The following is a 57671-nucleotide window of genomic DNA, read 5'->3' on the forward strand; positions in this document are numbered from 1 at the left end:
AGCTCAGCGGGTACGTGGCCCGCAGCCCGTCGAGGTAGGCCCACCACTCGGACAGGTCCGGAGCAGGCGTCGCGGTGCGCTCCTCGCGGATGGCGCGCAGCAGCTCGATGATCACCTCGCGGCAGTCGCCGACGATGGGGACGTCCGCATGCCGGTTCTTGCCGATCTCCGCCGGGTCGATGTCCGCGTGGACCACCGTCGCAAACGGCGCGAACGAGTCGAGCTTGCCGGTGACGCGGTCGTCGAACCGCGCCCCCAGCGTGACGAGCAGGTCCGCGCGCTGCAGCGCCGCGACCGCGGACACGGCCCCGTGCATGCCCGGCATGCCGCAATGCTGGGGGTGGCTGTCCGGGAAGGCGCCGCGCGCCATGAGCGTGGTGACCACCGGTATGCCGGTGAGTTCGGCCAGCTCCAGCAGCTCCGCCGAGGCCTCAGCCTTGATGATGCCGCCGCCCACGTAGAGGACGGGCGCCTTGGCGGCCGCGATGAGCCGCGCCGCCTCGCGCACCTGCTTGACGTGCGGCTTGGTGACCGGCCGGTACCCGGGCAGGTTCATCTCCGGCGGCCAGATGAACGTGGTCTGCGCCTGCAGCACGTCCTTGGGGATGTCCACCAGCACCGCGCCCGGGCGGCCGGAGGAGGCGATGTGGAAGGCCTCGGCGATCACCCGCGGAATGTCCGCCGCGTCGCCGATCAGGAAGTTGTGCTTGGTCACGGGCATGGTGATGCCCGCGATGTCCGCCTCCTGGAACCCGTCGCTGCCGATGAGGTTCCGCGCCACCTGCCCGGTGATCGCGACGATCGGCACCGAGTCCATCTGCGCGTCCGCCAGCGGGGTGACCAGGTTGGTCGCACCCGGGCCGGACGTCGCCATGCACACGCCGACGCGGCCGGTGGCCTGCGCGTACCCGGTGGCGGCGTGGCCCGCCCCCTGCTCGTGCCGGACGAGGACGTGCCGCACGCGCTGCGAGTCGAACAGCGGGTCGTAGACCGGCAGGATCGCACCGCCCGGGATGCCGAATACCGTGTCGGCGCCGAGCTCCTCGAGCGACCGGACCACCGACTGCGCGCCGGTGACGGACTCCGGGGGCAGGCTGCGGCGGCCGGAGAGCGCCGCAGTCGCATCGGGGCCGGCGACGAGCGTGCCGTCGGTTGCCGATTCATCGGCACTGGTGGACGTGGCCTTCCGCGGCTGCGGCTGCGGCCGCGCGGTGGGTGCGCTCACTGCTTGCTTCCTCTGATCGGGCCCGCCGGGCACGGCGTACGTGTGCGGGGGCGGTGGGTGGTGGGGACAACAAAAAACCCCCGCCAGCAGAAGCTGCTGTACGAGGGTGGCGCGTCGAAGCGGGAACGGCTCAGGCGACTGGTCGGTTCACGCTTGGACGCGCCAGCCGATTACGAGCAATTCCGGGTGCTTCATGCCCACGACGATAAGCGTGCAGCCGGCGAATAGTCAACTTCAGCGGCAACGGACCGCGCCGGGCGTGCCGGCCGCAGTCGTGTACCGAACCCCCACGAGGGGTATCCCGTGGTGAGGGAACCCGAGGCCGGGATGCGAGGATCAGGATCGTGTCGCCCTCGCATGACGTGCCCCCAGATGCTACCCCGGCCGGTGGACAGCCCCGCGCCGATGCCGCCCCGGCGGTCTTCCGCCTCCCCGGCAGCGGCTACTTCGTCGTCGCCTGCCTGGCCGCGATCATCATGATCCCCGTGCTCAACTGGCCGGCCTACACGGGCTGGCTGCTGATCGTCCCGATCCTCCTGGCGTGGTGGGTGGCGCGCATGCGCACCTCCGTCTCCCCCGCCGGCGCGGAGGTCCGCACGCTCACCGGCCACCGGGCCGTGCCGTGGGACCAGGTCCGCGGCATCGTGTTCCCGCACCCGCGGGTGTTCGGCATCAGCTGGGCGCGCGCATACCTGCGCGACGGGGCGGTCGTGCGGCTGCCCGCCGTCACCTGGAACGACATCCCGCACGTCTCCGACGCCAGCGGCGGCCGCCTCCCCGACCCGACCGTGTTGCGTTCGCAGGCTCCCGCCGACGAGCCCGGCGACGACGGGCCTGCCCGCGCGGACCGGGTCGACGAGGACCCCGAGTAGCCTCCGGAACAGGCCACCCCACCACAAGCCTAACGACGAGACGACGAGACGACGAGGTCGAGCATGCCACCACTCCGCTCCAGAACCACCACCGCCGGCCGTGGGGCCGCGGGCGCCCGCGCTCTGTGGCGGGCCACCGGCATGACCGATTCGGACTTCGGCAAGCCCATCGTCGCCATCGCGAACTCGTACACCCAGTTCGTCCCCGGCCACGTGCACCTCAAGGACGTCGGCGAGATCGTCGCCGAGGCCGTGCGCGAGGCCGGCGGGGTGGCCAAGGAGTTCAACACGATCGCGGTGGACGACGGCATCGCCATGGGACACGGCGGCATGCTCTACTCGCTGCCGAGCCGCGAGATCATCGCCGACTCCGTCGAATACATGGTCAACGCGCACACCGCCGACGCCCTGGTGTGCATCTCCAACTGCGACAAGATCACCCCGGGGATGCTCAACGCGGCGATGCGCCTGAACATCCCCACCGTCTTCGTCTCCGGCGGCCCGATGGAGGCCGGCAAGGCCGTGGTGGTCGACGGGGTGGCGCAGGCCCCCACGGACCTGATCACCGCGATCTCCGCGAGCGCCAGCGACGCCGTCGACGATGCCGGGCTGGCCGAGGTCGAGGCTTCCGCCTGTCCCACCTGCGGGTCCTGCTCGGGCATGTTCACCGCCAACTCGATGAACTGCCTCACCGAGGCCCTGGGCCTGGCACTGCCCGGCAACGGCTCCACGCTGGCGACGCACGCCGCCCGCCGTGCACTGTTCACCGACGCCGGCCGCACCGTCGTCGACATCGCGAAGCGCTACTACGGCGACGACGACGAGTCCGTCCTGCCGCGGTCCGTCGCCTCGCGCGACGCCTTCGCCAACGCCATGTCGCTGGACGTGGCCATGGGCGGCTCCACGAACACCGTCCTGCACATCCTCGCCGCCGCGCAGGAGGGCGAGATCGACTTCGACCTCGAGGACATCGACGCCATCAGCCGCCGCGTGCCGTGCCTGTCCAAGGTGGCGCCCAACTCCGACTACCACATGGAGGACGTGCACCGGGCCGGCGGAATCCCCGCGCTGCTCGGCGAGCTGCACCGGGCGGGCCTGCTCAACAAGGACGTGAGCACGGTGCACACCCCGACCATCGACGAGTGGCTGGGGGCCTGGGACATCCGCTCAGGCACCGCCACCGCCGAGGCGCTCGAGATCTTCCACGCCGCGCCCGGCGGAGTGCGCACCACCACACCGTTCTCCACCGACAACCGCTGGTCGTCGCTCGACACCGACGCCGCGGGCGGCTGCATCCGCGACCTCGCGCACGCCTACACCGTGGAGGGCGGGCTGTGCGTGCTGCGCGGCAACATCGCCGAGAACGGCGCGGTGCTCAAGACCGCCGGCATCGACGAGGACCTGTTCAGCTTCACCGGGCCCGCGCACGTCGTGGAGTCGCAGGAGGAGGCGGTCTCGGAGATCCTCAGCAAGAACGTCCAGCCCGGCGAGGTGGTCGTCGTGCGCTACGAGGGCCCCGCGGGCGGCCCGGGCATGCAGGAGATGCTGCACCCCACGTCGTTCCTCAAGGGCCTCGGCCTGGGCAAGGTGTGCGCGCTGATCACCGACGGCCGCTTCTCCGGCGGCACCTCCGGACTCTCGATCGGCCACGTCTCCCCCGAGGCGGCGGCGGGCGGCGCCATCGGCCTGATCGAGAACGGCGATCAGATCCGCATCGACGTGGCCACCCGCACGCTCGAGGTCCTCGTCTCCGACGACGAGCTGGCCCGTCGCCGCGCGGCGATGGACGCCTCGGAGCAGCCGTGGACGCCCGTCGGCCGCGAGCGGACGGTCACCAAGGCCCTGCGCGCCTACGCCAAGATGGCGTCGTCCGCGGACAAGGGCGCGGTGCGCGTAGTCGACTGACGTAGTCGACTGAGCAGCCCCCCCGCAGACGCCGCTGCCCCTCCCCGTGCGGGGAGGGGCAGCGGTGCGCTTTCGGGAACGGCCCGCCACGCGGCCGGCGGGTGGTCAGCCGAAGGGGTTGGCCCCGTTGAAGACCACCCAGACGACCACGCCGGCCGCGACGCCGAGCAGCAGGAACGCGAACGAGCCGAGGAACGGCCTCCGCGTCCACCCGCGTTTGACGTCCAGCGAGATCAAACCCGCGCCGGTGAGCGCGACACCCACGGCCGCGGCCAACAGCATCGTCTCGAACTCCACGCCCGACCCGGCCGCCCCGGACTGGTTCGTGAAGAACTGCAGGCCCGGCGTCGACGCCTGCATGAAGCACCACGCGTTGATGAGGATCGCCACCGCGCCCGCCGCCGCCAGGGGCGTGAGGAACCCGACCACGAGCAGCACGCCCACCACCACCTCGCCGACCGGGCCGGCGATCGAGAGCGCGTGCGCATAGTCGAACCCGCTCGACTCCAGGACTGTGCGGAACCCGTCCAGGTCGGGGCCGCCCCAGTTGCCGGTGAGCTTCTGCAGGCCGTGGGCGAACAGGATTCCGCCGAGCACCACGCGGATGACCAGCAGGCCGATGTCGAGGGTGCCGCGCCTGACCTTGGCCGGCGAATCCGTCAACGCCTGGTCCATCGCCGCGGCGATGTCCGCGGGTTCGCGTCGGGCCGGGTCCGGGGCCCCCGCGCTCAATTCCTCATACGACGGGATCCGCGTCGTCTGCTGCTCGTCGCCGCCGGGACCGAACACATCGTCCTCGCGGCTGATCACCTGCCCGCGCGGAATCACCCGGGTCTCCGGGTCGGGCTCGTCGGATCCGATGCCGCTCCACCCGGGGCCGCCCGTGGCCGGCGGGAACTCGCCGGTGGGCTCGTCGAACGGGCTGGTGCCCACGCCCATCGCCGACGTCTCCGCGTCCCCCTCCTGCGTCGCGGCCCCCGTCCGGGCGCCGCCCTGCCGCCGCGGCTGGACGGAGTCGTCCGGGGCCGCGGAATCGCCTTCGTCGTGGCCGTCTGACGGCCGGAATGCGTCGCTCACAGCCCTAGACTAGAACGTATGCGCGTCCCGGTCGGGGACCTCGGCGGGGCGTGGCGGCGGCCGCACGGCCCGGACCAGGCCCCGTCGGCGCGGATTCCGTAAGGTTGGCGGGCGTGGAGTGGAATTCGTCGGCGCGCCTGCGGTCCCTGAGGTCGGTGGCCACGGGGGCCGCCGCGGCCGCGGCGATGGTGGGGCTGCTCACCGGGTGCGCACGCTTCGGCGGAGCGGAGACCGCGCCGTTCCACGCGGTGCCGGAGACGGTGTCCGGCGCGGGCATCGAGCCCGAGCAGCCGCCCCCGGGGCAGGCGCCGCAACCGCCCCCGCCGCCCGGGCAGAGTCCGGCACCGCCGCCGCCCACAGGCCCCTGCGACGACCCCGACCCGTCGGTCATCGCCACCTGCCTGGACACCACCGGGGCCATGGTGATGCTCCCGGACGGCAACACCGCCCTCGTCGCCGAGCGCACCACGGGGCGCATCATGGCGGTCCCGCGCGACGGAGACCCCACCGAGTTCGCGAGCGTGCCTGTCGATCCCGCGGGCGACGGCGGCCTCACCGGCCTGGCGCTGTCCCCCTCGTTCACCGAGGACCACCTGGTCTACGCCTACATCACCACCCCGCAGGACAATCGCGTGGTCCGCTTCACCCAGGGCGACGCACCCAAGCCCATCCTCACGGGCATCCCGAAGGGCCCCACCGGCAACGCCGGAGACCTCGTCTTCACCGAGCCGCGCCAGCTGACTGTGCTCACCGGGAACGCCGGCGGAGGTGGCGATCCCGCGTCGCTGTCCGGAAAGCTGCTGCGCGTGCAGGACCCCGCCCCCGGGGCGCGGAACCCCGCCGTCGTCGCCGCGGGCTTCGGCGCCTCGGGCGGCCTGTGCCGCGACCCGCAGACCGGCTCCCTGTGGATCACCGACCGCGCGCCGACGATGGACCGGCTGCAGCGGATCACCGCCGACGGCTCCACCCCCACGCTCGTGTGGTCGTGGCCGGACAAGCCGGGGGTCGGCGGCTGCGCGGCCGCCGACGGCACCGTCGTCACCGCCCTCGACGGCGCCAAGTCCGTCGCCGCGGTGACCGTGAGCAAGGAGAGCGGCGCGGTCACCGGCGACCCGCTGGTGCTCGCCGAGGACAAGTACGGTCACTTCGGCGCGGCGGTCATAGCCGGTGACGGCACCGTCTGGGGCTCGACGGTCAACAAGTCCTCGGGCGGCGCGGTGGCCACCGACGACCGGGTGGTCGTCATCCCGTTCGCGGGCGGCGGCGGCAGCCGGGTCTGACGGCCGGACCGCGACGGCGGCCCGGGCGACGGAGCCCGGCCCCGCCGGGGCCGGGCGCTCCGCTACGAGCAGGCGGCGATGACAAGCTCCTGCACGCGCGCCGGGTCGGCCTGGCCGCGCGTGGCCTTCATCACGTCGCCGACGATCTTGCCGGCGGCCTTCACCTTGCCGCCCTTGATCTTCTCGACGATGTCCGGGTTGGCTGCAAGGGCGTCGTCGACCGCCTTCTGCAGGGCGCCGTCGTCGCGGACCACCTCCAGGCCGCGATCGGCCATCACCTGTGCGGGGCCGCCCTCGCCCGCCAGGACCCCGTCGACCACCTGGCGTGCCAGCTTGTTGGTGAGCTTGCCGTCGGCGACCAGGGCGATCACCTCCGCCACCTGCGCGGGCGTGATGGGCAGGGCGTCGAGTTCCTCGCCGCGGGTCTTGGCCTGCTGGCTCAGGTACGACACCCACCACGAGCGTGCCGCATCGGCGGGGGCGCCGGCGTCTGCCGTCGCCGCGATCAAGTCGAGCGCCCCGGCGTTGACGAGGTCGCGCATCTCCTCGTCGGACAGGCCCCAGTCCTCCTGGATGCGGGCGCGGCGGAGCCACGGCATCTCCGGCAGCGTCCCGCGGAGCTCCTCGACCCACGCAGCGTCGGGGGCGACGGGCTGCAGGTCCGGCTCCGGGAAGTAGCGGTAGTCCTCGGCCGTCTCCTTGCGGCGGCCCTGACGGGTGCTGCCGTCGGCCTCCTGGAAGTGGCGGGTCTCCTGCGTCACCGAGCCGCCGTCGGCGAGCACCGCGCCCTGGCGCCGCATCTCGTAACGCACCGCCACCTCGACGGACTTGAGCGAGTTGACGTTCTTGGTCTCCGTGCGGGTGCCGAACTCGGCGGCGTCCTTGGCCATCAACGACACGTTGGCGTCGCAGCGCAGCGAACCCTGGTCCATGCGGACGTCCGAGACCTCGAGGGCCTTGAGCAGGTCGCGCAGGGCGGTGACGTAGGCCCGCGCCACCTCGGGCGCCCGCTCGCCCGCGCCGACGACGGGCTTGGTGACGATCTCCACCAGCGGCACACCGGCGCGGTTGTAGTCGATGAGCGAATGACTGGCCCCGTGGATGCGCCCGGTCTCGCCGCCCACGTGCGTGAGCTTGCCGGTGTCCTCCTCCATGTGGGCGCGCTCGATCTCCACGCGGAACGTCTCGCCGTCGTCGAGCACCACGTCGAGGAACCCCTCGGTGGCGATGGGCTCGTCATACTGCGAGATCTGGTAGTTCTTCGGCTGGTCGGGGTAGAAGTAGTTCTTGCGCGCGAAGCGGCCCCACGGGGTGATCGAGCAGTTCAGCGCCAGCCCGATGCGGATCGCCATCTCCACGGCCTTGTCGTTGACCACCGGCAGCGCCCCCGGAAACGCCAGGCACACCGGGCACACCTGGGTGTTCGGTGCGGCGCCGAACGCGGTGGGACACCCGCAGAACATCTTGGTGACGGTGCCCAGCTCCACGTGGACCTCCATGCCCAGGACCGGGTCGAAGCGTCCGATCACGTCGTCGTAGGACATGAGCTTGGCGGCGGTGGCTGCAGTCATGGCCCGAGTCTATTCACTCCGCGACGCCCTCCGGCTACCGGGCGCGCCCTCCCCGACGGCGCGCCCGCGCCGGCGAACCCGCGCGCTCAGCCGAAGAAGATCCGCGCCTCCCGGTACAGCTCCAGCGGCACCGTCTTGAGCTCGCACACCGCATCGGCCAGCGGAGTCAGCGTCATCCGGGTGCCCCGGACCGCCGCCATCGTGCCGAACGCCCCGTCGTGCACCGCGCGGGCCGCGTGCGCGCCGAGCCGGCTGGCCAGCACCCGGTCATAGGAGCTGGGGGTGCCGCCGCGCTGGATGTAGCCGAGCACTGTGGTGCGCACCTCGACGCCGGCGTCCCGCTCGATCAGCGGGGCCATCTGCGCGGCCACGCCGGTGAAGATCTCGTGGCCGTACTCGTCGACGCCGCCGTCGCGCAGCGCCATACCGCTGCCCGCACGCGGCACCGAGCCCTCGGCGATGACACCGATCACGTGCCGGTCCCCGCGGCCGAAGCGGGCGCGGATCAACCCGCAGATCTCGTCGATGTCGAACGGGTCCTCGGGGATGGTGATGATGTGCGCGCCGGTGGCGATGCCCGAGCGGAGCGCGATCCACCCGGTGTGCCGCCCCATCACCTCGACGAGCATGACCCGCCGGTGCGACTCGGCGGTGGTGTGCAGGCGGTCCATCGCATCGGTGGCGATGGACACCGCGGTGTCGAACCCGAAGGTGTAGTCGGTGCCGCCGATGTCGTTGTCGATGGTCTTGGGCACCCCCACCACCGGCACCCCCTCGTCCGAGAGCCACCGGGCGGCCTTGAGAGTGCCCTCCCCGCCGATGGGGATCAGCGCGTCGATCCGGTTGCGTTCGAGCGTGGCCCGGATGTCGCCGAGACCGGCCCTCAGCCGCTCCGGATTCACCCGGGCCGTCCCCAGGATGGTGCCCCCGCGCGGCAGGATGCGGTCGAGCCGCTGGCCGCCGGACATCTCCCGGTGGCTGTCGGTGAGCAGGCCGCGCCAGCCGTCGTGGAATCCGACCACCGTCGACCCGTACTGGTCGAGCGCCGCCCGGGTGATGCCGCGGATCGCGGCGTTGAGGCCCGGGCAGTCGCCGCCGCCGGTGAGGATTCCGATGCGCATGGCTGTGAACACCTCCGGCCCCCAGCGTGCCAGGTCGAAGGCCGCTGCGGGTCCGTTGTGCGCGCAGCCTCGTGGCGCCGCTGCTTCGATCAAGCGATCCGGGTACGTCTCCGCGCGGAGACGTACCCGGATCGCTTGATCGAGCGCTGGTGCCCCTCCTGTCAGCTCAGCGAGCCGAACAGATTCCCCAGACTCCCCAGGCTCCCGGCCATCTGACACACCGATCCGGTGCAGATCGTGTAGGAGATCGTCACCGACGGAGCCTGGTCCTCGCCGGCGAGGGTCACCGAACCGCCCGCGGGCACCAGCGAGGAGCCGCCGCCACCGCCGCCGCCGGGATAGAGAAACGCATCGTCGCCGCCGCCACCGCCACCGCCATAGAGGCCACCACCCCCGCCTCCGGACATATCGAAGCCGGCCCAGTGACCCGCGCCGCCGACGCCGAGTGCACCGTCATGGCCTCGGTAATCCCCCGATCCGCCGCCCACGCCGGGAGCATCGACCGTGGCAGCCGTTCCCCCACCACTGCCTTGACCATCCTCGCCTGCGTTCCCGCCATCACGGTCGGTTCCGGCTCCACCGCCGCCCGCAGCAACGATGAGCCTGGAGTCCAGCGCATCAGATGTCCGCACGTCGGAGGCACCGCCCCCACGGCCGTTACCGTAGCCGCCCCCGTTGAATCCGCCGTCGCCACCGTCGCCTCCGACGAGTACCTGGAGGTCCGCGCCTGACTGCACATCGACTGTCCCGTCGACCTTCGCGCCGAGGCCCCCTGATCTATTCGCACTCTGCCCCTGCCCGCCGACCGCCGTCACATCCAGCTCGCTGACCCCGTCCGGCACGTGGAACGTCTGCGCCGCCCCGGTGAAGGCGAAGTCGCAGACCACCTGTGTGGAGGCGAACGGCGGCGTGTACGACGTGCAGTTCTCCGGCAACGTTGCCGCTCCGGCAGCCCCCGGCAGCGCCACCGCCGCGGCCCCCGCAAGCGCCATCGTCGCGAACCCCACTCCCGCCCTCGCGGCCGTCCTCCCGGCCGATCGCCGTCGTTGCATCGCACTCTCCCAACACTTGAATTCCGATGGACCCCTCCACGGTGCACCAGAAGCGACCAGCGGCACATCCGCCAAATGACGTATATTTCAGAGTGTTTTTATTGCAATTGAGTAACGACCTCCGGCACCGGACGCAGATCACGCGCCGACCAAGCGGAAAGTGCACGCCGGCATCGCGAAACGTGCAGAAAACACTTGGTCGGCGGACACAGCGGCCACACCCCCCACAGCGGGCACCACGGACGCTCTCACCCCGGCGTGACGACGCCGCTCTCGTAGGCCACCACCACCGCCTGGGCCCGGTCGCGCAGCCCCAGCTTGGCCAGCACCTTGCCCACGTGGGTCTTCACCGTCTGTTCGGACAGGAACAGCGCCTGGGCGATCTCGCCGTTGGACAGCCCGCGCGCGACGTGTTCGAGCACCTCGCGTTCCCGTGGCGTGAGCTCCTTGAGCCCCGGCGGCACGGACCGGACGGCGGAGCGCCGGCGCACCGATTCGCTGATCATCCGCCGGGTGATGGACGGGGCCAGCAGCGCGTCCCCTCCGGCCACCACCCGCACCGCCCGCACCAGCTCGTCGCCGGGCGCGTCCTTGAGCAGGAATCCGCTGGCCCCGGCGCGCAACGCGTCGTAGACGTAGTCGTCGATGTCGAAGGTGGTGAGCATCAGCACGCGCACCGGCGGGTCCAGGTGCGCGTCCATGATCTCCCGGGCGGCGTCGATGCCGTTCATCTCCGGCATCCGCACGTCCATCAACACCACGTCCGGCCGGAGTCGGCGCACCTCGGCGACGGCCGCGCGCCCGTCCGCCGCATCCCCCACCACGCTGATGTCGGTCTGCGCCGCCAGCAGCGCGCCGAACCCCTGCCGGACCATCGCCTGGTCGTCGGCGATGAACACCGTGATCGTCACCCGCTCATCCTCCCTGATGCGCCGGTTCGGCGACGGGCAGGACGGCGCGCACCACGAAGCCTCCGTCGCTCCCCGCCTCGGCCGTCAACGTTCCGCCCACCGCGGCGGCGCGCTCCCGCATCCCGCGAATCCCATTGCCCCCGATCCCGTTGCCCCCGGTCCCGTCGTCTCCGTCCCCGTCGACCACACTCCGACCCGGTAATCCGCCCCCCGACGCCCCGCTCGGCGGGCCGTTGGCGATGCGCACCGTCACCTCCTGCTCGCTCGCACACAACGACACCTGCACCCGGGCCCCCGGCGCGTGGCGGGTGGCGTTGGACAGCGACTCCTGGACGATCCGGTACAGCACGACCCCCGCGGCAGTGCGGATCCGGCTTGCGTCGCCCGTCGCCTCGTAGCGCGCGTCGATGCCCGCACGCCTGCTCCCTTCGATCAGTTCCCCGATCCGGTCGACGCCCGGCTGCGGCGCGCGCTCCGCGGTGTGCTCGTCGCTGCGCAGAACGCCGAGCATCGCCCGCACCTCGTCGAGCGCCTCGCGCGCGGTGCCGGCGATCGAATCGAACTCGGCGGTGGTCTCCGGCCCGAGCCCGCCGATCCGGTACTGCGCCGTCTGCGCCTGCACGACGACGAGCGACATGTGGTGCGCCACGACGTCGTGCAGGTCGCGTGCGATCCGTGCCCGCTCCTCCAGCACCGCCCTGCGGCTGCGCTCGGTCCGGCTGAGCTGCTCCTGGCGCTCGAGCTGGCGTCGCGAGAGCCACAACCGCCGCAGCAGCACGGTGAACACCAGGATCGCCGTAAGGCCCACAACCCAGCCGAACCAGTCCGACCCCGGTGCGAACAGGGCGAACACGATGGTCGTCCCCACCCACACCGCCGCCACCTGCGCCCGCACCTCCGTCAGGCACACGGCGATATACAGGGCCAGCAGGACCAGAATGTGCACCACCTGCCAGGGCGGACCGCCGGGCGCCCCGGGGGCGGCGTTGAACGCCACCGGGATGACGATGGCTGCGGCGATCGAGATGCTCCAGCCCAGAACGGGATTGGCGCGCACCAGCACGAACGGGAACGCCGCGAGCCCGGCGATCAGCGGCTGCAGCGGCGCGGGCACCTGGTGGGTGAGTTGCAGCGTCGGCCAGGCGATCGCGTACAGGATTCCCGTGACCAGCACGATCAGGGTGATTTCGCCGCGCCCCGCGAATAGGGCCCGCACGTGGCGAAGCCCCTTGCGGGCCTTCGAGCCCGCGCGCTTCTCCTCGCGCTTCCGAGCCCGGAGTTCCTTGCGAGACGGGCCGTCCGCAGAAGGACGGCGCCGCGGCAGACGAGGCCGCGGACGACGGCGCCCGCGGTCCGCGCCACCATGGTCGCGCCCGCGCGCCCGCCGCCGAATCCTCACGGGCACGAGTCTAAATTGGGCGGCCGGACCGCACATCACCCTGTGGTATCCGCCCGGGTACCACCGTGGGGTGAGCCGGCGCGCCGGACCACCCCGCCGGGGGCACCCCGAAGGGCCCGCCCGCGTGATGTGGTGGTCTGCCCGGCATTCATAGCGTCAGCTGCATGCCCACTTCCACTCCGACCCTGGAGAGTCCGCCCGCCCCCGCGCCCCGCCGGCGCATGGCCGAATACCGCCGGCCGACGCGGCGCCCCGCGCAGATCCTGTTCGCGCTCGCGGCATTCGCCGTCCTCGCGGCCGCCGGCACCTTCGCCCTCGCCTTCGCGATGCCCGCCCAGGCCACGAGCGGCGCCGGACACGACCCGGCGGCCGCCGACGGCGGCAGCTCCTCTGCGCCAGGCCGGGCCGTCGACGCCCTGCTGCACACGACTCCGCGGGCCGCACTGCACGCGATGCCCGAAGGTTTCGCCGCGTCCGCGGGATACCGGCCGGCGGTCGCAGACGGGATGCTCGTGAACCCCGCCGGTGGCTGCTCCTCGCCCGTCCCGCTCCCCGCCGCGTTCTCGGGCGCCTGCCAAGCGCACGACCTGGGCTACGACCTGCTGCGCTACGCCGACGCGGAGGGTGCACCGCTGGGCCCGTGGGCACGGCGGGGGCTCGACGCACAGCTCGCCGAACGCCTCCACGACGCGTGCGATCCGCGCGACGCCGCCTGCGTGGCGGCCGCCGACACCGCCGCGACGGCCGTCGGCGTCAACTCCTGGCGGCAGGACTACGGCGTCCCCGTGCAGGAGGACGTCGGGCTGTACGCGCTAGGCGGGGTCGGCGCCGCGGGCGCCGTGTTCGCGGCCGGGTCGGGCACCCTGGGCGCGATCCGCCGATCCCGGCGAGCCCGTCCCGCCCGGGGCGCTCCCGGTGACGGGCGGGTCCGGGCCGCGCAGCGCCGGGCCGCCCTGCGTGCGCCGGGGGTGCCCGCATGACGGCCATGCCGGCGTTGCCGGTCCTCGCTCCCGGGGGCGTGGCGCGCGGCCCCCTCCCCCGCCTCGCGGGAACGCGGGCCGCCGCGGTCGCCCGCGCCCTCGTCCCGCGGACACGCACCCTCGTGGGCGGCTCGGCCGGCGCAGCGGCCGGCGTCTACCCCGGGATCATGCCGCGCAGCATGCTGGTCGAGGGGCTCGCCGCGGGAGTGTTCGCGGTGCTCGGCGTGGGGTTCGCCGTGCTGGTGACGTGGTTGTGGGCTCGGATGGTCCGCCGCCCCGGTGGCTCGCCGGGCCGCTCCCGCGCCGGGATCGCCACGGCGGTGGGGTGCGCGGGCGCCGTGACCGCGGCGGTGGCGTGGTCGGCGCAGTGGGCCCGCGTGTCGGCGCTTCCCGTTTCCGGCGGGCACCCGTCCGGCGGTTACTGGCTGGGGGTGTCCGCCATCGCCGCGGCCGTGTGCGTGACGGTGCTCGGCGCCGTACGCCTGATCCGTGCGCGGCCGCGGGCCGTCGCCGCCCTGGCCGTGGTGCTCGTCGCGTTCGGGTCCGTGTCCGGCGCGGCCGCGCTGGACGGCCGGCCCGCGGCCGATCCCGCGGCAGCGACCACCATGAGCACCCGCTCGGGCGGCCCCGGATCGCTCATCGACTGGGACACGCTGGGCGACCACGGGCGCAGGTTCGTCGCCGACACCTCGCATCCCGGGGCCGTGCGCGCGTACGCCGGGCTGGGCTCCGCGGCGGACGTCTCCGCGCGCGCCGCCCTCGCCGCCGACGACATGGTGCGCGCCGGCGGACTCGGCCGAAGCGCAGTGGTCGTGATGGTCCCGACGGGTTCGGGCTGGATCGACGGCACCGCCGCGGCCGGGTTCGAGGAACTGTTCGGCGGTGACGTGGCCGAGGTGGGCATGCAGTATTCGAGCGCGCCCAGCTGGGTGTCCTACCTGTTCGCGCCCGACGACGCCGCCGCGGCCGCGGGCGCACTGATCTCGGCCGTCGCCGACCGCATAGACGGCCTTCCGGCGGCCGCACGCCCGGACCTGTACGTCTACGGCGAGAGCATGGGCGCCGCGGCCGGCTCCCGGGCGCTCGCCGAGGTTCCGCGAGCGCGCGAGATGCTCTGCGGGGCACTGTGGGTGGGACCGCCGGCGCGGTTCACCGACCCTGTGCCGGCGCGCTCGAGCGTGGTCGTCAACGACTCGGACCCGGTGCCGAACTGGGATCCGGAGACGGCAGTCCGGCCCGCCGGGGGCGCCACGGGAGCGGCGGCCCCGCCGTGGATCCCGGTGGTGAGCTTCCTGCAGAGCAGCGTCGATGTGATCACATCCCGGTCGGGGCCGCCCGGCACCGGCCACGTGTACGGGGACGGGCAGGTGCGCGGGCTGCCGGCCTGCCCGGGGCCGTCCCGCACCGACCCGAGCGTCGCGTAGACCACCCGAGCACCGGTTCCCGCGCCTGCGGCGGGACTCGGTGCTCGGATCGAAGGGTGATCGTCCGTACGGCTACAGCTGCGGGTACTCGACCTCCCCGCGGGCGGCCTCGTAGGCGGCGCCCACGCGGTAGAGCCTGTCGTCCGCCAGCGCCGGCGCCATGATCTGCAGCCCCACCGGAAGGCCGTCGTCGGCCGAGACCCCGGAGGGCACCGAGATGGCGCAGTTGCCCGCGAGGTTGGTGGGCAGCGTGCACAGGTCGGACAGGTACATCGCCAGCGGGTCGTCCACCTTCTCGCCCAGCTTCCACGGCGTGACCGGGCTGGTGGGCGAGGCGAGCACGTCCACCGACTCGAAGGCCTTCGCGTAGTCCCGGGCGATCAGCGCACGCACCTTGAGCGCCTGGCCGTAGTACTCGTCGTAGTAGCCGGCGGACAGCGCGTAGGTGCCGATCATGATGCGGCGCTTGACCTCCGGGCCGAAGCCGGCGGACCGCGACGCGGCCATGACCTGCTCGGCGCTGTGCGCGCCGTCGTCGGACACGCGCAGCCCGTAGCGCATGGCGTCGAACCGCGCGAGGTTGGAGGACACCTCGGACGGCATGATCAGGTAGTACGCGGCCAGCGCGTGCTCGAACGCGGGGCACGAGACCTCGACGACCTCGGCGCCGAGATACTTGAGCTGCTGGACTGCGGCGTCGAAGGAGCCCAGGACTCCGGACTGGTAGCTGTCCGAGTGCAGCTCGCGGACCACGCCCACCTTCACACCGGCGAGGTCGCCCTGCGCGCCGGCCCGCGCGGCGTCGACCACGGCGGGCACCGGCGAGTCGATGGACGTGGAATCGCGCGGGTCGTGCCCGGCGATCACCTGGTGCAGCAGCGCAGCGTCGAGCACCGTGCGCGCGCAGGGGCCCGCCTGGTCCAGCGACGAGGCGGCGGCGACGAGCCCGAAGCGCGACACCGTGCCGTAGGTGGGCTTGACGCCGACCGTGGCCGTCAGCGCGGCAGGCTGGCGGATCGACCCGCCGGTGTCCGTGCCGATGGTCAGCGGCGCCTCGAATGCGGCGAGCGCTGCGGCCGAGCCGCCGCCGGAGCCGCCGGGGATGCGGTCGGTGTCCCACGGGTTGCGGGTGGGACCGAAGGCGCTGTTCTCGGTGGACGAGCCCATCGCGAACTCGTCCATGTTGGTCTTGCCGAGGATCGGGATGCCGGCGGCACGGAGCTTGCCGACCACCGTCGACTCGTACGGCGACACCCAGCCCTCGAGGATCTTCGAGGCGCAGGTGGTGGGCATGTCCGTGGTGGTCAGGATGTCCTTGAGCCCCAACGGCACCCCGGCGAGCGGCGATGCCGGCGCGGCGCCGCCGGCCAGGTCCGCGTCCACCTGTTCCGCGGTGGCCAGCGCCTGCTCGCCGGCCACGTGCAGGAACGCGCCGACGGTGTCGTCCACCGCCCCGATCCGGTCGAGGTGGGCGCGGGTGGCCTCCACCGACGAGACCTCGCGCGCATGGATCTTCGAGGCCAGCTCGGATGCGGCCAGGCGGGTGAGGTCGGTCACTGCTCATCTCCCAGGATCTGCGGTGCGACGAAGCGCTCGTCCTCCACCGACGGCGCGCCGGAGAGCGCCTCCGCCGCGGTGAGGCCCGGCGCGATGGCGTCGGCGCGTCCCACGTTGGTCACGCCGGTGAGTTCGGACAGCGGGGGGACGTCGGCCGTGTCGACCTCGGACACCGTCTTGACGTGGCCGAGGATGGCGTCGAGCTGGCCGGCGAACCCGTCGAGCTCGGCCTCGCTCAGCTCGAGTCGCGACAGCATTGCGAGGTGTGCGACCTCGTCGCGGGAGATCTCCGGCACCCGGTGCCCCTTTCCGGCCGCCACGGCGGCCTGCCTACCGGCGGATCGGCTGCCGCCGTAAGGCCCGCCGCTGACGGACCCGGCACCGATCCCGCCCGACGCTGGTTCGGCTCAACTCTACGGCCCGGCGGCGGGCCCGACGCGCACGGCCTCGCCGCCGACGCGCACCGCGGCCGCGGTGCCACAATGGACCGACACCGCAAGTGAACTGCTGAGGAGCCGGCTTTGTCGTACCTGCTGCGTGTGGTCCTCCCCGACCGCCCGGGCACCCTGGGCCTGCTGGCGCTCGCGCTGGGCGAGGCCGGGGCCGACATCCAGTCGCTCGACGTGATCGAGCGCAGCGGCGGATACGCGGTGGACGACATCGTGGTGAACCTTCCCACCGGGGCGCTGCCGGATGTGCTCATCACCGCGGCGGAGGCGATGGACGACACCGTCGTCGACGCCATCCGGCCGTTCGTCGGCAACCTCGACACGCACCGGGAGCTCGAGCTGATAGAGCTGGTCGCGGGTGCGCCGCGGCGCGGGTTGCAGCGGCTCGTCGATGCCGCTCCCCGCGCGCTCCAGGTGCACTGGGCGGCGGTCCTCGACAACGCGGACGGCCGGCCGGGGACCGCACCCCTGCACGCCAGCGCCGGCACCCCGGAGACCTGGCCGGACCGGCCGGCGCAGGAGACGGTGCGCTCCGCCCAAGTGGTCCGCACCGACGCCGACTGGGTGCCGGAGGCCTGGCGCGTCGGGGGGATGGCGCTGGCGGCCGCGCCGATCGGCGACGGCGGGCCCGTGCTGCTGTTGGGCCGCAACGGCGGCCCGCAGTTCCGCCCCGCCGAGGTGGCGCGCCTGGGCTACATCACCGGCATCATCGGCACCGTCGTCCGGTAGCGCGGCCGGATCACGGCTCCGATTCCGCCGGCCGCACCGCCTCGGGCCCGTCGTCGAGGAGCAGGCGGAAGCCGTCCGCGTCGAGCACCGTGACCCCCAGAGCCAGCGCCTTGTCGTACTTGGACCCGGGCGCGTCGCCCACCACGACGAACGCCGTCTTCTTCGACACCGACGACGCCGCGCGCCCGCCGCGGCTCACGATCGCCTCCTTCGCGCCGTCGCGGGTGAACCCTTCGACCGTGCCGGTGACGACGATCGAGAGCCCCTCCAGGGTGCGGGCGATCGACTCGTCACGCTCGTCGGCCATGCGCACGCCCGCCGCGCGCCACTTGTCGAGCAGTTCGCGATGCCAGTCCACGCGGAACCACTCGATGATGGCGGCCGCGATGGTGGGGCCCACGCCCTCGGTGGCGGCAAGCCGCTCCTCGTCGGCCTGCTCGATGCCCTCGAGGCTGCCGAACTCGGTGGCCAGGGCGCGCGCCGCCGTGGGGCCGACGTGCCGGATGGACAGCGCCACCAGCACCCGCCACAGCGGCTGGTCGCGCGCGGACGCCAGATGCTCGAGCAGCTTCTTGCCTGTCGCCGACACCGCACCGCCCTTGGTGGTGTACACCGCCGTCCGGCGCAGTGCGGCCTCGTCGAGCGTGAACAGGTCGCCCTCGTCGGCGAGGACGCCCGTGCGCAACAGGTCGGTGGCCCCCTCCATTCCGAGCATCTCGATGTCGAATGCGCCGCGCCCGGCCAGGTGGAACAGCCGCTCCCGCAGCTGGGCCGGGCAATGCCGGGTATCCGGGCAGCGCAGGTCCACGTCGCCGTCCTTGCCCGCGGCGACCCGGCTGCCGCACTCGGGGCAGTGCGTGGACATGATGAACGTCCGCTCGTCGCCGCGGCGCGCGTCCGCCACCGGGGCGAGCACCTCGGGGATGACGTCGCCGGCCTTGCGGATCACCACCGTGTCGCCCACGCGCACGCCCTTGCGCTCCACCTCGGAGGCGTTGTGCAGGGTCGCCTGCGCCACCGTGGATCCCGCCACGAGAACGGGCTTCATCAGTGCGAACGGCGTCACCCGGCCGGTGCGACCCACTCCCACCCGCACGTCGAGCAGCAGCGTGTTCACCTCTTCCGGCGGGAACTTCAGCGCGATGGCCCACCGCGGCGCCCGCGCCGTCTCGCCGAACTCGTCGTGCAGCGCCATGCCGTCGACCTTGACGACGAAGCCGTCGATCTCGTGCTCGATGTCGTGACGGTGCTGCGCCCAGTAGCCGGCCCGCTCGAGCACCGCGTCCGCACCCCGCACCCTGGTGGTGTGCGCCGATACGGGCAGCCCCCACGCGGACAGCGCCTCGTAGGCGTGGAACTGGGACACCGGCGCAAAGCCCTCCCGGTGCCCGATGCCGTGGCAGATCATGCCGAGCCGGCGGCGCGCCGTCACCGCGGGATCCTTCTGGCGCAGCGACCCCGCCGCGGAGTTCCGCGGGTTGGCGAACGGGTCCTTCCCCTCCGCCACCAGCGCCGCATTGAGCTCTTCGAAATCCTCGAGGCGGAAGAACACCTCGCCGCGCACCTCCAGCACCTCCGGCACCGGGAACTCGTCGCTGCCGGTGAGCCGGGTGGGGATGTCGTCGATGGTGCGGGCGTTGAGCGTGACGTCCTCCCCCACCCGACCGTCGCCGCGGGTGCCCGCGCGGGTCAGGCGTCCCCGTTCGTAGACCAGGTCGATGGCCACGCCGTCGATCTTGACCTCGCACAGATAGTCGACGGCCTCGCCCGCCTGCGCCTCCGTGCGGTGCACCCAGGCGGCCAGCTCCTCGGTGCTGAAGACATTGTCCAGGCTGAGCATCCGCTCCAGATGCTCCACGGGCGCGAACTGCGTGGTGAAACCGGCGCCGCCGACCAGTTGCGTGGGCGAATCCGGCACCCGCAGATCCGAGTACCGTTCCTCCAGTGCGGTGAGCTCGCCGAGGAGCCTGTCGAACTCCGCGTCGGAGATCGTGGGCGCGTCCTTGACGTAGTAGCGGAACTGGTGTTCGCGCACCTCGTCGGCCAGCTCGCGCCAGCGCGCCCGCGCCTCGCCGGGGGTGGGGGTCTGCTCAGGGTGCGGTTCGATCACCGGTCCAGGTTAACGCCGCTCCGGGACGCGGCCGTCCCGGAGCATGTTCACAGCGAGTCGGGGTCCCCCGCGAACCCGGCGGCGATGCGGCACGCGAGTGAGACCGCGGCGCGCGCCCGGTCCGGATCGGCGTCGGCGAGGCCGCTCTCCGTAGTCACGATCGTCTGCCGCGCCAGCGTGCCGCGCGCGAAGCCCAGCTCGTCGACGAGCCGGACCGCGGGCCGGGCCACCGCGTGCCAGTCCGGCGTCGGACCTTCCGGCCGGCCCGCCGGGGCGAGGCCCAGCAGGATCCCGCGGCCGGAGTCGAGCCACTCGCCCAGGCCGTCGAGGATCGCGGGTTCCCGCACGCTGCCGGCCGAGTGCAGTGTCATCGTGATCGCCGCCGCCCCGGCACCGCGCGCCAGGCCGGTCGCCGCCGGCATGCGTGGGCCGCCGAGGATGACCGGCACGCCGCCCGCCGCCTCGATCACAGTGCCCAGCATCGCGCGCGCCTCCGGCTCCGGCAGCGCGCGCACCGGGTCGTACCGCGTGCGGCCGGGCAGCGCGCCGTCCAGCGCCGCGCCCAGATCGTCCTCGTCCAGTTGCAGCACGGGCTGCACGCCGAACCTGCGCCGCACCGCGCCCACGTGCTCGCGCACGCCCTCCGCCAGCGAGTCGGTGAGGTCGCGCACCGCACCCCGGTCGGTGAGCACGCGCCGCCCGGAGCGCAGCTCCAGCCGCGCCGCCGCGGTGACCGGGCCGCATACCTGCAGCTTGAACGGCGTCCCCGCGCCCCGGACCCCGGCGCGCTCGCAGGCCTCCTCCGCCGCGTCGAGGTCGCGGGCCAGGTGGGCGCGCGCGGTGCGCAGCACGGTCCCCGGCCGGTCGGCGAGCCGGTACCCGGTGGTGGACACGTCCACCGGCAGGTCCACCAGCATCGCCGCGGCGCGGCCCACCGCGTCGGCACCGAGGCCCCGCGCGGGCAGCTCCGCGAGGTGCGGGAACTCCCCCAGCTCGCCGACGATCGTCCGCGCGGCCTCGTGCTCATCGGTGCCCGGCCACGGTCCGAGCCCCGTGGCGGTGCCGAACGGGAGGGTCACCGGTGCGCGGCCGCGCGCGCCGAATCGCTGATGGTGCCGCTGCCCAGCACGACGTCGCCGTCCGGATCGGTGCGGTAGAGCACTGCGGCCTGACCGCGGGCGACGCCCGTGAGTGGTTCGGCGAGGTCGATGCGGATCTGCTCGCCCACGAGCTCCGCCTCGGCCCGCGCGATCCCGCCGTGCGCACGCACCTGGACGACGCAGCCGAACCTCCCCTGCGGCGCCTGCGCGGAGGTCCACCGCGGCTGCCGGGCGCTGATGTGCCGCACTTCGAGGTCTTCGGCGGCCCCCACGGTGACGGTGCCCGAGTCCGGGTCTATGCCCGTGACGTACCGCGGCCGCCCGTCCGGGGCCGGGTGCTCGAGCCCCAGGCCCTTGCGCTGGCCCACCGTGAACCCGTGCACGCCCTCGTGCCGCCCCAGCTCGTCGCCGGAGTCCGCGTCGACCAGCGCGCCGGGCCGCACCCCGATCCGCGCACCGAGGAACGCGCGCGTATCGCCGGTGGGGATGAAGCAGATGTCGTGACTGTCCGGCTTGTCCGCCACGGCGAGGCCCCGCCGCGCCGCCTCCTCGCGGATCAGCGGCTTGGGGGTGTCGCCGACGGGGAACATCGCGCGGCCGAGCTGCTCGCCGTCGAGCACCCCGAGCACGTAGGACTGGTCCTTGTCCGCGTCCACCGCGCGTCGCAGCACGCCGCCCTCCAGGCGCGCGTAGTGGCCGGTGGCCACGGCGTCGAAGCCCAGGGCGAAGGCGCGCTCGGCGACGGCGGCGAACTTGATCTTCTCGTTGCAGCGCAGGCACGGGTTGGGGGTCTCGCCGGCGGCGTAGGAGTCGATGAAGTCCTCGATCACGTCTTCGCGGAAGCGCTCGGCGAAGTCCCACACGTAGAACGGGATGCCCAGCACGTCCGCAGCGCGCTGCGCGTCCCCCGCGTCCTCGCGCGAGCAGCAGCCGCGGGAACCCGTGCGCAGCGCACCTGGCGCCGTCGACAGCGCGAGGTGCACGCCCACCACGTCGTGGCCGGCGTCGACGGCCCGCGCCGCCGCCACCGCGGAATCGACGCCGCCGCTCATCGCTGCAAGAACCCTCATCGCACACTCTCTCGTCGTTCGCTCGCCGTCTCCGTACCGCGCCTGCGGTGCCCGTCGGCCATTCCCGCCGCGCGCGCCCTGTCCACCACCGCCGGCAGCGTCTCGAGCAGCCGGTCGACCTCCGCCGCCGTCGAGGTGTATCCGAGGGAGAAGCGGAGCGAGCCGCGGGCCGTCGACGGGTCCATGCCCATGCCGATCAGCACGTGGCTGGCCTGCGGTACGCCGGCGGTGCAGGCGGAGCCGGTGGAGCACTCGATCCCGGCCGCGTCCAGCAGCATCAGCAGCGAGTCGCCCTCACAGCCCGGGAAGGTCAGGTGGGCGATCGTCGGCAGATCGTCGGCGCCGCGCGCACCGTTGACGAGCACGTCGGGGATGCGCTCCCGGACGCCGGCCACCAGCGCGTCGCGCAGCCCGCCGACGCGGCGCGACTCGGAGGCGAGCGTGCGCTCCGCCTCCGCCGCCGCAGCAGCCATCCCCGCGGCACCGGCCACGTCGACGGTGCCGGAGCGCACCTCGCGCTCGTGGCCGCCCCCGTGCAGCAGCGGCACGCAGGCGACGTCGCGCCGCAGCAGCAGCGCCCCGGTGCCCTGCGGGCCCCCGAACTTGTGCGCGGCAATGCTCAGCGCGGACAGCCCCGGAATGGTGAAGTCCACGGGCACGTGGCCCACGGCCTGGATGGCGTCGGTGTGCAACGGCACCCCGAACCCGTCGGCCACGGACGCAAGCTCCCGGATCGGGTTGACGGTGCCGACTTCGTTGTTCGCCCACATGACGGAGACCAGCGCGGTCTCGTCCGCGTAGACGGCGAGCGCCTCCCGCAGGACCTGCGGCAGCACGCGCCCCTCGTCGTCCACGGCCAGCCAGGTGACCTCGGCGCCCTCGTGCGCCGCGAGCCATTCCACCGCGTCGAGCACGGCGTGGTGTTCGGCCGCACCGGCCAGGATGCGGCGACGCGCGGGCTCGGCGTCGCGCCGCGCACGGAAGATCCCCTTGACCGCCAGGTTGTCCGATTCCGTGCCGCCCGCGGTGAACAGCACCTCCGACGGGCGCGCGCCGAGTACCGCCGCGAGGGCCTCGCGCGCCTCCTCGACGCGCCGCCGCGCCGCCCGGCCCGACCCGTGCAGCGACGCCGGATTGCCGACCCGCGCGAACGCCTCCGCCATCGCCTCGGCGGCGACCCGCCGCATGGGGGTGGTGGCCGCGTGATCGAGGTAGGCGGCCCCACGCTCGGCGGGTGCCGCCGCGGCGCCGTCTGCCACCCGGTCGCGGCGCGCGGGCCTGCCGCCGCCTGGGGCTACTGCATGTGCGGATGCGGCGCCAGCAGTCTGGGCGGGGGGCGTGGCGCCATCCCCGCCGCCGGCGCTCGGTACGGACGGAATCATTGCTCGACCAGGATAGCCGTGCGCCCTCCGCGGCCGTCGCCGCGGGCCCGCCGCCCCGCGTCGATGCCGCCGATGCAGCCGCGGCCCCGCACCCTCTCGTCGAGGGCGCGGGGCCGCGGGCGGTGCGTCGGGCGTCAGCCCTTGTGCGCCTTGACCGCCTCGGTCAGCTGCGGGGCGACATTGAACAGGTCGCCCACGATGCCGTAGTCGGAGATCTCGAAGATCGGGGCCTCTTCGTCCTTGTTGATCGCGACGATCGTCTTGGACGTCTGCATGCCCGCGCGGTGCTGGATGGCGCCGGAGATGCCCAGGGCGATGTACAGCTGCGGCGAGACCGTCTTGCCGGTCTGGCCCACCTGGAACTGGCCCGGGTAGTAGCCGGAGTCCACGGCGGCGCGCGACGCGCCCACGGCGGCCCCCAGCGCGTCGGCGAGCGGCTCGATGACCTTCTCGAAGTTCTCCGCCGACGCCACGCCACGGCCGCCGGAGACCACGATGGTGGCCTCCGTCAGCTCGGGGCGGTCGCCGCCGACGACCGGCTCGCGCTTGGTGATGACGGTGGCGTTCTCCGCCGCCTCGGGCACCGCGACGTCCTCGCGGGCCCCTGCGCCGGCCTGGGCCTGCACCTCGACCGAGCCGGGACGGACCGTGATCACGGGCAGGTCGCCCGTGGCCTTGGCGTCCACGGTGAATGCGCCGCCGAAGATCGAGTGCACGGCCGAGCCGTCGCCCTTCACCTCGACGACGTCGCCGAGCAGGCCCGAGCCGATGCGCGCGGCCAGCCGGCCGGCGACCTCCTTGCCCTCGACGCTGGCCGGGATGAGCACCGCGGCCGGGGACGCGGACTCCGCGAGCCCGGCGAGCACGTCGACCTTGGGCGTGACGAGGACGCTGTCGACGGTGTCGGACTCGGCGGCGTAGATCTTCTCGGCGCCCGCAGCGGTCAGGGCGTCGGCCAGCGCGTCGGTCGTGCCGGCGGGGCCGGTGACGACGGCGGCGGGCTCACCGAGCGCGCGCGCCGCGGTGAGCAGTTCGGTGGTGACCTTCTTCAGCGCACCCTCGGCATGTTCGACGAGGACGAGTACCTCTGCCATTGTGTTAACTCCTTGAACGGTCTGGTGGTGTGGCGGGGGGCGGCGGTCAGATGATCTTCTGGCCGACCAGGTACTTGGCGACGTCGTTGCCGCCCTCGCCCTCGTCCGCGACCTTCTCGCCGGCGGTGCGCGGCGGCTTCGGGGTCGAGGCCGTCACCGCGGAGCCCGCGTTGGCCACGCCGACCGTCTCCGGATCCACGCCGATGTCGGCGAGGGAGAAGACCTGCACTTCCTTCTTCTTGGCGGCCATGATGCCCTTGAAGGACGGGAACCGCGGCTCGTTCATCTTCTCGGTGACGCTCACGATCGCGGGGAGCGTTGCCTCGAGCTCGAAGGTGCCCTCGTCGGTCTCACGCTCGCCGGTGGCCTTGCCGTCCGCGATGGTCAGGCTGCGCATGTGCGTGAGCTGCGGGATGCCCAGGTACTCGGCGATGATCGCGGGCACGGCACCGGTGCGGCCGTCGGTGGCCTCGTTGCCGGCGATGATGAGCTCGGCGCCCTCGATCTGCCCGATGGCGGCCGCGAGCGCCCAGGAGGTCTGGATCGCGTCCGAGCCGTGCAGGGCCTCGTCGTTGAGGTGGACGGCCTTGTCCGCGCCCATCGACAGCGCCTTGCGGATCGCCTCGGTGGCACGGTCGGGACCGGCGCACAGCACGGTGACCTCGCCGCCCTGCGCCTCCTTGATCTGGAGGGCCTCTTCGACCGCGCGCTCGTTGATCTCATCCAGCACGGCGTCCGCAGCCTCGCGGTCCAGGGTGAAATCTCCCTCGGAGAGCTTGCGCTCGGACCAGGTGTCAGGAACCTGCTTGATCAGTACGACAATGTTTGGCATCGGTCTTCTCCGACCTCCTGTGGTGTCTGCGGTCACCCTCGCACCGCATCGTTGAACGCCTGCCCGGGCATGCCGGCGGGGTGAAACTGCCACTGCCAGTTCTAGCGCATGTCACAGTCCTTCCGCCACGCAACCCCCACCCACATGTTACCGACGGGTAACATGATTGCAACCCCCGATACCCGTACGTACGACACCTTGAATCACAGGGAAACCGAGGACCTACTAGCGTGCAACGAGTGACCGACTCTGCAGATGACGCGGCGCGCACCCTCGCCGGCGACGCCCCCGCACTCCCCCTCACCGGAGAGCGCACCGTGCCCGGCCTCGCCGAAGAGAACTACTGGTTCCGCCGGCACGAGGTCGTCTACCTCGACCTCGTCGAGGCCTGCCGGGGGCGGATCGTCGTGGACGCCGGCTTCGGCGAGGGTTACGGAGCGGCGCTCATCGCCGGCGCGGCCGCCGGGGTGCTCGGGGTCGACTACGACGCCACCGCCACCGCCCACGTCGCACGACGCTACCCGTCGGTGCAGGTCACCCGGGGCAATCTGGCGGCGCTGCCCGTCGCCGACGACGCGGTGGACGCGGTGGTCAACCTGCAGGTGATCGAGCACCTGTGGGATCAGGAGCAGTTCCTGCGCGAGTGCCACCGCGTGCTCGCCCCCGGCGGGCGGCTGCTCATCAGCACGCCCAACCGCATCACCTTCTCCCCCGGCCGGGACACCCCGCTCAATCCGTTCCACACGCGCGAGCTCAACGCCGCCGAGCTCACGGAACTGCTCGTCGGCGCCGGCTTCGCGGTGGAGTCGATGCGCGGGGTGCACCACGGCCCGCGCCTCGCTGCCCTCGACGCCAAGCACGGCGGCTCGCTCATCGACGCGCAGATCGAGCGCGCGCTCGCAGGCGAGCCCTGGCCCGCAGATCTCCGCGCCGACGTGGCGGCGGTGACGGCCGACGACTTCCACCTCCGCACCGACGGCATCGACGGCAGCCTGGACCTGGTGGCGACGGCGGTGAAAGCACCGTGACGGGCTCCGAGGCGCCGGTGACCGAACCCGGCATGTTCGCGCTGGTGCTGCACAGCCACCTGCCCTGGCTGGCCAACCACGGCCGCTGGCCGGTCGGCGAGGAGTGGCTCTACCAGTCGTGGTCGGCGTCGTACCTGCCGGTGTTCGACGCCCTGGAGCGCCTGGCCGACGAGGGGCACACGAACCTGCTCACCTTCGGCATCACGCCCGTGCTCGCCGCACAGCTCGACGACCCGCACAGCCTGGCCGGCATGCACCACTGGCTGGGCAACTGGCAGCTACGCGCGCACGAGGCGGCGCTCATCGACAGCGCGGCGGGCGCGCCCGGCACCGCCAGCAGCGTCGCCGCACTGCGCGAGCTCGGCACCCGCGAGCACCGCGAGTCCGCCTGGGCCCTGGAACGATTCGAGTCCCGTTGGCGGCACGGCGCCTCGCCCGTGATCCGGCCGCTGGTGGAGTCCGGGGTGATCGAGCTGCTCGGCGGGCCGCTGGCGCACCCGTTCCAGCCGCTGCTCGATCCGCGCATGCGGGCCTTCTCACTCGAGGAGGGCCTCGAAGACGCCCGGCGCCGCTGGAACCACCGCCCGCGGGGCCTGTGGGCCCCGGAGTGCGCGTTCACGCCCGGCATGGAACAGGACTACGCGCGCAGCGGCATCGACCACTTCATGGTGGACGGCCCGTCGCTGCGCGGCGACACGGCGCTGGGGCGCCCCGTCGCCGGAACCGACGTCGTCGCCTTCGGCCGCGACCTCACCGTCAGCTACAAGGTGTGGTCCCCCAAATCGGGCTACCCCGGGCACGGCGCCTACCGGGACTTCCACACCTACGATCACGACACCGGCCTCAAGCCGGCGCGCGTGACCGGCAAGACCACCCCGCCCCCGGACAAGAAGCCGTACGACCCCGCTCTCGCCGCGGCCGCCGTCGACAAGCACGTCGCGGACTTCGTCGAGGCGATCCGCGCCCGCCTGCGCTCCGAGTCCGAGCGCATCGGCCGCGACGCGCTCGTCGTCGCGGCCTTCGACACCGAGCTGTACGGGCACTGGTGGCACGAGGGCCCAGTGTGGCTGGAGAAGCTGCTGCGCGCCCTGCCGGAGGCGGGGATCCGCGTGGGCACCCTCGCCGACGCCCGCGCGCAGGGCTATGTGGGCGAGCCCATCGACCTGCCCGAATCGTCCTGGGGATCCGGCAAGGACTGGCGGGTGTGGGCCGGAGACCAGGTGCGCGACCTGGTGGGCCTCAACGCGGAAGTCGTGGCCGAGGCGCTGGCCCACGTCGACGCGATGCCCGCGGGCCTTCGGCACCGGGACCCCGTCGCCGACCAGGCCGTGCGCGAGGCGCTGCTGGCCGTCGCGAGCGACTGGGCCTTCATGGTCAGCAAGGACACCGCCGCCGGCTATGCGCGGGACCGGGCCCACAAGCACGCGCACGCGATGCGCGAGATCGTCGCGGCCGCCGCCTCGGGCGACTCCCGCCGCGCCGAGGCGCTGGCCGCGGCGTGGCGCCACGCCGACGGGCTCTTCCCCGGCCTCGACGCGCGCCGGCTGCGGCGCACGGCGTCCGCGTCCGCCCCGCCGGGGATCGCAGTGCCGGATCCCGCACGCGCACAGGTGGTGACGCGGTGAGGATCCTCATGGTCTCGTGGGAGTACCCGCCGGTGATCGTCGGCGGGCTCGGAAGGCACGTCCACCACCTGGCGACACAGCTTGCCGTGCAGGGGCACGACGTGGTGGTGCTCTCCCGGCACCCCTCCGGCACCGATGCGCACTCGCACCCCACCGTGGATCGCACCTCGGAGGGCGTGCGCGTGGTGGCGGTGGCCGAGGACCCGCCGCACTTCGTCTTCGGCGAGGACATGATGGCCTGGACGCTCGCCATGGGGCACGCCATGGTGCGGGCGGGCCTGGCGCTGGGCGCGGGCCGGTTGGACGGGCCGCGCGCGGGCGAGCCCTGGACCCCGCAGATCGTCCACGCGCACGACTGGCTTGTTGCCCACCCGGCTATCGCACTGGCCGAGCACTTCCGGGCGCCGCTGGTGAGCACCATCCACGCCTCCGAGGCCGGGCGGCACGCGGGATGGGTTTCGTCCAACATGAACCGCCAGGTGCACTCGGTCGAGTGGTGGCTGGCCAACGCCTCGGACTCGCTCATCACCTGCTCCGAGTCCATGCACGACGAGGTCACCGCACTCTTCGGCCCGGAACTGCCCACGATCACCACGATCCGCAACGGCATCAGCTTGCAGACGTGGTCGTTCCGGCCACGCCGTCGGCCTGCCGGCCCCGGGGCGCCCCCGCGGCTGCTGTACGTGGGGCGTCTGGAGTACGAGAAGGGCGTGCAGGACGCCATCGCCGCGCTCCCCGCCGTCCGTGACGCGTTCCCCGGCACCACGCTCACCATCGCCGGCGAGGGCACCCAGCACCGCTGGCTGGTGGACTGCGCTGCCGACCACGACGTGACCGGCGCGGTGGAGTTCCTCGGCAGGCTCGACCACGACGAGCTCCTCGCGCAACTGCACGATGCCGATGCCGCGGTGCTGCCAAGCCGATACGAGCCCTTCGGCATCGTGGCGCTGGAGGCGGCGGCCACGGGCACCCCGCTGGTCGCCTCCACCGCGGGAGGGCTGGGAGAGGCCGTGGTGGACGGGCGCACCGGCTACTCGTTCGCCCCGTCGGACCCCGAGGACCTGGCCAAGGCGGTGTGCCGGTCGCTGGAGGACCCGGAGCGCACCCAGGACCTCGCCCGCGCCGCCCACGTGCGCCTGACCACCGAGTTCACCTGGGACCACGTGGCTGCGCAGACGGCCGAGGTCTACGCCGCCGCCACGTGGCACGAGCCGAAGGCCCTGGGCCGGCCGGTCATCGTCGCGCGCCCGCTGCCCGACCGGTGACGTCCTGGCCGGCGCCCGGGCCGGGCGGCGATCACCCGCCCGGCGCCGTCCGCAATGCCTGCTCCACCGCGAGGGCGATGACCAGCTGCCCCGACGCGGTGGGGTGGAACGGCGCCGGATCGTCGACGCCCTGGACGTAAGGCTGGGCGCTGCAGACCCCGTGGCCGTCGAAATCCGGTGACGCCGTGCGGAACCCCGCGGCAGCCGCAGCCTTGGACAGCACCTGGTTGAGCGCATCGAGATCGTCCTGCAGCGCATCGACCTTCGCGTCGGTGACCCCGAGGCCTTTCAAGCACTCGGTGCCGCCCGAGAACGGGTCGTAATACTCGTTGATGATCACCGCCGGATGGCGCGGCAGCTGCTGGAGCTGCGCCGACAGTTGCAGTAGATCCTGGCTGAAGTCGGCCAGCTGCTGCTGGTAGTAGGCCTGCAGCGCGCTGCTGGCGCAGTCGCCGGTGCCCGCGCACAGGCGCAGCATCCACGACCAGTTCACATCGTTCGCCCCGATGCTCACCACCACCAGGTCCGCCCGCGTCACCGCGTCCGCGCTCACCTGCGGGGGAAGGGCCATGCCGCCCGCCTCCTGCGGCCCGAGCAGCCCCGCGCGGATCGTCGCGCCCGAGCAGGCCAGGTTGGTGACGTCCCAACCGTCCGCACTGGCCAGGCTGACCGCGAACGCGTTGCGGCTGCGCCCGCAGGCGGTGTCCGCCGGCGTGGGGTCCTGCACCGGCGGGTTGCCCAGCCCCGCGGCGGTGGAATCGCCGATCACGGCGACGCGGGAGACGTCCGCGCCCGTGGGCCGCGGCGGGCCGGTCACCTCCGGCAGCGGCACAGCTCCGGTCAGCGCGGTGAGCGAATCGACTTGGCGCAGCTTCTCCGGCGCGCTGTAGGCGGTGACCATGATCGCGCCCAGGTTGAGTCCCTCGGTGACCACCAGGCCCACCACGATGAGGGCCACGCTGCGCCGCCATCCGCGCCGCGCCCAGCCCGCCAGCGCGCCGAACAGCACCAGCGCCGCCGCCCCCGCCACGACGACCTGCCAGACGAAGAACCGCTTCCACCCGTCCACCAGGGCGTCCTGCAATTGCCCGGCGGCCGCGGCCGGGTCGCCGACGAACTGGCTCAGCTGCGCACCCATGGTGATGCGGTCCAGCGCCAGGCGCGGACGCACGGGGCCCGCGAAGTCGATCGCCGTGGCGATCCGCTGGCCGAACAGGTCCAGCTCGCCCGGGCCGGACAGCGACCACGACGGCGCCGTCACCCCCACCCGGACCGTCTGCCCCGCGGCGCTGACCTGCTGCATCGGCGTCAACCACAGGGCCGCGGCAATCGCGCCCGCCGCGACACCCACGATCAGGACGATCCATGCGACCACGATCACCGACCGGCGCAGAACACGCGACACTCCGCGCTCCTCTCCCGGCCGGCGGCGCGGCCGACCGACCCGCTAGCCCGCGGACTTCTTCCTTTCGATATCCGCCAGCGCGGCCTCGAGCTCGGCCCGCTTTCCCGCGGCGTCCTCCCAATCCTGCACTCGGTTGCGCACGACGCGCGCGGGCGCGCCCACGGCGATCGAATAGTCCGGGATCTGCCCCTTCACCACGGCGTGGGCGCCCAGCACGCAGCCGCGGCCGACGATGGTCCCGCGCAGCACCGACACCTTGGCCGCCAGCCAGTTGTCGGGTCCGATCCGCACCGGCGCCTTCACGATCCCCTGATCCTTGATGGGCAGGTGGATATTCTCGGTGACGTGGTCGAAGTCGGTGATGTAACACCAGTCGGCCACCAGCGTGGAGGCGCCGATCTCGATGTCCATATAGCAGTTGACCACGTTGTCCTTGCCGAAGACCACCTTGTCGCCGATACGGAGCGAGCCTTCGTGGCAGCGGATGGCGTTGCCGTCGCCGATGTGCACCCACCGGCCGACCTCCAAGCGCGACAGGCCGGGTGTGGAGTGCATCTCGACGTTCTTTCCCAGGAACACCATGCCGCGCAGCACCACGTGCGGGTTGGCCAGGCGGAACCGGGCCAGACGGTAGTAGCGCACCAGATACCAGGGCGTGTAGGCCTTGTTGCGCAGCACCCAGCGCAGCGAGTCCGGCGTGAGGAAGCGGGCCTGCTGCGGATCGCCGCGCCGCGCTCCCTGCCAGCGCGAACGGAATGATGCGCCCCACATGCTCGTCATGGTGCGCCAGCCTAATCCCACGGTCCCGCCCCGCCACCACACGCCCACGTCCGGCGGGCGCGCGAACCCCGCGCGATAGGCTCACTGCGCATTGCCGCCGTCCGAGGAGCCCTGCATGCCGCTGTTGTCGCACCGCCCGGCCTTGCGTGCCGCCGTCTCCGCGGTGGGCGCCGCCGGCGTCGTCCTGCTCGCGGGCGCGTGCGCCGGTGTGGCGGAACCGATCCCCGCCTACCAGGACGGGTGGTCGGCTGTGCACGGCCAGGCGGACGGCGCCAACGCGGTGCAGGTGGACGGGCCGCGCGAGCCCGTCCTCCAGTGGTCCCGCGACCTCGGCGCGCAGCCCACGGGGTTCGCCGCGTCGGGCCCGGACGGGCAGCTGATCGTCTCGGCGCACACCGACACCGGGTGCCAGATGTTCACGTTCGATCTCGACACCGGCCGCAAACAGTGGTGCACCTGGCAGAACATCGGCGCCGGGTCGATGTCGCCGCTGGTCGACCAGATGGCCGGCGTCTACACGGGCAACATCGGCAGCGCCGACTCGTTCGACGTGTTCGGGTCGGTCCGCTGGCATACCCCCGTCATCGGCACACCCCGCCCGCTCCAGTTCCTGGCGGACCGGGCGGTGCTGGCCGTCACGCACCTGGGCCAGGTCAACGTGCTCAGCACCATCACCGGGCGCAAGCTGGCGCCGTCCGTCGCGCTCGCACCCGCGGACTGGCCCCCGCCACCCGACGAGGGGCTGGAGGACTGCGCGACCGCCGGCCCCGGCTGCCCGGTGGCGTTCCCCCCGGCGGTCGACACGCGGTCCGACGACTTCTTCTTCCCGTTCCGGGCACCCGGAACGGACGGCGCGGCACTGGTGGCGATGCACTATGCGCCCGGCGCCGGGAACGGGGCGGACATCAACCGCGACAACAGCGATGCCGACGCCGACGGAAGCATCACCGAGCTGTGGCGTTCGCAGCCCCTCCCAGGCGGCGTGTCCTCCGCCCCCGCGCTGTCCCCGAACGGCGACACCGTGTACGTGCTCGACGGGAACGGCACGCTCTGGGCGCTGGGCACCGATGACGGCGCTCCCCGCTGGCGGATTCCCCTGGACCTGGCGGCGCCGTCCACCGTGTCCGTCTCGCCCGACGGCCTGGTGCTCGCCGCGCCGCAGCGGCCGGCGGGCACGGGGACCGGCATCGTGCCGGGCGTCGGCGCTGGTGCCGATGGCCGAGGAGAAGGCGCAGGCGCGGTGATCGCGGTGCGCGACGAGGACGACACCGGACGCGTCGCCTGGCAGCGACCGGAGATCCGGGCCACCGGACCCGTCGCGATCGCCGGCAACGGGCTCGGCTACGTGGTCACCGGCGCGGGGCAGGGCCCGGCCGCGCTGTCGGTCCTCGACCTGCGCGACGGTCGCACCGTGTCCACCGCCCCGCTCGCGCCGGCCACCGGGACGAGCGGGGTCGTCGTCGTCACCAACGCCGGGCGGATCGTCGTCGTCGGCGCCGGCGGCCTCGTCTCCGTCTTCGAGTAGTCACCGCCGTCTGCGAAGAGTCACCGCGGCCTGCGCGTGGCCTCCGCCGCCCCGGCTCAGTCTTCGCGCGTCGGCGCAGTCCCGCCGACGGTCGGCTCGCAGACGAACACCGTCGAGGCGCGCCCGATGCGGGTCACCACCAGGCTCAGCGACCGTGAGCCGCGCGGCTTGAGCCTGCGGCGCAGCGCGTCCGGGTCGACGTCGACGCCGCGAACCAGGATCTCCAGCGCCCCGCAGTCGTACGCGCGGAGCACCTGCCGCAGCGGCTTGTCCGCAAACCGCACCTGCTCGAGCACCCGGTGCCCGCGCGCCCCGTACGGCACGTCGTCGCCGGTGAGGTAGGCGATCCGCGGGTCCAGCTGCCAAAGCCCGTGCGCGGCGGCATAGTGGCGCACCAGACCGGCGCGGACCACGGCGCCATCCGGGTCCACGATCCACCGGCCGGGCGGCGCGTCGGGTATCTCGTCGGGCAGGGCGTCGGTGTACTGCTCTTCCGGCCCGGCGCTGTGCAGCACCGTCGCCCTGCGGCGCACACCGGCTTCGCCGAGCGACCCGGACCACAGGCAGGCCTCGCGCACACCGCCGTCGAGAGAGACCACCTCGACCTCGCCGCGCCAGCCGAGCGCCTCCGCATCCAGCCCCGGGGCGCACTTGATGACGAGGTCGCGGCCCGCGTATGCGTCGATCAGCTCCGGCAGCGGCGGCATCAGCGCGGCCGGGTCATGCCGCCGGCGCCCGCCCGCGCGGCGGGCGGGATCCGCCACCACCACCGTCCCGGCGGTGACCGGAACCAGCGCGTCCGCCCGCAGCAGCGCCACGCCGGACCCGGCACCGATATTGTGCTGCGCCATCGCCAGGCGCACCGGGTCGATGTCGCTGCCGACGACGTACTCGCACTGCCCGGCGAGCGCGGAGAGCTCGGCGCCCACGGAACAGGTGACGTCGTGGACCCGCCGGCCGGCCAGCCGACGCGCCCGCGCCGCGGCCACGTGGTGCGGCGTCGCCTGCTGCAGCGCGTCGTCGGTGAGCAGCCAGCGATCCGCCCGGTCCAGCTTCGCGGACGCCTTGCGGCGCAGGCGCACCGTTTCGATCAGCGCCGACGCGTGCGCACCGAACCGCGCACGCACCGCGGCCAGGTCGGCCAGGTGCGTGCGCGTGGTCAACGAGTACTGCGCCACCGCGGCGAGCGCGTCGCCGCCCTCCGCCGAGCGCAGATAGGCGACGTCCTCGCCGGTGAAGCCGAATCCCACCGGTGCGGCGTCAGCCCTGCGGCTTGGCGCCCGTGATGAGCACGTTGTAGAAGAACGAGCGCGGCACGAAGCGCTGCAGGACGTTCTCGTCGAGCCAGGTGAGGCGCTTGTAGCCGCCGAAGGCGAACCGTGCCCAGCTCCAGCCCAGCCGCCCCGGGGGCACCGCCGCCTCGAAGGTGCGCACCGGCCAGCCCAGCATCGCCGCGGCGAATTCCTCGGTTACAGCCTCGACGTCCTCCCCGCCCGCCGAGCGCGCGATGTCCTCCAGATGCGCGGGATCGAAGGTGTGGATGTCCACGACCGCCTCCAGTGCCGCGGCGCGCGAGGACTCGTCGAGCTCCTCCTGCGTGCGCCGCCACTGCCCCAGCCCCGGCAGACGCGTCACGTTGGTGGCCGCCGCCCACGTGGCCCGGCTGAGCCAGCGCGCGTAGAAGTCGCCCACCGTGGACGGCTCGCCGGCGAAGACGAACCGACCGCCGGGCTTGAGCACGCGCAGCACCTCGCGCAGCGACTTCTCGACGTCCGGGATGTGGTGCAGCACCGCGTGGCCCACCACCAAGTCGAAAGTGTCGTCGTCGTACGGGATGGTCTCGGCGTCCGCCACCCGGCCGTCGACGTCGAGGCCCAGGTTCTCGGCGTTGCGCAGCGCCACCTTGACCATGCCGGGCGACAGATCGGTGACCGACCCCTTCTCCGCGATGCCGCTCTGCATCAGGTTGAGCAGGAAGAATCCCGTGCCGCAGCCCAGCTCCAGCGCCCGCCCGTACGGCAGATCCGCCTGGGGCACCGCCTTGTCGAAGCGGCCGCGCGCGTATTCGATGCAGCGCTCGTCGTAGGAGATCGACCACTTGTCGTCGTAGGTCTCGGCCTCCCAGTCGTGGTAGAGCACCTGGGCCAGCTTCGTGTCCTGGTAGGCGGCCTCGACCTCCTCGGCCGTGGCGTGCGGGTGGGGCGCCGGATCCGACGTCCCGGCGATGGGGTTCACGGTCATGCTTCGGCCTTCCTCGGCGGCGCTCAGCGCCCGGTGAATTCGGCTTTGCCGGGACCGTTCTCGACGAACGACTGCATGCCGATCTTCTGGTCCTCGGTGGTGAACAAGGCGGCGAACAGGCGCGCCTCGATGCGCAGCCCCGAGTCGAGATCGGTGTCGAGACCCTCATCGATGGCCGCCTTCGCGGCCGCAAGGGCACGTCCCGCGCCGCCGACGAACTGCCCCGCCCAGCGGCGGGCGGCCTCGTAGACGTCGTCCGGCGCGACGACCTCGTCGACCAGGCCCATCGCCAGCGCGTCCTCCGCGCCCACGTGCCGACCGGTGAAGACCATCTGCTTGGCCTTCGCGGGGCCCACGAGCCGGGCCAGGCGCTGCGTGCCGCCGCCGCCCGGGATGATGCCCAGCTGGATCTCCGGCACGCCCAGCTTGGCGTTGTCGCCGGCGATACGGCGGTCCGCGCTCAGCGCCACCTCGAGCCCGCCGCCCAGCGCGTAGCCGGTGACGGCCGCGACGGTGGGCTTGGCGATCTCGGACACGACGCCGATGGAGCGCTGCAGGCCGAGCGCCAGGCGGTCCATCTCGCCCGCCGTCATGCCGTCCATCTCCTTGATGTCGGCGCCGGCGGCGAAGAGCTTCTCGCCGCCGTAGACGATGACGGCGGCGACGTCGTCGCGCTCGTCGGCCTCGCGCGCCGCCGCCACCAGCTCACGCTGGACCTGGCGGTTGAGTGCGTTCATCGGGGGTCGGTCCAGCCGGATCGTGCCGATGCCAGCATCGACCTCGAGCGTTACGAATTCAGCCATGCACGCAGATTACCCGCCGCCCCGGGGACGGTTGTCCGGTACCCGCGGGCACGGTCAGCGCGGCATCGCCTCCAGGTACCGCTCGCCCCCGTCGAAGTCGACGCGCCAGCCGGAATCGGTGCGCACCAGGTCCGGTTGGACGGTGGTGATCTCCGGCTCGGCGGCCATCACGGCCGCGACCGAATCGAACTGCGCGAGCGTGTCCAACTGCGACCAGGTGGGCGGCAGCAGCATCGAGCCGCCGGCGCGCCAATGGTCGATGGCCGCGGCCGGCGTGCTCCAAAGCACCTCCGCCGCCTCGGAGGTCTGGCCGTCGGCCTGCTGACCGTCCGGCAGCGCCGCGACGAAGAAGTACGTGTCGTAGCGGCGCTTCTCCCCGATCGGCGTGATCCAGTGCGACCACGGCCGCAGCAGCTCGGTGTCGAACGTCAGGCCCTCGCGGGTGAGGAACTCGGCGAAGCCGTAGCGGTGCCCCTCGAGCTCCGGACGCGCACCGGCGTAGGGCGCGGTGTCGACGACGGCGGTGCCGGGCCGCTCCCCTGCCAGCAGCACGCCGCACTCCTCGAACGTCTCGCGCGCCGCGGCGCACACGAGCCGGCGCGCGCGGGCCTCGTCCACGCCGAGCCGTCCCGCCCACCACTGCGCATCCGGGCCGGCCCAGGCCGGCGCGGCGTCGGAGTCCGACTGGTCCACCCCGCCGCCGGGGAACACCGTCATCCCGCCCGCGAAGGCCATGCCCGCGACCCGGCGCACCAGGAACACCTCGATGCCCTCGGCACCGTCACGGAGGAGCATCACGGTGGACGCGTCCTTGGGCTCGGGGACGGGGGCGTCCGGGTCGATGTTCAGCGGCAACGGCATATGGGACCTTCCTCGGGTGTGCTGCGGGTCTGCTCGGTCGTTCCGGCGATGCGCCCCTGGGCCCCGGCTCAAGCCCGGTGGCGACCGGCCGCCAGGCTGCGGCGGGCGAAGTACCGTCCGTCCACCCTGTCGAGCGCGATGGACTGCCGGAACGCCGCCGACAGGTTCTCGGCGGTGATCACGTCGTCGATCAGCCCCTGCGCCACCACGCCGCCCTCGCTCAGCAGCAGTGCGTGGCTGAACCCCGGCGGGATCTCCTCGACGTGATGGGTGACGAGCACCGTCGCGGGCGCGTCCGGGTCCGCCGCCAGCACCGCGAGCCGCGCCACCAGGTCCTCGCGCCCGCCCAGGTCCAGACCGGCCGCCGGTTCGTCCAGCAGCAGCAGTTCCGGGTCCGTCATCAGAGCGCGGGCGATGAGCACGCGTTTGCGTTCGCCCTCGGACAGCGTCCCGTACTGGCGGTCCACCAGATGCTCGGCACCGAGGCTCTCCAGAAGCTCGTGCGCGCGGTCCACGTCCATCTGATCGTAGGTCTCCCGCCACCGCCCCAGCACCGCATAGCCGGCCGAGATGACCAGGTCGAACACCTTCTCCTCGCCGGGGATGCGGGCGGCCAGCGCCGACGACGACAGGCCGATCCGGGGGCGCAGCTCGCCGGTGTCGACCCGCCCCATCACCTCGCCGAGGATGTGCGCGGAGCCGGCCGACGGAAACTCCTGCGCCGCCGCCAGACGCAGCAGCGAGGTCTTGCCCGCGCCGTTGGGGCCCAGCACCACCCAGCGCTCGTCCAGCTCCACGCGCCAGGTCAGCGGTCCGACGAGGGTGGCGCCGCCGCGGCGCAGGTGGACGTCCTGCAGGTCGATGAGAAGATCAGGATCAGGTTCACGCACACCCCCATCTTGGACCAGTGGGGAATCGGGGGCGCGGACGGTGTCCACTTCCCCGTGCCGCCCTGTCCGATTCCGACCGCCCGCACCCGGAAGCGCACCGATATGACCCGCCGGCCAGCACCGCCCCCGCCCCGGGACGCCGCCGCGCTGGTCCGCGTCCTGCACCACGAACACCCGGATCCGCATTCCGTGCTGGGCGCCTTCCCGCACCCCTGCGGCACCCTGGTGCGGGTGCTCAAACCGGGGGCCGTCGCGGTGTCGGTGCGCACCGCGGACGCGCTGCACCCGCTCGCGCCCGTCGATCCCCGCCCCGAAGGTCGGCGCGCCGGGGCGCACCCGGGCATGTTCGCCGCAGTCCTCCCGGTACCCGCCGGCGAAGACTACCGGCTCGTCGTCACCTATCCGCCCGGACGGACCTACGTGGTGCCCGACGGCTACACCATGGCCGCCACTGTTTCGGAGGACGCGCTGCGCAGGTTCGCCGCGGGCACGGACCGCCGGCTGTGGGAGTCGCTGGGCGCGCGCCCGACGATGATGGGGACTCCCACGGGCGCGGTGTCCGGCACCGCGTTCGCCGTGTGGGCCCCGCACGCGCGGGGGGTCTCGGTGATCGGCGGGTTCGACGGGTGGACGGGGCTCGGAGCCCCGATGCGCCGTCTGAGCGGCACCGGGGTGTGGGAGGTGTTCGTCCCCGGCGTCGGCCCGGGCGAGCTCTACAAGTTCCGCATCCGCGCGGCCGACGGCACCCTCACCGACCGCGCCGACCCGATGGCACAGTGGGCGGAGGCGCCCCCGAACACCGCCTCCCGCGTCACCGCGGAGCGGCACCGGTGGAGCGACGGCGCGTGGCAGGCGCGCCGGGCCGCCGCCGACCCGCGGCGGCGGCCGATGTCCACCTACGAGGTCCACCTGGGTTCCTGGCGCCCCGGGCTGGACTACGACGGGCTCGCCGCCGAACTCGTGCCGTATGTCGCCCGCCTCGGTTTCACCCACGTGGAGCTGCTGCCGCTGGCCGAGCACCCCTACGGCGGATCGTGGGGGTACCAGGTGACGTCGCAGTTCGCCCCCACCGCCCGCCTGGGCGACCCCGACGGGCTGCGCAGGCTGGTCGACGCGTTCCACGCGGCCGGCATCGGCGTGATCGCGGACTGGGTCCCCGCACACTTCCCCCGCGACGGCTGGGCGCTCGCCCGCTTCGACGGCGCCGCGCTGTACGAGCCGGACGACCCGCTGCGCGCCGACCACCCGGACTGGGGAACGCTCACCTTCGACCTCGCCCGGCCTGAAGTCCGTTCGTTCCTGCTGTCCTCGGCGCTGTACTGGATCGAACGCTTCCACCTGGACGGCCTGCGCGTCGACGCGGTGGCCTCGCTGCTGTACCGCGACTACTCGCGCCGGCCGGGACGCTGGACGCCGAACGCCCGCGGGGGACGCGAGGATCTCGCCGCCGTCGGCTTCCTGCGCGAGCTCACCGCCGCGGTGGCCCGGCGGCACCCCGGCGTGAGCCTCATCGCCGAGGACTCGTCGCTGCGGCCCGGCACCACCGCGCCGGTGGCCCGGGGCGGGCTGGGGTTCACGTTCCGGTGGAATCTCGGGTGGCTGCACGACAGTCTGGGCGCCGGTGGGCCGCTGCCCGCCGTCGGCGCCCCGGCCGGCGCCGCGCGCACCCTCGACTACGCCTGCGACGAGTCCTACGTGCTGCCGATCAGCCACGACGAGGTGGTGCACGGGAAAGGGACTCCGTGGCAACGGTTCTCCGGGCCGCCGCAGGACCGCGCCGACCGGGTCCGCGCGGCACTGGCGACGATGTGGGCGCACCCGGGCAAGAAGCTGCTGTTCATGGGGCAGGAGTACGGCCAGGAAACCGAGTGGTCCGACCTCTACGGCCCCGACTGGGCGCAGCTGCGCGACCCGCTCCACGTCGGCGTGCGCGATCTGGTGGCCCGGCTCAACGTGCTGTACCGGTCGATGCCGGCCCTGTGGCTCGACGACGGCACGCCCGGCGGCTTCACGCGGCTCGGGGTCACCGTGAAGCCTGCGACCGTGACGCCCCCGGTACTCGCGTTCGCCCGGCACACGGCGCGGGACCCGGAGCACTCGGCCGCGCTGATCTGCGTCGCGAACATGTCCGCCGACCACGTCGACGCTTCGCTCCGCGCGCCCTTCGCCGGCGATTGGCGGATCGTCCTCGACGCCGGCGCCTGCGGGCAGGCGGGCCGGCGGGCGGCCGCCGTCGCCGGCACGCGCCGCATCCGCGTCGCCGTGCCCGCCCGCAGTACCGTGTGGTTGGTCCGCGAGCCTGCGGACGGATCACCCCGTTGAGGAGCAGCATGCCGACGCGCCCCCCGCGAGCTCGCGCAGGCGCACGGCTGCGCGCCCGCCGTCCGCCGACCACTTTTCCGCGGGCGGCCGTGGCGACGGCCGCGTGCGCGCTCGTGGCCGCGGCGTCGGCATGCACCGTCACCACCGACGGCACGGCCCGCCCGCAGGCCGCCGCACCCGACACCGTCGCGGGCATGCCGATCACCCACGGCCCCAGCGGGCCGCGCGCCGATGCTCCCGCTCCGCGCGTGCAGGTGGCCGGAGGCACATCGGGTCCCCTCGACACCATCGCCGCGGGCGCCGTCGAGGACCTGGGCCGGTTCTGGGCGGACACGTTCCCCCGGGACTTCCACCGCCCGTTCACCCCGGTCGCGCGGTACGTCTCGTGGGACTCGGCGGACCGGCATGCCCAGGGCCCGGACTTCTGCGGCGGGCCCACCGCCGGGGTCGCCAACGCCGGTTTCTGCCGCTCCCGCAACGAGATCGGCTGGGACCGCGGGCCGTTGATGTCGGATCTCGTCGCGGAGTACGGCGACCTCGCCCCCGTGGTGGTGCTCGCCCACGAGTACGGACACGTGGTGCAGTACCAGACCGGGGTGCGTACCACGCAGGCGCCGACGATCGTGCTCGAGCAGCAGGCCGACTGCTACGCGGGCGTGTTCATGCGCCACGTCGCCGAGGGCGGCTCCCAGCGCTTCACCATGAACACCACCGACGGGTTGGAATCGGCGTTGTCGGTTCTCGTCGGTATCCGCGATTCCCCCGACGCCGCGCAGTTCGGCGGCTCCGAGCACGGGTCCGCCTTCGAGCGCGTGACCGCGTTCCAGCAGGGCTTCGCCGGATCCGCGTCGGCGTGCGCGGACATCGACGCCGCGGATGTGGACGAGGGCCGGGTGGCGGTGCCGCTCGAGGCGCTCGGCGCGGGCGATCCCGCGCCGCGGCCCGTGGACCAGGACGCGCTCGCAGCGGTCGCCGCGTCGTTCTCGGCGATGCTGCCCGACGCGAAGCTCCCCGAACCCGACATCGCCGACCCCGCCGGCGGATGCGCCCGGCACACCTCGCCGACGACCTACTGCGCCGAGACCGGTGCCGTCGCCGCCGATCTTCCCGGGCTGGTGGCCGCGGCGGACGGCGGGCGGCAGGGACTGAGCGGGGACTTCACCGCGCTCAGCGCGGTCGCGTCGCGGTACGCGCTCGCCGCCGCGGACCGCCGCAGCGCGACGCTGACCGGAGAGCAGGCCGCGCAACGCACGGCCTGCATGACCGGGGCGTGGTCCGCCTACTTGGGAGGCGGCACCGGCGGCGGGGCGGCGGACCCCGGCCGGCTCCGCCTGCGCCCGGGGGATCTCGACGAGGCGGTGGCGGGGCTGCTCGACGGCGGCCTCATCGCCGCCGACGTCGAAGGCGCCACCGTGCCGAGCGCATTCGCGCGGCTCGATGCATTCCGCGACGGCTTCACCGGCGGCGTGCACGCCTGCCGCAGCATGTATCCGTGACGCCGGTTCCGGCCGGCGACCACGACCGGGCCGGTGCCGGGCGGCTCACGCTCAGTACAGGGCGTTGGCCAGGTCCCGACGAGCCCGGATGACGTGCTCCTCCGCCGGATCGAACAGGTCGAAGAGCTCGAGCAGGCGGGCACGGGCCGTCGCCTTGTCCTCCGGCGCGCCGGTGCGCACCACCGCGATGAGCCGGCCGAACGCGGCGTCCGGCTGCTGCGCGAGCAATTGGGCGTCCGCCGCGCGGAGCTGCTTGTCCACGTCGCCCGGCGCGGCGTCCGCCGCGTCGACGGCGTCGCCGGGGACGTCCTGCGCCCGCACGAGGAAACGCAGCTGCCGCACGGCCGCGCCCGCCTCCTCGTTGCCGGGTTCCTCGGCGAGGATGTTCTCGTAGGCCTGGATGCTGCCCGGCAGATCGCCCGCGTCCATCAGGTCCTCCGCAGCGACCAGCCGGGGGTCGCGGGCGGGTTCCTCCCCTTCCGCCGGGGGCGGGCCGGAGAGCTGCCCCGCGGTGGCGTCGAGGATGCCGGAGATCCACTGGTCCAGCTCGGCCTCGGAGATCACCCCGGCGAAGGCGTCCACCGGCCTGCCCGCGGCGACGGCGAGGACCGTCGGCACCGACTGGACCCCGAAAGCCTGAGCGATCCGCGGCGCGTTGTGGATGTCCACCGTGGCCAGGACCCACCGGCCCGCCGCCGCCACCGCCGCGCTCTCGAGCGTCGCGTCGAGCTGCACGGACTGCGGGTACTCGGCCGCGCCGATCGAGACGATCACCGGCACCTGCATGGAGCGCTGCAGGACCTCCGCCTCGAAGTCGGCCTCACCGACGGCGACCACCGGACGGATGCCGCCGGGGCCCGCCGGGGGCTGCTCCTGCGGGGGGCGCTGCGGCTGGGCGAGCCCGGCGAGATCCACCGCACCGGACATCGCTGCCGCCATCGACGCGGACGGGGGCCTGGAACCTGGACTAGTCACGGGTGCAAGTCTGCCACGAGCGCACGCTCAGGCGCGCGCCCCGGCCTGGTCCTTCTGCTCGTCACCGTCCTGCTCGCCGGCCTCGGCCTGCGAGGGTGCCTGCGACAGCTCTGCGAGCAGTCCGTTGCGCACCGCCCAGCGCTCGAACACGATGGTGCCGAAGGGCGGCACCGACGAGATCAACGCGAGCAGCGTGACCTTGGCGTTCCACTTGAGCGCGCCCGCAGTGATCAACGTGACCAGCACGAAGAGCATGAAGCCGGTGATCCCGTGCAGCATGCCGGGGATCTTGACGGCCGCGTCGAAACCGAACCCCCACTTGAACACCATCCCGATCAGGAGGATCAGCCAGGTGACCGCCTCCCAGAAGGCGACGAGGCGAAAACGCTTCGCCGGGGTGGAGAGGTCAAAGAAGTCGGCCATGCTCCCATTGTGCCCGGCCGGTGCGCGCGCGGACACGCCCCCGTGCTGTGATGTGCGCCAACGCACAGGCCGCCCGCCGGGTCCGGCGGGCGGCCTGTGCGAGCGCGCGCTACTGCCCCGGCACCGTGACGATCAGGGCGTCGCCCTGGCCGCCTCCGCCGCACAGGCCCGCGGCGCCGACCCCGCCGCCGCGCCGGCGCAGCTCGTTGACGAGCGACAGCACGATGCGGGCGCCGGACATGCCCAGCGGATGGCCGATGGCGATGGCGCCGCCGTTGACGTTGACCTTGGCCGGGTCGATGCCCAGCTGCCGCGTGGAGGCGATGCCGACCGCCGCGAACGCCTCGTTGATCTCGACCAGGTCCAGGTCCCCCGGCGCGATCCCCTGCCGCGCGCAGGCCTTGGCGATCGCGTTGGCCGGCTGTTCCTGCAGGGTCGAATCGTCCGGACCGGAGACGACGCCGTGCCGGCCGATCTCCGCGATCCAGCTCAGTCCCAGCCGCTGCGCCTTCTCCTTGCTCATGACCACCACTGCGCAGCCGCCGTCGGAGATCTGCGAGGCGGTCGCCGCGCTGATGGCGCCGTCGGCGCGGAAGGCCGGGCGCAGCCGGGAGAGCGATTCTGCGGTGGTATCGGCCCGGACGCCCTCGTCCGCGCGGACCTCGACCGGGTCGCCCTTACGCTGCGGCACCGACACCGGCACGACTTCGTCGGCGAACAATCCGTCCTTCCATGCGCGAGCCGCATTCTGGTGCGATGCGGCGGCGAAGGCATCCATGTCCTCCCGCACGATCGGGTCGGAGTCGTTCTTCTGCTCGGTCAGCAGCCCCATCGACTGGCCGGTGAACACGTCCTCGAGACCGTCGCGATTCATGTGGTCCACCAGCGCGGTGTCACCGAACTTCACCCCGGCACGACTGCCCAGCAGCATGTGCGGGGCCTGGCTCATGGACTCCTGCCCGCCCGCGACGATCACGTCGAACTCGCCGGCGCGGATGAGCTGATCCGCCAGCGCGATCGCGTCCAGCCCGGAAAGGCACACCTTGTTGATCGTCAGTGCGGGGACGTTCATGGGGATCCCGGCCTTGACCGCGGCCTGCCGGGCGGGGATCTGCCCCGCGCCGGCCGTGAGCACCTGGCCCATGATCACGTACTCGACCTGGTCCGGCTGCACCCCCGACTTCTCGAGCGCCCCGGCGATGGCGAATCCGCCGAGATCCGCTCCCGAGAAGTCTTTGAGCGCGCCCATCAGGCGCCCCACCGGGGTTCGGGCTCCGGCGACGATGACTGAACTGCTCACGACGAATCCTCTCGCGGTCGACTGCGGCCCGCGCGCCCCCTGCCCCGACACGGGCGTGCCCCGATCGGTGGTTCCGGGGCGACTCGGCCGCGGAAGGCATGTGGGCGCGCACGGCTGCTCCCCCCGTCACGATACCGTCGAGGCCATGACTGAGAACACCGCCACTGCGGGCAGCATCACCGGGCGCTACGTCACCGCGATCGACCACGTGGGCATCGCCGTCCCCGACTTCGACGCCGCCGTCCAGTGGCACCGCGACCACCTGGGCCTCGTCCTGGCCCACGAGGAGGTCAACGAGGAGCAGGGCGTCCGCGAGGGGATGCTCTCCCCCGCCGGCACCGCCTTCGGTACCGACACGGCGATCCAGATCCTCGCGCCCCTGAACGACGACTGCGCGATCGCGAAGTTCATCGCCCGGTCCGGCCCCGGGCTGCAGCAGCTCGCCTACCGCGTCACCGACGTCGAGGCCCTGTCCGCCGAGCTCCGGCAGGCGGGGGTGCGTCTGCTCTACGACGCCCCGCGCCACGGCACCGCGGACTCGCGCATCAACTTCATCCACCCCAAGGACGGCGGCGGCGTGCTCATCGAGTTGGTGGAGCCCGCGGCGGCCGCGCACTGACGCACGAGGGGTACGGGCGGGTCACGACCCGGGCACGGTGAGGTCACGGACCGTGCCCCCGCCGGGCGATCCGCCCGCGCCTCCGGCGCCGCCGGGCCTCCCGGCGGTACCGTGGCAGGCATGTCGTACTCGCCAGATCCGTCGGCTTTCTCCAACCGCTTCGACATCGTGCGCAAGGGCTACGATCGCGACCAGGTGGTCGAGTTTCTGCGCCGTCTCGACGCGGAGCTGCGCCTCACCGCCACCGACCGGGACGCCGCGGCCGCACAGGCGAGCGACCTCGCCGCGCAGCTCGATGACGCGCGCGATGAGATCGACCAGCTGCGCAGCGAGATCGACAGGCTCTCAGTGCCACCCACCACCGCCGAGGGCATGAGCGACCGCATCTCGCGCATGCTGCGGCTGGCCTCGGACGAGACCGCCGAGATGCGTGCGCGCGCGGAGGCCGAGGCCGCCGAAATCCGGTCGGTGGCCGCCCAGGACGCCGACGAACTGCGGACCCGGCACGAGAGCCGTCTGCGTGACCTCGAGCGCCGTCGTGAGGCCCTCGAGTCCGAGCACGAGCACACGATGGAGCTCGCCCGCACCCAGGCCGGGCGCACGCTCGAGGCTGCCGAGGCGGAACGCGACCGCCTCGACGAGGAGGCCCGGGTGCGACGCGACCGCACCTACGAGGACCTGCAGAAGCACATCGAGGAATCCAAGCGGGTCGCGGCCGCCGAGGCCGACAGGCGCATCAAGGCGGCCACCCAGGAGGCGGGCCGGCGGATCACCCGCGCCCGGGCCGATTTCGAATCGCTCCGCACAATGCGCGCGCACGCGCTGGAGCAGCTGATGGATGTGCGATCCTCGCTCGACGACGTCTCCGCCGTGCACGACCGTGTCCGGGCGGAGCGCGCTCCGGCGGAGTCCGATTTCGACTGGTACGAAGGTCATGCCGACCGCGGCTCGGACGGATCGGGATCCGGCGAGCCCGCACCCGCCGGGCAGAAGCCGGGCGGGCAGGGCTCCGCCGCCCAGAAGCCGGCCGGGATGGCCCCGGAGGCTCCTGCCCGATCGGGCGGGCAGGCGGCGCCGGGCGCGGGAAAGCCCGTGGACCGGGCCGAGCGCAATGCGGCCGGCAAGGACGGGAGCGCGAGCCGCGATGAGCCCTCCACCCGCACGATCGCCACAGCGACGTCCGCCCGGCCCGCCGGAAAGCCCCCGGCCGCCCCGGATTCCTCGGCCCCGAAGACCGATCCGGGACGTCGCGCCGATGCAGCGCGGGCGCGGCGCTGATCCCGCGCCACGGAGGCCGGGGCCCGTGGCCGTCCCACTCGCGGGACCCACGGGCTGCGGGATTCACGACCAGCGACGGGTGACGCCGCGGGTGCGGCGGGATCGCCAGCACCCCGAGTGCCAGTGCCTGCGTTCGTCGGCGCCGCCGAAGGCGTCCTCCGGCCAGGCCACGATGTGCGCCACCGACGGCGCAATCTCGTGGTCGCATCCGGGACACCGGTAGCGCTTGGCCGCGCGCGCGGCCGGGATCTGCCGGACGTGGAAGTCCGCGCCGCCCGGGCCGGGCTCGACGCGCGCGAGCGGGTCTACGCGCAGCGGGGCCGCCGGGCGCGGGGCGCCCCGGCGATGCTTCCTTCTGGACACCGGCCGATTCTAACCGTCCGGCGCGCTGCGCTCAGAACAGCCGGAACTCGTCGCTCTCGATGCCGCGGAGTTCGTCGTAATCGAGGACGACACAGCGTATCCCCCGATCCTCCGCGAGCGTGCGCGCCTGCGGTCTGATCTGCTGAGCCGCGAAGACGCCCTGCACCGGAGCCAGCTGGGGATCGCGGTTGAGCAGTTCGAGGTAGCGCGTGAGCTGCTCGACCCCGTCGATCTCCCCACGCCGCTTGATCTCGACAGCCACGGAGCCGCCCCCGTCGTCCCGGCACATCAGGTCCACGGGGCCGATCGCCGTGGGGAACTCCCTGCGCACCAGCGAATACCCGTCGCCGAGCGTGGTCACATGCTCCGCCAGCAGCTCCTGCAGGTGCGCCTCGACGCCGTCCTTGATCAGGCCGGGATCCTCGCCGAGCTCATGCGTGGAGTCGTGCTCGATCTCCTCGATGAGGATGCGCAAGGTGTCGCCCGTCTTGTTCGTGACGGTCCACTCCCCGTCCGCCTCGGTGATCCAGCACGGGGGCGTCATCCAGTTGAGCGGCTTGTACGCGCGGTCGTCGGCGTGCACGCTGATCGAGCCGTCCGCCTTGAGCATGAGCAGGCGACGGGCCATGGGCAGGTGGGCGGTGAGCCGGCCGCTGTAGTCGACCTGGCAACGGGCGATGACAAGACGCACCCGACCACCTTAAGTCCCGCCGCCCCGCACGCGGCGACCCGCTCCCCTATGCTCGGCAACCATGCAGGCGGGGAGGGAAAAAGTCAGGCGGCGCGCACGCGCGCCGCTGGGGTCGCGCATCCTCGGCTCGGGCCACGAGTCGGCCGTGCGCCGCCGGGTCCGGGTCCAGACGCTGCTCACCGTCGTCCTGCTCACCTGCAATCTCGTGGGCGCCGCCACCGCCATCGTGCTGATCGCCGTGGTCGTCCCGGGACCGCCCGTGTTCGCGTCGCGGATGTGGGTGCTGGACTTCGCGCTGGTGCCCGCGGTGACCATCGCCGCGTTCGCCATCGGGCTGATCTGGATCACCCGGGGCTCGCTGCGGCAACTGCGGTGGGCGGTCCGGGGTGAACCCGCAACCGCCGCGGACCTGCGCACCACGCTCGCGATGCCGTTCCGCATCACCGTCCGGCAGGCAGTGCTGTGGTACGCGAGCGCGGCGATCCTCACGGCCGCCTACGCCACCCGCGACCTGGACTACGCCGCCCCGATCGCGTTCACCGTCGTCTTCTCCGGCACCGTGACCTGCGCGACCAGCTATCTTTTCAGCGAGTTCGCCCTGCGTCCCACCGCCGCCCAGGCCCTGGCCTCCGCACCACCCGCCCGCGTGCGCCACACAGGCGTCACCACGCGGATGGTGGCCGCGTGGCTGATCGGCACGGGCATCCCGGTGCTGGGCCTCATGATCATCGCGGTCACCACGCTCACCGTGGGCACGCACACCCTGGAGGACCTCGCGGTCCCCGTCTTCGCCCTGGGCGGCGTGACCCTCGCGGTGGGGCTGCTGCTGACCCTGCTGGTGTGCGCGTCCACCCTCGCCCCGATCAACTCGGTCCGCTCGGCGATGGCCGAGGTCGAGCGGGGCCGCCTGGACGCCGAGGCGGTCGTCTTCGACGGCACCGAGCTGGGCGAGCTGCAACGCGGCTTCAACGAGATGGCGCGCGGGCTGCGCGAGCGCGAGCGCATCCGCGAGGTGTTCGGAAGGCACGTCGGGCACGAGGTCGCCGACTACGCGCTGTCCGGCGATTTCGACGCGGCCGGGCGCGAGGTCGAGGTCGCCGTGCTTTTCGTCGACATCATCGGATCCACCACGCTGGCCGCCCATCGGCCGCCCGCCACGGTGGTCGCGCTGCTGAATCGTTTCTTCGCCGTCGTCGTCGACGAGGTGGACCTCCGGCGCGGGCTCATCAACAAGTTCGAAGGCGACGCGGCCCTCGCCGTGTTCGGCGCCCCGGCGCCCGTCGCGGACCCCTGCACTGCGGCCCTCGAGGCCGCTCGGACGATCGGCGACCGGCTCCGCGCGGAGGTGCCCGAGCTGGCCGCGGGCATCGGGGTCTCCTACGGCACCGCAGTGGCCGGCAATATCGGTGCGCACCGCCGCTACGAGTACACCGTGATCGGTGATGCGGTGAACGAGGCGGCCCGGCTTTCCGAGTACGCGAAGCGACTCGACCGGCACACGGTCGCAGCGGGGGCGACGTGGCGCGGGGCGACGGCCGACGAGCGGCGGCTGTGGCGGGCGGACGGCGAGGCCGAACTGCGCGGGCGCGCCGCCCCCACCTCGTTGTTCGTCCCGTGCGACAGCGCTGCGACGACCGAAAATTAGGCCGTTCAGCGGACACGGAACCACGCGGCCAGGAACCGATTCCGGGCGTTCTGTCGGTGACGCGGTGCACAATCAACGTCATAGGCACCACAGCGGCCGGCCGAAAACCGCCCACCATCGATCGATCACCGCCCACGGTAGATGCGGACGCCCGGGCTCTGCAGCGAACGCGCCCCTGCCGCAGGGCTTGACCCCCGCAGCGACCCAGGCCCTGCGGCAGACCCGGCGATCGCTCGGCGACGGTGCGGACTGCGGTGCACGGCCCAGGAGGGAACGACATGGATTTCGAGATCGACGCGGAGACCGGCTACAACTACGGCAACGCGTCCAACACCGCGTTCTACGAGATCATGCTCGCTCAGCACGCGGCGGAGCTCACCGCAGGCACCGCCGCGCCCGACGATGATCCGGGCCTGCTGTGGCTGACCTTCGAGGGCATTGCCCGCAGCGATGCGCGGATCGACTGGTCCTCTCACCGGGGCGCGCTGGCGGGCAACCGCTGGGTCCCCATCCTCTACGAGCTGGATGAGGACTCCGGCCTCGGCGACGTCCCCATCGACGACGATTACGATCCCGCGCTCTTCGACGAGGACAGCCTCGCGGGGTGCCGCACGCGCCTGATCGGGCTGCTCATGCTGGCCGACGGGCCGGGCGTCACCGAGAACTTCGACCTCGTCGAGCTCGCGCGGGACATCCACGCGACCACCGGCGGATACGACCCCCTCGCCCTGGCACGCTCCGAGCTTCTACTGCTGGCGGAGGGGCGGCGCCGGGCGGCCCACTGAGCGCCGCCGCCCGGGCGGACGCCTGCTACTACACTTCGTAGTATTCCCGGTCACAATCTATGGACGGACACCCGTGCCCCAAATAGATTCAGGCCATGGGCATTTCACCGCAGAATCTTCAGGTCATCCGCGCTTCACTCCCCGCGGTCGCCGGTGCGATCGGCGATGTCACTCCGCTGTTCTACCGGTCGATGTTCGCCGCACATCCGGAGCTCGAACGCGACCTGTTCAACCGGGGCAACCAGAGCCAGGGCGAGCAGCAGAAGGCGCTCGCCGGTGCGATCGCCGCGTACGCGACCATCCGGACGGGGACGGATCCGGAGCGCGCCCAGTCGATCATCTCGAGGATCGCCCACAAGCACGCCTCGCTCGGCATCACCGCCGACCAGTACGCGATCGTCCACAAGCATCTGTTCGGTGCCATCGCGGAGGTGCTCGGCGATGCGCTCACCGACGACGTCGCGGCGGCATGGGACGAGCTGTACTGGGACATGGGCCAGTGCCTCGTCACCGAGGAGGACCGGCTCTACGCCGAGGCCGGAGTGGAGCCCGGTGACGTCTGGCGCGAGCTGAAGGTGGTCCGGCGTGTCCAGCAATCGGCGGAGACGGTCACCTTCGCGCTCGCGGCGGGCGACGGTGCGGCGCTCCCGCAGCACCGGCCCGGCCAGTACGTGTCGGTGCAGGTGCAGCTCCCCGACGGCGCGCAGCAGATCCGGCAGTACAGCCTCGTCGGCGCGCCGCGCGCCCCGCACTGGGAGATCAGCGTCAAGGCCCTGCCCGCGGTGGCGCTCGCGGACGGCGTCGGGACTCCCGAAGGCGAGGTGTCCAACCACCTGTACCGCAACGTCTTCGAAGGCGACACGCTGCGGGTGTCGATGCCGTTCGGCGACCTCGTCCTGGACGACGGCGACTCCCCGGTCATGCTCGTCTCGGCGGGCATCGGCTGCACCCCGATGATCGGCATGCTCCACCACCTGGCCGATACCGGCAGTACCCGGCCCGTGTCCGTGCTGCACGCCGACCGCTCACCGTCGCACCACGCTCACCGCGCGGAGATCACGGAACTCGTCGGCCGCATCCCCTCTGCGAAGCTGCACCGGTGGTACGAGGACCTCGGCGCCCGTCCCGCCGCGCCGACCGTCGCCAGCGGCCGGGCGGACGTCTCCGGAATCGGAATCGACCAAGGGACCACGGTCTACATGTGCGGCCCTATGCCGTTCATGCGGTCGATGAGGCGGTCGCTGATCGCCCGCGACGTGCCGGCGGATTCGATCCACTGCGAGGTCTTCGGACCCGAGGCCTGGGACGACGCCGACCGCGGCACGGCCCTCGCGTCCACCGCCTCGTAGCCGACGGCGCCGTTCCGCGCCCGCCGGCAGGGGTCATTCGAGGGCGGTCATCATCAGCCGCGCGGTGCGCGGGTCGGCGGTCACCAGGGTGACCACCTCGACCCCGCATCGCGCCTCGCCGATGGCACGCACGGCCTGATCGACTGCGTCGCCCTCCGGCCAGGCCCCGCCGCCCGACGACAGCAGCGGACAGGCCAGTGTGCGCGCGCCCACCGATTCCGCGACCAGAAGGCATCGCCGGTAGGTGTCGCGGAGGACGCCCGAGCGGTCCTCGCGGCGCGAGTACCGCGGCCCCACGGTGAGGATCACCCACTGCGCAGGCAGGTCCCCGCCCGGGGTGGCCACCGCGTATCCCACGTCCAGGCCGCGCGGGAAGGTGGTCTCCCGCAGCAACCGGCACGCGTTCTGCACGCCCGGCCCGGCCCGCCGCTGCACTGATCCGGACGGCCCCGCCCCGACGCGCAGGTCCGGGCCGGTGGCCACCACCACCGCGTCCACGGTAAGCCTCGCGACATCGGCCACCGCCACATCGATGAGAGGCATCCGCGCCCCCTCCCCTTGCAGAGGTCAACACGACCACGATATAACGCGGATCACACCATTCGGGCCGTAACCACGCAGCGTCGCCGGCGCCCGGCCCAGACGATGGGCGCAGGTCACTCGGCGGACTGATGCCAGAGCCGGCGTAGATGATCGCGCGCCTGCGCCGGAGGCACCGCGCGGCGGCCGACGGCCCCATCGGCACCGGCGGCGCCATCGGGGAACGCCAGCCCCAGTTCTTCGAGCGTGGCCAGGGCGTCGTCCGCAGCGAACCGGAACTCCCTCCCCCGCTGCAGCTCGGGCCGGGCCTCGACCGCAGCGGCGAGCTCCCGGGGGGTCAACGGGCCGCCGGCGTCGCGCAGCTCCCGATAGGCGAGCATCGCCAACGCGTAGTCCGCGTCCTCGGCCGCCCCGAGAAGCCGGTAGAACACTCCGGCATCGTTGTCGAGATTGCGATAGTACAGGTTGTCCGTCAGCGTGTTCATGAACTGCAGCCGACGGCGCGTGTACTTGCGGTACTGCCGGGCGACGTAGCTCCCGAGCGCCACCAGGCCCGCGCCCACGGTCAGCAACGCGCCCCGGTTCACCTGCACCGGGGAATCCCGCAACCCCACCCAGAAGGCCAGCAGCAGAATCAGCAGTCCGATCGCCGAGATCAGCTTGGTCGCCACCAGCGCGACGCCGGAGACCAGCGCCGGGACGACGATGAGCAGCTTGTCCGCCAGCCGCATGCGCGGCCGGACCCCCGGCAGGAGCATCTCGATGTCGTCGCGCGGGACGTCCTCGAACAGCTTCAGCGCCGTGACCTCGGCCGTGTGCACATAGACCAGCACGCGCGAATACAGCTCGTACTCGATGTCCTTCGTCCGCAGCCCCCACCACGTGCGCACCCGGGCCGTCGCCGGTACCCGGCCCCGCCGGTACAGCACCGCACCGGACTGCGTCTGCTCGGGGATCTCCATCCGGACGCGCAGTAGCGCATGCGAGCGCAGCGACGCGGCGAGCTCCTCCTGCGGGATCCGGGTGTACGCGGCCGTGTCCGCCAGCTCGGCGAGCGTGTTCCCCAGCCGTGCGCGCGCCCGATCGCGTGCGGCGGGCGCGGGCGGCTCTTCCCCGCGCGCGTACTCCGGGGGATGGAGCAGGTAATAGTCCGCTTCGACCTCCCGCAGGCGCCGTCGATACCGCTGATGCAGGACGCCCGCGAGCAGTCGCGTGGCCTCCGCCGCTGCGTCGCGGTCCCCGGGGGCGGTGTCCGCCGCACAGAGTGCCGTCACTTCCGACCGGAGGAACGGAATGAATCGCTCGTCGCTCACGGGCTCCCCTCGCATACTGCTGCGGATACTCACCCTAACGGGTACGTCCGCACAGCGGCCGATACCTGTACCACGCCCTGCGGGGTCTGGGTAGCATCCGCATTGTGACTGAACAACCCACGGGAATCCGGAACTGGCGTGACCTCGGCGGGATCGCGACGGTCGACGGCCGCATCATCCGCCCGGGCGCCTTCTTCCGCTCCGCGGAGCTGAGCGCCCTGTCCACCGAGGATCGGGACGCGCTCGCCCACCTGGGGGTCGGCCCCGTCTTCGATCTGCGCACCGACACGGAGCGCGTGAACGCGCCGGACGACCTCCCGGACTCCGCGACGGTGGTGCCGCTGGACGTGTTGGCGGACAAGATCGCCGCCGCCGTCCCGACCAAGATGCAGGACTTCCTTTCCTCGCCCGCGGCGGTCGAGGCGGCCCTCGGCCGAGGCCGGGCCGCGGAGATGATGGCCGAGAACTACCGGGCGATGGTCACCATCCCGAGCGCGGTGCGCTCCTACCGCACGATGGTGCGCGACATCGCTGCCGATCCGCGACCAGCCCTGGTGCACTGCACCAGCGGCAAGGACCGCACGGGCTGGGGCACGGCGATCGTGCTGTTCGCCGTAGGAGCCGACGAACAGTCGGTGCGCACCGACTACCTGCGCACCAACGAGCTGTACCTGCCCACGCTCACCGACGCGTTCGACAGGTACGAGGCCGCGGGAGGCGACCCCGCCGACTTGCGGGCGCTGCTCGGAGTGCGGGAGGAGTACCTGCAGGCCGCCCTGGACGAGGCCCGCACGGTGCACGGCTCCTTCGAGGCGTACCTGTCCGAGGCGCTCGGAATCGACGACGAACTGCGCGGCGCGCTGCGCACGCGGCTGCTGCTGCCGGCCTGACCCGGCCCGCGGGCCCCCGACTGCGTCGACCGGCACCGCCGGATGCGGCACTATCGAAGAGTGACGTCCGCGCTCGACCTCTTCTCCGCGCCCACGCGCGCGTGGTTCGCCGAAACCTTCGGCACGCCCACCCCGGCGCAGAACCAGGCGTGGGCGACGATCGCCTCCGGCGCGCACAGCCTCGTCGTGGCACCGACCGGCTCGGGCAAGACACTCGCCGCATTCCTGTGGGCCATCGACCGGCTCGCCGGCCGCGCGCACGACGCCGACACCGGTGCCGACACCGACACGGAACGTTCCGGCACGCGCATCGTCTACGTCTCCCCGCTCAAGGCGCTGGCCGTCGACATCGAACGCAACCTGCAGCGGCCCCTCGCGGGGATCGCGAACGCCGCCGCCCGGACGGGCATGCCGGTGCCGGACATCACCGTCGGCGTGCGTTCCGGCGACACCCCGCAGTCGCGGCGGCGCGCGATGGTGCGCACGCCGCCGGACATCCTCATCACGACGCCGGAGTCGCTGTACTTGATGCTCACCTCGTCGGCGCGCAGCACGCTCACCGACGTCGAAACGGTGATCGTGGACGAGATCCACTCGGTGGCCGGCACCAAACGCGGCGCGCACCTTGCGTTGTCACTCGAGCGCCTCGATCTGCTGACGCACCGGCCCTGCCGCCGTATCGGCCTGTCGGCGACCGCCCGCCCGCACGCGGAAGTGGCACGGTTCCTCGGCGGCGCCGCCCCCGTGACGACCATTGCGCCCCCCGCAGAGAAGCGCTGGGACCTCACCGTCCGGGTCCCCGTCGACGACATGACCGACCTCTCCGCACCCGGCGCAAACGCCACAGCACCCGGCGCAAACGCCACAGCACCCGGCGCAAACGCCACAGCACCCGGCGGAAGCGCCTCGATATGGCCGCACATAGAGCTCCTCGTCGCCGACCTCGTCGACCGCCACAGCAGCACCATCGTGTTCTGCAACTCGCGGCGCTTGACCGAACGGCTCACCGCCCGGCTCAACGAGGTGGACGCCGAGCGCCACGGCATCGAGGTGGACCGGCAGGCCCCGCCGCCCGCGCAGCTCGGCTCCACCACGGACGCCGCGTACGGCGCGAGCGCACAGTTCGCCCGCGCCCATCACGGGTCCGTAAGCAAGGAGCGGCGCGCGGTCATCGAGGCGGACCTCAAAGCCGGAACCCTCCGCTGCGTCGTCGCCACGTCGAGCCTCGAGCTCGGGATCGACATGGGCGCGGTGGATCTGGTGGTCCACGTCGAATCCCCGCCGTCGGTCGCGGGCGGGCTGCAGCGGATCGGCCGCGCCGGCCATCACGTCGGCGACGTCTCCCGCGGGGTGCTGGTGCCCAAGCACCGCGCGGATCTGCTGCACTGCGCCGTCACCGCGGACGGCATGCTCGCGGGTGCCATCGAATCGCTGGCCGTGGTGTCCAACCCGCTCGACGTCCTGGCCCAGCAGACCATCGCCGCCACCGCCGCTGCAGGAACCGTCGACGTCGACGAGTGGTTCGAGGCCGTCCGCCGCAGCGCGCCGTTCTCCTCACTTCCCCGGTCGGTGTTCGACGCCACGCTGGACATGCTGGCCGGCCGGTACCCGTCCGACGAGTTCGCCGAGCTGCGCCCGCGGGTCGTGTGGGACCGCGGCGCCGGGACGCTCACCGCCCGGCCCGGGGCCGCCAGGCTGGCGGTCACCTCCGGCGGAACCATCCCGGACCGCGGCGCCTTCGCCGTCCACACGGTGGGCGAGGGCGCGTCGCGCGTGGGTGAACTGGACGAGGAGATGGTCTACGAGTCCCGCGTGGGCGACGTCTTCGCCCTCGGCACCAGCAGTTGGCGGATCACCGAGATCACCCACGACCGGGTCCTGGTGGCCCCGGCCGCGGGAAGCGCCGGTCGCCTGCCCTTCTGGCACGGCAAGGGACCGGGAAGGCCGGCCGAGTTCGGCGCGGCCATCGGCGCTTTCACGCGCGCCGTCGCGCCGCCGGCGGGAGCCCGCGCGCCGGGCGAGGCCGCGCGGGCCCGGCTCGCGACCGCGGGGCTCGACGAACGCGCATCCGCGAACCTGCTCGGCCTGCTCGCCGAGCAGCGCGCCGCCGTGGGCGCCGTACCGGACGACGCCACCCTGGTCGTCGAGCGGTTCCTCGACGAGCTGGGCGACTGGCGGGTGGTCCTGCACTCCCCCTACGGGCGCCGGGTGCATGCGCCATGGGCTCTGGCGGTGGGCGCGCAGCTGAGCGACGAACACGGCATCGACGCGCACCCTGCGGCCTTCGACGACGGGATCGTGCTGCGCCTGCCCGCCACCACCGGCGCAGCGCCCGGCGCCGGACTGTTCGCCATCGCCCCGGCGGAGATCGACCGGATCGTCTCGGACTCGCTCGGCGGTTCCGCGCTCTTCGCCTCCCGCTTCCGCGAGTGCGCGGCCCGCGCGCTGCTGCTTCCACGCCGGGATCCCGGCCGCCGGGCCCCGCTATGGCAGCAGCGGCACCGGTCCGCGCAGTTGCTGGGGGTCGCGCGCCGCCACCCGGAGTTCCCCATCCTGCACGAGACCGTGCGCGAATGCATGCAGGACGTCTACGACCTCCCCGCGCTGCGCGACGTACTTGCGCGCATCGACGACCGCGCGATCCGGTTGCACGAGGCGGAGACGCCGGCGCCGTCACCGTTCGCGTCGACACTGCTGTTCGACTACGTCGCGGCCTTCATCTACGACGACGACGTGCCGCTGGCCGAGCGCAAGGCGGCCGCATTGAGCCTGGACCCCGGGCTGCTGGCGCAGCTGCTCGGGGAGGTCGAGCTCAGCGCGCTTCTCGACCCGGACGTGCTGCGCGATACCGAGGACACCCTGCAATGGCGGCGGCCGCAGCGACGCATCCGGGACGCGGAGGCGCTTGCGGACGCGCTCCGGATGGTCGGGCCCCTCACCGAGGCCGGCATCGCAGCGCGCGCCGACGGCGACCCCGCCCCGTGGCTCCGGCAGCTCGCCGATGCGCGCCGCATCTTCCGCTACGAACTCGGCGGCGCGCGCTGGGCCGTGGTCGAGGACGCGCCGCGGCTGCGTGACGGACTGGCCGCCCCGGTGCCGTCGTGGCTGCCCCCGGCGCTCGCGCAGCCCGTGGCCGACCCGCTCGGCGACCTCGTCGGCCGATACGCGCGCACCCACGGGCCGTTCACCGCCGATGAGGCCGCCGCGGCACTGCCGGTGGGCGTCGCCGTCGCCGCGGAGACGCTGGAGCGGCTCGCGCGCGAAGGACGGGTCGTCCGCGGCAGGTTCCGGCCGTCCCCGGAGTCCGACACGCCCGGGGCGGAGAACGACGCACCCCAGTGGTGCGACGCCGACGTGCTGCGCACGCTCCGGCGCAGGTCGCTGGAACGGGCCCGGGCCAGGCTCGCCCCCGTTCCCACGACCGCACTCGGCCGATTCCTCCCGCAATGGCAGCACGTCGGACGGCCGGCGGCGCTCCGCGGGGTCGACGGGTTGTTCGAGGTGATCGACCAGCTGGCGGGGGCGGCCCTGCCCGCGTCCGGCCTCGAGGCCCTCATACTCCCGGCGCGGGTGGCCGACTACCGCCCGGAGCTGCTCGACGAACTCACGTCGTCCGGCGAGGTCTTCTGGACCGGCTGCGGCCGCGCGGGCGCCCGGGACGGCTGGGTCGCCCTGCACACCACCGAGTCCGCCGCAACGTCAGTGCGCCCGCCGGCCGGCACCGGGTGCGTGGGCGACGCGCACGCCGCGCTCCTGTCCATGCTCGACGGCGGCGGAGCGTTCTTCTTCCGGCCGCTCGCCGACGCAGTGCGCGCGGCCGACGCCGCCACCGACGCGGATGTGCTCGAGGCACTGTGGGAACTGGTATGGCAGGGGCACGTCACCGGCGACACCCTCGCACCTCTGCGGGCCCTGCTGTCCGGCGCAGCTAGCGGCCCGGCCCCGGCCCGTGCCGGCCGGACGCGGCGCGCACGCCCCGCCCGTCCCCGACCTTCCATGCACTCCGGACCGGCCGCATCCGGCCGGTGGTCGCTGGTCCCCACCGGATCCGCCGACCCGACCATCCGCCTGCACGACACGGCCCGCCGGCTCCTGGACCGCTACGGCGTCCTCACTCCC

Annotated in this window: 48 protein-coding genes (2 of these 48 running past the window's edge); 19 read left to right on the top strand and 29 right to left on the bottom strand. The window is 73.1% G+C overall.

Annotation, left to right across the window (positions count from 1 at the left end; genetic code table 11):
- Window positions 1–1225, bottom strand: partial view of an acetolactate synthase large subunit gene (locus FO059_RS10945; RefSeq protein WP_143908738.1) — the 5' portion only. Its footprint begins 773 nt before the window's first position; 1225 of the gene's 1998 nt are visible here — the first part of the coding sequence; the start codon lies at window positions 1223–1225; its stop codon lies beyond the left edge, outside the window.
- Between the two features lie 344 nt (window positions 1226–1569).
- Here FO059_RS10945 and FO059_RS10950 point away from each other — a divergent pair, with 344 nt between their 5' ends.
- Both FO059_RS10950 and ilvD read left to right on the top strand, forming a co-directional pair.
- Window positions 1570–2097, top strand: a complete 528-nt coding sequence (locus tag FO059_RS10950) for a PH domain-containing protein (RefSeq protein WP_143908740.1) — start codon at window positions 1570–1572, stop codon at window positions 2095–2097.
- Between the two features lie 63 nt (window positions 2098–2160).
- Complete coding sequence (gene ilvD / locus FO059_RS10955) at window positions 2161–4002, top strand: dihydroxy-acid dehydratase (protein ID WP_143908742.1); 1842 nt, start codon at window positions 2161–2163, stop codon at window positions 4000–4002.
- Window positions 4003–4107: 105 nt separating this feature from the next.
- Here ilvD and FO059_RS10960 read toward each other — a convergent pair whose 3' ends face one another.
- Window positions 4108–5079 carry a DoxX family protein gene (locus FO059_RS10960; RefSeq protein ID WP_233267104.1) on the bottom strand — a complete coding sequence of 324 codons (972 nt, stop codon included), beginning with the start codon at window positions 5077–5079 and terminating at the stop codon, window positions 4108–4110.
- Window positions 5080–5264: 185 nt separating this feature from the next.
- Here FO059_RS10960 and FO059_RS10965 point away from each other — a divergent pair, with 185 nt between their 5' ends.
- Entirely contained in the window at window positions 5265–6359 is a 1095-nt protein-coding gene (locus FO059_RS10965) for a PQQ-dependent sugar dehydrogenase (RefSeq protein WP_143910669.1), read from the top strand.
- 62 nt (window positions 6360–6421) lie between these two features.
- Here FO059_RS10965 and gatB read toward each other — a convergent pair whose 3' ends face one another.
- The 5 genes from gatB to FO059_RS10990 form a co-directional block, all read right to left on the bottom strand.
- The gene (gene gatB / locus FO059_RS10970) at window positions 6422–7930 is read right to left on the bottom strand and encodes an Asp-tRNA(Asn)/Glu-tRNA(Gln) amidotransferase subunit GatB (protein ID WP_143908744.1); all 1509 of its coding nucleotides are present in this window, start codon (window positions 7928–7930) and stop codon (window positions 6422–6424) included.
- 86 nt (window positions 7931–8016) lie between these two features.
- Complete coding sequence (locus FO059_RS10975; protein WP_143910670.1) at window positions 8017–9051, bottom strand: ATP-dependent 6-phosphofructokinase; 1035 nt, start codon at window positions 9049–9051, stop codon at window positions 8017–8019.
- Between the two features lie 161 nt (window positions 9052–9212).
- The gene (locus FO059_RS10980; protein WP_233267105.1) at window positions 9213–10103 is read right to left on the bottom strand and encodes a glycine-rich protein; all 891 of its coding nucleotides are present in this window, start codon (window positions 10101–10103) and stop codon (window positions 9213–9215) included.
- A 248-nt stretch (window positions 10104–10351) separates the two neighbouring features.
- On the bottom strand, window positions 10352–11014 hold the full coding sequence (locus FO059_RS10985) for a response regulator (RefSeq protein WP_143908746.1): 663 nt from the start codon (window positions 11012–11014) through the stop codon (window positions 10352–10354).
- Between the two features lie 4 nt (window positions 11015–11018).
- Window positions 11019–12230, bottom strand: a complete 1212-nt coding sequence (locus FO059_RS10990) for a sensor histidine kinase (RefSeq protein ID WP_233267106.1) — start codon at window positions 12228–12230, stop codon at window positions 11019–11021.
- Window positions 12231–12577: 347 nt separating this feature from the next.
- Between FO059_RS10990 and FO059_RS10995 the strand changes: the two genes are divergently transcribed.
- Window positions 12578–13393, top strand: coding sequence for a hypothetical protein (locus FO059_RS10995; RefSeq protein ID WP_143908750.1), 816 nt, complete (start codon window positions 12578–12580; stop codon window positions 13391–13393).
- Complete coding sequence (locus tag FO059_RS11000) at window positions 13390–14817, top strand: alpha/beta-hydrolase family protein (protein WP_143908752.1); 1428 nt, start codon at window positions 13390–13392, stop codon at window positions 14815–14817. The genes FO059_RS10995 and FO059_RS11000 overlap by 4 nt, the downstream gene beginning before the upstream one ends.
- A 72-nt stretch (window positions 14818–14889) precedes the next feature.
- Here the strand turns inward: FO059_RS11000 and gatA are convergent, their stop codons facing one another.
- Window positions 14890–16374: an Asp-tRNA(Asn)/Glu-tRNA(Gln) amidotransferase subunit GatA gene (gene gatA, locus FO059_RS11005; RefSeq protein ID WP_143908754.1), complete on the bottom strand. Its 1485-nt coding sequence runs from the start codon at window positions 16372–16374 to the stop codon at window positions 14890–14892.
- Complete coding sequence (gene gatC, locus FO059_RS11010) at window positions 16371–16670, bottom strand: Asp-tRNA(Asn)/Glu-tRNA(Gln) amidotransferase subunit GatC (protein ID WP_143910672.1); 300 nt, start codon at window positions 16668–16670, stop codon at window positions 16371–16373. The genes gatA and gatC overlap by 4 nt, the downstream gene beginning before the upstream one ends.
- 225 nt (window positions 16671–16895) lie before the next feature.
- Here gatC and FO059_RS11015 point away from each other — a divergent pair, with 225 nt between their 5' ends.
- Window positions 16896–17552 (top strand): ACT domain-containing protein, encoded by a 657-nt coding sequence (locus FO059_RS11015; RefSeq protein ID WP_143908756.1) that lies wholly within the window; start codon window positions 16896–16898, stop codon window positions 17550–17552.
- A gap of 10 nt (window positions 17553–17562) precedes the next feature.
- Here the strand turns inward: FO059_RS11015 and ligA are convergent, their stop codons facing one another.
- The 6 genes from ligA to FO059_RS11045 all read right to left on the bottom strand — a co-directional run bounded on the left by ligA (window position 17563) and on the right by FO059_RS11045 (window position 25140).
- The gene (gene ligA, locus FO059_RS11020) at window positions 17563–19662 is read right to left on the bottom strand and encodes an NAD-dependent DNA ligase LigA (protein ID WP_168226615.1); all 2100 of its coding nucleotides are present in this window, start codon (window positions 19660–19662) and stop codon (window positions 17563–17565) included.
- A gap of 47 nt (window positions 19663–19709) precedes the next feature.
- Window positions 19710–20741, bottom strand: coding sequence for a uroporphyrinogen decarboxylase/cobalamine-independent methonine synthase family protein (locus FO059_RS11025; protein ID WP_143908758.1), 1032 nt, complete (start codon window positions 20739–20741; stop codon window positions 19710–19712).
- The gene (gene mnmA / locus FO059_RS11030; protein ID WP_143908760.1) at window positions 20738–21832 is read right to left on the bottom strand and encodes a tRNA 2-thiouridine(34) synthase MnmA; all 1095 of its coding nucleotides are present in this window, start codon (window positions 21830–21832) and stop codon (window positions 20738–20740) included. The genes FO059_RS11025 and mnmA overlap by 4 nt, the downstream gene beginning before the upstream one ends.
- Window positions 21829–23091, bottom strand: a complete 1263-nt coding sequence (locus FO059_RS11035) for a cysteine desulfurase family protein (protein ID WP_268892904.1) — start codon at window positions 23089–23091, stop codon at window positions 21829–21831. The genes mnmA and FO059_RS11035 overlap by 4 nt, the downstream gene beginning before the upstream one ends.
- Window positions 23092–23348: 257 nt before the next feature.
- The gene (locus FO059_RS11040; protein ID WP_143908764.1) at window positions 23349–24308 is read right to left on the bottom strand and encodes an electron transfer flavoprotein subunit alpha/FixB family protein; all 960 of its coding nucleotides are present in this window, start codon (window positions 24306–24308) and stop codon (window positions 23349–23351) included.
- Window positions 24309–24354: 46 nt separating this feature from the next.
- A complete protein-coding gene (locus FO059_RS11045) occupies window positions 24355–25140 on the bottom strand; it encodes an electron transfer flavoprotein subunit beta/FixA family protein (RefSeq protein ID WP_143908766.1) in 786 nt (261 codons plus the stop codon).
- A gap of 239 nt (window positions 25141–25379) precedes the next feature.
- Between FO059_RS11045 and FO059_RS11050 the strand changes: the two genes are divergently transcribed.
- From FO059_RS11050 to FO059_RS11060, 3 genes are read left to right on the top strand one after another with little or no spacing between them, the layout of a single operon-like run.
- Window positions 25380–26168, top strand: coding sequence for a class I SAM-dependent methyltransferase (locus FO059_RS11050; protein ID WP_233267107.1), 789 nt, complete (start codon window positions 25380–25382; stop codon window positions 26166–26168).
- Between the two features lie 32 nt (window positions 26169–26200).
- A complete protein-coding gene (locus FO059_RS11055) occupies window positions 26201–27793 on the top strand; it encodes a 1,4-alpha-glucan branching protein domain-containing protein (protein WP_143910674.1) in 1593 nt (530 codons plus the stop codon).
- Window positions 27790–29058, top strand: a complete 1269-nt coding sequence (locus FO059_RS11060; protein WP_143908769.1) for a glycosyltransferase family 4 protein — start codon at window positions 27790–27792, stop codon at window positions 29056–29058. The genes FO059_RS11055 and FO059_RS11060 overlap by 4 nt, the downstream gene beginning before the upstream one ends.
- A 31-nt stretch (window positions 29059–29089) precedes the next feature.
- On the opposite strand, the gene FO059_RS11065 is transcribed toward FO059_RS11060, so the two are convergent.
- Complete coding sequence (locus tag FO059_RS11065; RefSeq protein WP_143908771.1) at window positions 29090–30463, bottom strand: GDSL-type esterase/lipase family protein; 1374 nt, start codon at window positions 30461–30463, stop codon at window positions 29090–29092.
- 42 nt (window positions 30464–30505) lie between these two features.
- The gene (locus FO059_RS11070; RefSeq protein ID WP_143908773.1) at window positions 30506–31243 is read right to left on the bottom strand and encodes an acyltransferase; all 738 of its coding nucleotides are present in this window, start codon (window positions 31241–31243) and stop codon (window positions 30506–30508) included.
- A gap of 115 nt (window positions 31244–31358) precedes the next feature.
- Here FO059_RS11070 and FO059_RS11075 point away from each other — a divergent pair, with 115 nt between their 5' ends.
- Entirely contained in the window at window positions 31359–32768 is a 1410-nt protein-coding gene (locus tag FO059_RS11075) for an outer membrane protein assembly factor BamB family protein (RefSeq protein WP_143908774.1), read from the top strand.
- 56 nt (window positions 32769–32824) lie between these two features.
- Here FO059_RS11075 and FO059_RS11080 read toward each other — a convergent pair whose 3' ends face one another.
- The 5 genes from FO059_RS11080 to FO059_RS11100 all read right to left on the bottom strand — a co-directional run bounded on the left by FO059_RS11080 (window position 32825) and on the right by FO059_RS11100 (window position 37563).
- Window positions 32825–34018, bottom strand: coding sequence for a THUMP-like domain-containing protein (locus tag FO059_RS11080; RefSeq protein WP_143908776.1), 1194 nt, complete (start codon window positions 34016–34018; stop codon window positions 32825–32827).
- 10 nt (window positions 34019–34028) lie between these two features.
- Window positions 34029–35009 carry a class I SAM-dependent methyltransferase gene (locus tag FO059_RS11085; RefSeq protein ID WP_143908778.1) on the bottom strand — a complete coding sequence of 327 codons (981 nt, stop codon included), beginning with the start codon at window positions 35007–35009 and terminating at the stop codon, window positions 34029–34031.
- Between the two features lie 23 nt (window positions 35010–35032).
- The gene (locus tag FO059_RS11090; RefSeq protein ID WP_143908780.1) at window positions 35033–35812 is read right to left on the bottom strand and encodes an enoyl-CoA hydratase/isomerase family protein; all 780 of its coding nucleotides are present in this window, start codon (window positions 35810–35812) and stop codon (window positions 35033–35035) included.
- A gap of 54 nt (window positions 35813–35866) precedes the next feature.
- Window positions 35867–36673 carry an NUDIX hydrolase gene (locus FO059_RS11095; protein WP_143908782.1) on the bottom strand — a complete coding sequence of 269 codons (807 nt, stop codon included), beginning with the start codon at window positions 36671–36673 and terminating at the stop codon, window positions 35867–35869.
- A gap of 68 nt (window positions 36674–36741) precedes the next feature.
- Complete coding sequence (locus FO059_RS11100) at window positions 36742–37563, bottom strand: ABC transporter ATP-binding protein (RefSeq protein ID WP_233267108.1); 822 nt, start codon at window positions 37561–37563, stop codon at window positions 36742–36744.
- 102 nt (window positions 37564–37665) lie between these two features.
- Here FO059_RS11100 and glgB point away from each other — a divergent pair, with 102 nt between their 5' ends.
- Together glgB and FO059_RS11110 are read left to right on the top strand one after the other, a co-directional pair.
- Window positions 37666–39885 carry a 1,4-alpha-glucan branching protein GlgB gene (gene glgB / locus FO059_RS11105; protein WP_143908784.1) on the top strand — a complete coding sequence of 740 codons (2220 nt, stop codon included), beginning with the start codon at window positions 37666–37668 and terminating at the stop codon, window positions 39883–39885.
- Window positions 39886–39893: 8 nt separating this feature from the next.
- Window positions 39894–41381 (top strand): neutral zinc metallopeptidase, encoded by a 1488-nt coding sequence (locus FO059_RS11110; protein ID WP_143908786.1) that lies wholly within the window; start codon window positions 39894–39896, stop codon window positions 41379–41381.
- Between the two features lie 51 nt (window positions 41382–41432).
- Here FO059_RS11110 and FO059_RS11115 read toward each other — a convergent pair whose 3' ends face one another.
- The 3 genes from FO059_RS11115 to FO059_RS11125 all read right to left on the bottom strand — a co-directional run bounded on the left by FO059_RS11115 (window position 41433) and on the right by FO059_RS11125 (window position 44079).
- The gene (locus FO059_RS11115; protein ID WP_235671088.1) at window positions 41433–42320 is read right to left on the bottom strand and encodes a tetratricopeptide repeat protein; all 888 of its coding nucleotides are present in this window, start codon (window positions 42318–42320) and stop codon (window positions 41433–41435) included.
- A gap of 63 nt (window positions 42321–42383) precedes the next feature.
- A complete protein-coding gene (locus FO059_RS11120) occupies window positions 42384–42779 on the bottom strand; it encodes a DUF3817 domain-containing protein (protein ID WP_143908788.1) in 396 nt (131 codons plus the stop codon).
- Window positions 42780–42888: 109 nt separating this feature from the next.
- A complete protein-coding gene (locus FO059_RS11125; protein WP_143908790.1) occupies window positions 42889–44079 on the bottom strand; it encodes an acetyl-CoA C-acetyltransferase in 1191 nt (396 codons plus the stop codon).
- A 145-nt stretch (window positions 44080–44224) separates the two neighbouring features.
- Here FO059_RS11125 and mce point away from each other — a divergent pair, with 145 nt between their 5' ends.
- Window positions 44225–44698: a methylmalonyl-CoA epimerase gene (mce, locus tag FO059_RS11130; protein WP_143908792.1), complete on the top strand. Its 474-nt coding sequence runs from the start codon at window positions 44225–44227 to the stop codon at window positions 44696–44698.
- Window positions 44699–44818: 120 nt separating this feature from the next.
- Complete coding sequence (locus tag FO059_RS11135; protein ID WP_210416597.1) at window positions 44819–45976, top strand: hypothetical protein; 1158 nt, start codon at window positions 44819–44821, stop codon at window positions 45974–45976.
- 63 nt (window positions 45977–46039) lie between these two features.
- Here FO059_RS11135 and FO059_RS11140 read toward each other — a convergent pair whose 3' ends face one another.
- A complete protein-coding gene (locus FO059_RS11140; RefSeq protein WP_199257166.1) occupies window positions 46040–46339 on the bottom strand; it encodes a hypothetical protein in 300 nt (99 codons plus the stop codon).
- Between the two features lie 31 nt (window positions 46340–46370).
- Complete coding sequence (nucS, locus tag FO059_RS11145; RefSeq protein WP_143908794.1) at window positions 46371–47030, bottom strand: endonuclease NucS; 660 nt, start codon at window positions 47028–47030, stop codon at window positions 46371–46373.
- A gap of 61 nt (window positions 47031–47091) precedes the next feature.
- On the opposite strand from nucS, the gene FO059_RS11150 reads away from it, so the two are divergent.
- The 3 genes from FO059_RS11150 to FO059_RS11160 all read left to right on the top strand — a co-directional run bounded on the left by FO059_RS11150 (window position 47092) and on the right by FO059_RS11160 (window position 50809).
- Window positions 47092–48675: an adenylate/guanylate cyclase domain-containing protein gene (locus FO059_RS11150; RefSeq protein WP_143908796.1), complete on the top strand. Its 1584-nt coding sequence runs from the start codon at window positions 47092–47094 to the stop codon at window positions 48673–48675.
- 278 nt (window positions 48676–48953) lie between these two features.
- A complete protein-coding gene (locus FO059_RS11155; RefSeq protein ID WP_143908797.1) occupies window positions 48954–49460 on the top strand; it encodes a hypothetical protein in 507 nt (168 codons plus the stop codon).
- Between the two features lie 95 nt (window positions 49461–49555).
- A complete protein-coding gene (locus tag FO059_RS11160) occupies window positions 49556–50809 on the top strand; it encodes a globin domain-containing protein (RefSeq protein WP_143908799.1) in 1254 nt (417 codons plus the stop codon).
- Window positions 50810–50842: 33 nt separating this feature from the next.
- Here FO059_RS11160 and FO059_RS11165 read toward each other — a convergent pair whose 3' ends face one another.
- Window positions 50843–51352 carry a macro domain-containing protein gene (locus FO059_RS11165; protein ID WP_143908801.1) on the bottom strand — a complete coding sequence of 170 codons (510 nt, stop codon included), beginning with the start codon at window positions 51350–51352 and terminating at the stop codon, window positions 50843–50845.
- 113 nt (window positions 51353–51465) lie between these two features.
- Window positions 51466–52662 (bottom strand): TMEM143 family protein, encoded by a 1197-nt coding sequence (locus FO059_RS11170; protein ID WP_158726842.1) that lies wholly within the window; start codon window positions 52660–52662, stop codon window positions 51466–51468.
- A 104-nt stretch (window positions 52663–52766) separates the two neighbouring features.
- Between FO059_RS11170 and FO059_RS11175 the strand changes: the two genes are divergently transcribed.
- Both FO059_RS11175 and FO059_RS11180 read left to right on the top strand, forming a co-directional pair.
- Complete coding sequence (locus tag FO059_RS11175; protein ID WP_233267109.1) at window positions 52767–53552, top strand: tyrosine-protein phosphatase; 786 nt, start codon at window positions 52767–52769, stop codon at window positions 53550–53552.
- A 42-nt stretch (window positions 53553–53594) separates the two neighbouring features.
- Window positions 53595–57671: the 5' portion of an ATP-dependent helicase gene (locus FO059_RS11180; protein ID WP_143908807.1), read on the top strand. Its footprint extends 549 nt past the window's final position; 4077 of the gene's 4626 nt are visible here — the first part of the coding sequence; it begins with the start codon at window positions 53595–53597; the stop codon falls past the right edge of the window.

The organism is Tomitella fengzijianii, assembly GCF_007559025.1.
In the GTDB taxonomy this organism is placed as follows: Bacteria; Actinomycetota; Actinomycetes; order Mycobacteriales; family Mycobacteriaceae; genus Tomitella; species Tomitella fengzijianii.

Coding starts and splice junctions, on each gene's coding strand:
- FO059_RS11095 (WP_143908782.1), bottom strand. CDS start 36,673: ATGCCGTTGCCGCTGAACATCGACCCGGACGCCCCCGTCCCCGAGCCC.
- FO059_RS10980 (WP_233267105.1), bottom strand. CDS start 10,103: ATGCAACGACGGCGATCGGCCGGGAGGACGGCCGCGAGGGCGGGAGTG.
- FO059_RS11150 (WP_143908796.1), top strand. CDS start 47,092: ATGCAGGCGGGGAGGGAAAAAGTCAGGCGGCGCGCACGCGCGCCGCTG.
- FO059_RS11135 (WP_210416597.1), top strand. CDS start 44,819: ATGTCGTACTCGCCAGATCCGTCGGCTTTCTCCAACCGCTTCGACATC.
- FO059_RS11090 (WP_143908780.1), bottom strand. CDS start 35,812: ATGGCTGAATTCGTAACGCTCGAGGTCGATGCTGGCATCGGCACGATC.
- FO059_RS10965 (WP_143910669.1), top strand. CDS start 5,265: ATGGTGGGGCTGCTCACCGGGTGCGCACGCTTCGGCGGAGCGGAGACC.
- FO059_RS11055 (WP_143910674.1), top strand. CDS start 26,201: ATGTTCGCGCTGGTGCTGCACAGCCACCTGCCCTGGCTGGCCAACCAC.
- FO059_RS11000 (WP_143908752.1), top strand. CDS start 13,390: ATGACGGCCATGCCGGCGTTGCCGGTCCTCGCTCCCGGGGGCGTGGCG.
- FO059_RS11155 (WP_143908797.1), top strand. CDS start 48,954: ATGGATTTCGAGATCGACGCGGAGACCGGCTACAACTACGGCAACGCG.
- FO059_RS11115 (WP_235671088.1), bottom strand. CDS start 42,320: ATGGCGGCAGCGATGTCCGGTGCGGTGGATCTCGCCGGGCTCGCCCAG.
- FO059_RS11110 (WP_143908786.1), top strand. CDS start 39,894: ATGCCGACGCGCCCCCCGCGAGCTCGCGCAGGCGCACGGCTGCGCGCC.
- FO059_RS11165 (WP_143908801.1), bottom strand. CDS start 51,352: ATGCCTCTCATCGATGTGGCGGTGGCCGATGTCGCGAGGCTTACCGTG.
- FO059_RS11085 (WP_143908778.1), bottom strand. CDS start 35,009: ATGACCGTGAACCCCATCGCCGGGACGTCGGATCCGGCGCCCCACCCG.
- ilvD (WP_143908742.1), top strand. CDS start 2,161: ATGCCACCACTCCGCTCCAGAACCACCACCGCCGGCCGTGGGGCCGCG.
- FO059_RS11045 (WP_143908766.1), bottom strand. CDS start 25,140: ATGCCAAACATTGTCGTACTGATCAAGCAGGTTCCTGACACCTGGTCC.
- FO059_RS11075 (WP_143908774.1), top strand. CDS start 31,359: ATGCCGCTGTTGTCGCACCGCCCGGCCTTGCGTGCCGCCGTCTCCGCG.
- FO059_RS11160 (WP_143908799.1), top strand. CDS start 49,556: ATGGGCATTTCACCGCAGAATCTTCAGGTCATCCGCGCTTCACTCCCC.
- FO059_RS10995 (WP_143908750.1), top strand. CDS start 12,578: ATGCCCACTTCCACTCCGACCCTGGAGAGTCCGCCCGCCCCCGCGCCC.
- gatB (WP_143908744.1), bottom strand. CDS start 7,930: ATGACTGCAGCCACCGCCGCCAAGCTCATGTCCTACGACGACGTGATC.
- FO059_RS11120 (WP_143908788.1), bottom strand. CDS start 42,779: ATGGCCGACTTCTTTGACCTCTCCACCCCGGCGAAGCGTTTTCGCCTC.
- FO059_RS11040 (WP_143908764.1), bottom strand. CDS start 24,308: ATGGCAGAGGTACTCGTCCTCGTCGAACATGCCGAGGGTGCGCTGAAG.
- FO059_RS11070 (WP_143908773.1), bottom strand. CDS start 31,243: ATGACGAGCATGTGGGGCGCATCATTCCGTTCGCGCTGGCAGGGAGCG.
- mce (WP_143908792.1), top strand. CDS start 44,225: ATGACTGAGAACACCGCCACTGCGGGCAGCATCACCGGGCGCTACGTC.
- mnmA (WP_143908760.1), bottom strand. CDS start 21,832: ATGAGGGTTCTTGCAGCGATGAGCGGCGGCGTCGATTCCGCGGTGGCG.
- glgB (WP_143908784.1), top strand. CDS start 37,666: ATGACCCGCCGGCCAGCACCGCCCCCGCCCCGGGACGCCGCCGCGCTG.
- FO059_RS10975 (WP_143910670.1), bottom strand. CDS start 9,051: ATGCGCATCGGAATCCTCACCGGCGGCGGCGACTGCCCGGGCCTCAAC.